The organism is Allobosea caraganae (assembly GCF_003351345.1).
Classification (GTDB): domain Bacteria; phylum Pseudomonadota; class Alphaproteobacteria; order Rhizobiales; family Beijerinckiaceae; genus Allobosea; species Allobosea caraganae.
The window spans coordinates 55,162-110,840 of sequence record NZ_QQTO01000020.1 but is presented as its reverse complement, the minus strand read 5'-3'; the positions used below and the strand labels follow the sequence as shown (position 1 = coordinate 110,840).

The following is a 55,679-nucleotide window of genomic DNA, read 5'->3' as shown; positions in this document are numbered from 1 at the left end:
CGCGGCTGACGCGCTTCAGCTCGATCACCAGTTCGCCGAAGCCGCCGCGCTGGCTGCGGACCTCGGCGCGCGAGACGATGGCCGGCTGCGACAGGTCGAGGATGATTCGCGACTTCTCGGCCGAGAACAGGCCGAAGCGGAAGGCGCTGACGAAGCCGGCGCTCTTCTTCGCAGCGTTCGGCTGCACCTGGAAATTGACCGAGGGGAGTTCGACGATGACGCGGTCGGGCCCGGCCATCACCGAGGCGTTGACCTCGACCGGGCGCGACAGCGCCATGGTCAGCCTGACGACCTCACCGGACTGCTCGATCTTCGCGTCGGTCGCGACCGGGAATTCGGTGCTCGGCCTGGCCGGATTGGCGAAGGCAGGCGCACCGGCCAGCAGCGCAAGCCCGCCCGCGAGCGCCAGGCGCATCATGCCTGAGGCCACGAGCCGGACCATGCCGGCGCTGCGAGAGCGGAAGCGGAGCGACAGGAGATTCGTCCCTGTTGGCGTCACCATGGCTTAACCATATTGGCGCGAGGGTTTAACGATTGGTTATCACGCCCCTCCCCGGGGGTGAACGCCGCAGGGGCGGGGCCGAAGCGATTGCCTCACGATGTTGCTTGCAAATCACTGTCACCTATCTGTAATGGGGATGGTTGCATTGCGAAGCTGCCCGTCGCGCATCCGGATCCGAGGATCCGTTGGCGCCTGGGCAGGCCGGGTGGCCGCCCCGTCCTGGGTGCGGTCGCGGCAAGGCAACCGCCAACGGATCGTCCGCGGACGGCCGGCGTCAGGCAACGAGTTCGGCGCATGGCCAAGTCCCGCGAGCGTGCAAACGCGGAGCGCTTCGGCGCGCCGCAGGTCAGGTCAGATGTCGGGGCATACGACGCCGCTTAGCTTACCGGTGCATCGTCCATACCTTCGGGGCTACGGCGGGCTTGTTGCCCGGCCGGGTTCCCCGATCCGCCATTGCGTCCTGATCGAACCCTCCCTCCTGCAACATGCCGCTCAAACCCGGCTTATGCGCGGCGCCCCTGCCCGCGGCAGCGGATTCTCATCCGCAGCCCGGCGGGTGAAGGCCGCTGCGCCAATGGAAACGTCTTATGGCCAACAAGATGCTCATCGACGCCACCCACCCGGAAGAGACCCGGGTCGTGGTGGTTCGCGGGTCCCGCGTCGAGGAATTTGATTTCGAGTCCGCCAGCCGCAAACCGCTGCGCGGCAATATCTATCTGGCGAAGGTCACGCGGGTCGAACCGTCGCTCCAGGCGGCTTTCGTCGAGTATGGCGGCAACCGCCACGGCTTCCTCGCCTTCTCGGAAATCCACCCGGACTACTATCAGATCCCCGTCGCCGACCGGCAGGCGCTGATCGCCGAAGAGGTGCGGGCCGAGCGCGAGGAAGAGCGCGACGAGGAGCGCCGCGAGAAGCGCGGCCGCCGCGACCGCCCCCGGCGTGGCGACCGGGACGGCCGCGCCAAGCGCGCCGCCAGTGACGAGACGGTCAGCGCCGAGGTCGAGACCGACGGCAAGGAAGCCGCCATGGTCAACGAGGGCGCACCCGCCTTCGGCGAGGAATTCGCGCCGGCCATCGCCGAATCGGAGCATGAGGACACGGTCGAGAACGCCGCGCCGCTGACTTTCGAGACTGAGACCTTCGAGACCGAGACCTTCGAGGCCGAGACCGTCGAAGCCGACGCTGCGGAAGCGACCGAGGATGGCGAGTCCCGCCGCCGCCAGTCCGACGAGGACGAGGACGGCGAGGAAGCCGGCGAGGAGGCCCAGGAAGAGCCGGAGCATCTCGGCGGCGGCGACGCCCTCGACGACATGCCCGAGCGCCCGCGCCATTCGCGCCGCCAGTACAAGATCCAGGAGGTGATCAAGCGCCGCCAGATCATCCTGGTCCAGGTCGTCAAGGAAGAGCGCGGCAACAAGGGTGCGGCGCTCACCACCTACCTCTCGCTCGCCGGCCGCTATTCCGTGCTGATGCCGAATACCGGCAAGGGTGGCGGCATCTCCCGCAAGATCACCAACGCAGAAGACCGCAAGCGCCTCAAGGAGATCGCCCAGGAGCTGGAAGTGCCGGAGGGGATGGGCATCATCCTGCGCACGGCCGGCGCCTCGCGCACCAAGGTCGAGATCAAGCGCGACTACGAGTACCTGATGCGGATGTGGGAGAGCGTGCGCGAGCTGACGCTCGCCTCCGTCGCCCCGGCGCTGGTCTATGAGGAGGGCAACCTCGTCAAGCGCTCGATCCGCGACCTCTACAACAAGGACATCGACGAGGTTCACGTCGCCGGCGACGAGGCCTATCGCGAGGCCAAGGACTTCATGCGCATGCTCATGCCGAGCCATGCCAAGAGCGTGAAGGGCTATCGCGAGCAGACGCCGCTCTTCGCCGCCTTCGGCGTCGAGAGCCAGCTCGACGCGATGTTCTCCAACACGGTCACGCTCAAGTCCGGCGGCTACATCGTCATCAACCAGACCGAGGCGCTGGTCGCGATCGACATCAACTCGGGCCGCTCGACCCGCGAGCACAATATCGAGGACACCGCCCTCAAGACCAATCTCGAAGCGGCGGAGGAGATCTCCCGCCAGTTGCGCCTGCGCGACCTTGCCGGCCTCATCGTGATCGACTTCATCGACATGGAGGAGAACCGCAACAACCGCGCCGTCGAGAAGAAGCTCAAGGACTGCCTCAAGAACGACCGCGCCCGCATCCAGGTCGGCCGCATCTCTGCTTTCGGCCTGCTCGAGATGTCGCGCCAGCGCATCCGCACCGGCGTGCTCGAGAGCTCCTCGATTCCCTGCCCGCATTGCGCCGGCGCCGGCATGATGCGCTCGACCCCGTCGGTCGCGCTGCAGATCCTGCGCGCGCTCGAAGAGGCGCTGATCAAGAGCGCCTCGCATAATCTCTCCGTCCGCACCCGGCCGGAAGTGGCGCTCTACGTGCTCAACCAGAAGCGCGCCCATCTGACCGATCTGGAAACCCGCTTCGCCATCGCAATCACGATCTCGGCCGATGCGACCCTGCTCGGCACCCGCTATTTCGAGGTCGAGCGCGGTGAGTTCGTCGGCAACGAGGGCCGCGTCGTCCCGAGCCCGTTCAAGGCCGAGGCGCTTGCCGACCCGATCGACGACGATGCGCTCGACGCCGCCGCCGAGGCTGAGGCCGAAGAGGCCGAGGTCGAGGTGGATGGCGAGATCGCCGAAGAGGCCGTCGCCTCGCCTGAGGGTCAGCGCAATCGGACTGAAGGTGAGCGCACCGAGGGCGAGCGTGGCGAAGGCGGCCGCAAGCGCCGCCGGCGTCGCCGGCGTCGGCGTGGCGGCGAGCGCGATGCCAATGGCCAGCGTCTCGACGGCGGCAGCGATGCCGATGGCGATGAGGACGGCGATGAGAACGAGGGCGAGGAGAGCAGCGACGAGGCCGCTGCGGCCGAGACGCAGCCGGTCGCTGCCGAGGCCGTGACGGAGGCTCCCGCCCCCGTCGCCGAGCCGGTCGCGGAAGCCCCGGCGGACGAGGACGGCGCCAAGCCGAAGCGCGCCCGCCGCAGCCGCAGCAAGAAGGCTGTGACTGAGGAGAGCGTCGAGGCCGCGCCTGTCGTCGAGGCCATTGCCGAGCCTGTGCCTGTCGCGGAACCGGCCGCCGAGGCCGAGAAGCCCAAGCGCAGCCGCTCGCGCAAGAAGGTCGTGCCGATCACCGAAGGCGGCGCGACCGCCGAGGCCCCGGTCCCCGAGGCCGCCCCTGCCCCGGTCGAGCCCGCCGCTGCGGTGCCGGAACCCGAGCCCGCCCCGGAACCGGCGCCCGAGCCCGTCAAGCCCGTCGTCGAGGAGCCCGTCGCGGTCGTGCTGACGCCGCCGGATCCGGATCGGCCCAAGCGCGGCGGCTGGTGGAACAAGCTCGCCGGCCGCAACTGATCCGACCTGGGAAACCAGGCAGACGTGACCGAAACCCCGCCACGCGCTATCGTGGCGGGGTTTTTCGTTCCGGGGGAGCGCAGATGGATCCGCAACCGCCGCCGTCACGCCCTGAGGGCCCGATTCTGGCGGCGATCTGCGGCGGGGTGCTGTTCGGCTTTGCCGCTCTGGCCTGGCAGGCGGCCGGCGGGATCGGCGTCGGCATCCTCGGGCTCCTGGTGCTGTTCATCGCCGTCCGCTTCGATCTGGAAGGCAATAGACCGATCGGGCCGGAGATGACGCCTGGCCTCTACGCCAGCCAGTTCCGTGGCGACGCCCGCGCAGACCACGCCGAGAAGGCGGCCAGCCGCTCGATCCTCAAGGCGCGGGCCGGCCCGACGCAGCTCGCGATGCTGCTGGGTGTCCTGCTGATCGTGATCGGGTTCGGGGCGCTCTTTCTGACCGAGACGAGCCGGTAGAAGCGACTGCCCTCAAGATCAGTATTGAATTTCGTATGAAATTCCGTACTTATCAACAGCGCGAACGAAACCTGGATCCCATCATGAAAGCCACCCTGCAGCGGGTCGAAGCCGAGTTCGCCGTTAGCGTCTCCGAGCTCAAGAAGAGTCCGACCGCCATCATCGGCGACGCCAACGGCATGCCGGTAGCGGTGCTGAACCACAACCGCATCATGGCCTACATGGTCCCGGCCGAGACCTACGAGGCGATGCTGGAACGTCTCGACGACCTCGACCTGGCCGAGATCGTCAAAGCCCGTGCCAACGAGACGGGCGTGCCGGTCGCGGTCGATGAGCTATAGGCTCGAATTCCTGCCATCCGCGCTGAAGGAATGGGAGAAGCTCGGGGCGACGCTCCGGCAGCAATTCGTCAAGAAGCTGAAGGAGCGGCTGAGCCATCCCCGCGTGCCGGGCGATGCGCTGCACGGCATGCCGGATCACTACAAGATCAAGTTGCGGCAGGCCGGCTATCGGCTGGTCTATCGCGTCGAGGACGAGATCGTGACCGTGATCGTCGTCGCGGTCGGCAAGCGCGAGCGCTCCGCAGTCTACAAATCTGCGAAGCGCCGCTAGAGCATTTTCGAGCGAAATGGGTACCAGCTCGGGTGAAGAAATTGCGTTGGTTCAACTCGCCGCCGGCGCCAGTGGGCTCGGCGGAGGCACAGCAGTGATAGCGGCGGCCGCATAGCGCTCCTCACCGCCGCGCACCGTCACGGCGTTGGAGGCGAAGGGCACGTGGGCATCGTTCAGTCCGCGATAGACACGCTTCAGCGCTTCGCGCTGGAGCGTCGAGGCATGGGCCGGCTTGGCCGTGAATTTCAGCCGGATCACGACGGCGCTGTCGGTAATGTCCGCGACGCCCTGCATCTTCAGCGGGGCAATGAAATGCGGCCCGTATTCCGGGTCTTCGAGCAAGGCAAGGCCGGTCTTCTTGATCGTCTTGCGCGCCTGCTCGATATCGGCCGAGTGGTCGAGCCGGATGTTGAACTTGAGCGTCGCCCAATCGCGGCTGGCATTGGTCAGCGCGCCGATCTGGCCGAAGGGCACGGTATGGATCTGCCCGCTCTGGTGGCGCAGCTGCATCGAGCGCAGCGAGATCTTCTCGACCGTGCCCTTGAGCTTGCCGTTATCGACATATTCACCGACCCGGAACGCATCCTCGATCATGAAGAAGAAGCCGGAGACGATGTCGCGCACCAGGGCCTGCGAGCCGAACGAGATCGCGAGGCCGAGAATGCCGAAGCCGGCCAGCAGCGGCCCGATATCGACGCCGAGCCTGGACAGCACGACCAGCCCGGTCAGACCGAACACCGCGCCCAGCACCACCCCGCGCATCACCGGCAGCACGGTCGCCAGCCGCGACGGCACCAGATCCTCATGGACCACGTCCTCGTCGCCCGGCAGCGATGGGGTCGGCTTCGGCGTATAGGCGTCGAAGAACGCCTTGAGGAAGACGAGCGCGACCCAGCCGCCGAAGGCGAGCAGCGCCACCGACGCCGCCTGCCGCGAGAAGGCGATGAACTCGGGCGAGCCCATATCGGCGAAGAACCCGCCCCAGAGCCGCGCGAACAGGTAGAAGGCCCCGGCCCAGATGATGCCGGTCGCGGCCGCCTGGACGGTGCGCGCGATCGCCTCCTGCTGCGGCGTCTGCGGGCTCAGCGCGGCGCGGTGCGCCTGCCGGCAGCGCAGCAAGGCGCCGATGCCGACGGCGAAGATGGGGGCGAGCACGATGATGATCTGCGTCAGCCCCGCCGCCTCGGCCCAGCGCCCGCCATCCGACATCATCATCGCCGCGCGCCCCATCATCCAGATCAGGATCGAGATGGCGATGTAGAGCCACGGCGTCAGCGCCGCGACGATGCGCAGCATGGTGCCGGGATTGTCCGAGTAGCGCAGCACCAGCGCCTTGAGGTCGTGGCGCGCGTCGAAGAACCACCAGACCTTGAAGATCGTGATCGCGATGCCCGTCGCGGCGAAGAATCCGGTCACCGCGGCGCGGTCGCGCGCGACCGTGTCGGCGATCATGGCGCTGGTGATCACGAACGGGCCGGCGAGCGCGTAGAGGACCAGCAGCTTGAAATGGCGCTCGGCCCGCGGCAGCGGCAGCAGCCGGCGCTGGGGTGCTCCCGGAGACAGCAGGAAGCGGCCGAGAACCATATAGGCCGCGCTGATCGCGGCACCGTTTCCGGCCGTCCGCAGCGTTCGCGCCGCAAGGTCGGGTTCCGGCAGGAGGAAGGAACTGCACAGCCGCAGCGTGCCGAGCGCGAGCGCGACCATGAGCGCGTCCTGAAGCAGGCCATAGAGCGAGGCGACCAGGCGCGGCGTGAAGGCCGGCCCTGCGGGTTCGAGGTGGCGCGCGAACCCGCCGGCGCTCAGCCGCCGGAACAGGAGCCCGACGCAGACCGCCGCCGCAAAGCACAGCAGCAGCCGCGACGTCGCCGACAACCCGGTCGCGCCGTTGCGGTTCTCGCCCCAGGCGCGGCGCCAATCCTCCGGCAGCGTCGTCGCGGCGGGAATGGCGTCGTTGCCGGAATCGAAGCCCGAGGTGAAATCATCCCAGAAGGTCTCGAGCCGCGAGCCGGCAGTGGGTTCGGCGGCCGCCGGCGCATGCGCGGCTTGGGCGGGCGCGGCTTGGACTGCGCCCGGTGTTGCAGGCGCGGCGACGCTGGGCGTCTCGCCCGGGCCTGCGATGCGCACGGTCACCGTTCGGCCGCTGGCCTGCAGCGCATCGAGCATGCGCTTGAGCGTCTCCGGCGTCTCGTCGCCGCGCAGGACCAGGGTGACCGGCGGCTCGACCTTCGCCTGCGCGAGCGCGCCGCTGGGAGCGCTGAGCGACAGGAAGGCCGCCAGCACGGCCAGGATCGGCAACAGGCATGACACCGCCGACCTGCCAAGCGTTTGGCTGCGAACCATCATGCTGCCGCCTCCTCCACCATTGCAGCGCGACCGATCGTCAGGTTTCGTCGGGACGGCGGCTTTTGGCAAGCGTCCGGGCGCCGTTGCGTTCACCGCCGCTTCAGCCACGCGCCCATCCGCTTCACCGCCTCCTCGCATTCGCCGAGCGAGCCGGCGAAGGAGAGCCGTACCGTCCGCGCCCCGCGCCCTTCGTCGAAATCGAGCCCGGGCGTGATCGCGACCCCGGCATTCTCGATCACATCGCGGCAGAAAGCCATGGAATCGTTCGAATAACGGCCGATGTCGAGATAGATGTAGAAGGCGCCGTCGACGGGCAGGAAATCGCCGAGCCCGATCTCCGGCAGCGCCTTGAGCAGGAAGGCGCGGTTCTGCGCATAGCCGGCCTTGATCGCCTCGCATTCCTCCGTGGCATCGAAAGCCGCCTCGCCCGCGACCTGGCTGAGATAAGGCACCGAGATCGAGAAATTCTGCTGCAGCCGCTCGATCGTGCGCACCATCCGCTCGGGCACGATGAGCCAGCCGACGCGCCAGCCGGTCATGCAGTAATATTTCGAAAAGGAATTGACGATGATCGTGTCGGGATCGGCGCTGAGCGCCGTCGTCGCCGGCGCCTCATAGGTCAGCCCATGATAGATCTCGTCCGAGATGTACCAGAGCCCGAGCCGGCGGCACTCGGCTGCCACGGCCGCGATCGCGTCGGGCGCCATCACCACGCCGGTCGGATTGGCCGGGCTCATGGTCAGCACGCCGGCGAGCGGGCGCTCGGCATGGGCCTTGGCGATCAGCTCCGGCGTCAGCGCGTAGCGCGTCTCGGGCCCGACCTCGATCGCGACCGGCTCGAGGCCGAGCGCGATCAGGATGTTGCGATAGGCCGGATAGCCCGGTGCCGTGATCGCGACGCGCGCGCCCGGCTGGAAACAGGCGATAAACGCCAGGATGAAGCCGCCGGAGGAGCCGGTCGTGACCACGACGCGCTCGGCCGGAACGGTGACGCCATAGGCGTCCTGGTAATGCCGGGCGATGCGCTCGCGCAGCGAATCCGTGCCGAGCGCCTGGGTGTAGCCGATGCGGCCATGCTCCAGAGCGCGGGAAGCAGCGGCGCGAATGCTCGCCGGCGTCGGCGCCGAGGGCTGGCCGACCTCCATATGCACGACGGAGCCGCCCCTGCGCTCGATCGCCGCGGCCTGGTTCATCACGTCCATGACGATGAAGGGCGCGACCCGCTCGGCGCGATCAGCCAATTCGGGTAGGGAGATCAAGGGCGTGGCCTGCTTCATGTCGCGATCCGTTTCGGCGGCCTGCACACCGGCCGCCGTGCCGGCTGGCCTAGCCGAGCGGCCCCTCGCCCGCAACCGCGCTGGCAAAGCTGTGAATTGACGCTTGCCATGCGAAAGTCGAGAAGATCAGGCAAACACCAATAGGCTCAACGCCCGCGGCGCTTCCTCGTGCGGGTCTGAAAGGATGACGACATGGTCCTGTTCACGCTGCTTCGCCTTGCGCAGACGGGCTTCCGGCGCGCCGGTCTCGGCCTGGCACTTGCCGGCCTCGCCGTCTCGCTGGCGGCGATCCCGGCCAGGGCGCAGGCGCCGGCGCTTTCGCCCGAGCAGCGCCAGGCGGTGGTCGACCTCATCCGTGAGACGCTGGTGAAGAACCCCGAGCTGGTCCAGGAGGCGATGATCGAGCTGGAGCGCCGCAACACGGTCGCTCAGGCCGAGGCGCAGCGCAACGCGGTCATCGGCGAGAAGGACAAGCTCGTCGATCCCGCGACCTCGATCATCGCGGCCAACCCGCAGGGCGACGTCACCCTGGTCGAGTTCATGGATTACAATTGCGGCTTCTGCAAACGGGCGCTGGACGATGTCCGCGCGCTCGCCAAGGACGACCCCAAGCTGCGCGTCGTGATCAAGGACTTCCCGATCCTGGGACCCGATTCGGTCGAGGCCAGCCGCGTCGCCATCGCCGTCAAGAACCAGCTCCAGGGCCAGAAGTACTGGGATTTCCACAACAAGCTGATGGCGACCAAGGGCCGGGTCAACGGCGCCAAGGCGCTTGAGATCGCCAAGGATTCCGGCGCCGATGTCGAGCGCGTCCGCAAGGAGATGGATGCCCCGGCGACCAAGGCGGTGATCGAGGACACGGTCGCGCTCGGCGACAGGCTCGGCCTCACCGGCACGCCGGCCTTCATCGTCGGAGACGAGGTCGTCTTCGGCGCCGTCGGCGCGCCCGCGCTCAAGGCCAAGATCGACGCCGTCCGCAAATGCGGCAAGGCGACCTGCAGCGGCTGAAGATCGGGCATCATCCGGAGAAGCGCGGACATCTCTTCGCGCACTTCCCCTGCCCTTTGGTTCCGTTTATGACGGCGGCGTCGCCGCGCATTTGCGGCCCCAGGGAATCAGCCTGCACCATGGTCGCCGTCCACGTCCTCAACGGTCCCAACCTCAACCTCCTCGGCACCCGCGAGCCCGGCACCTACGGCTCGGTGACGCTGGCCGATGTCGAGGAGCGCCTGAAGGCCAGGGCCGCGGCCGCGGGCGTGGATCTGACCTTCCGCCAGACCAATTTCGAGGGTGAGCTCGTCACCCATATCCAGCAGGCGGGCCTGGCCGGCGCGGGCATCGTCATCAATGCCGGCGCCTACACCCACACCTCGGTCGCGATCCGCGACGCGATCAAGGGCGTCGATGCGCTCGCCATCGAGCTCCACGTCTCGAATGTGCATGCCCGCGAGGAGTTCCGGCACCATTCCTATATGGCGCCGGTCTGCGTCGGCGTGATTTGCGGTTTCGGCGCCGCCGGCTATGACCTTGCTTTCGACGCGATCGTGCCGTTGCTGCAAAAGCGCGCGGCGGCGAAGTCCGCCGCCTGAGCGGCTTTTGAGAATTCCGGGACGCCCCTGCCGGCGCCCGCCCGTGACGATGCTGGAATGAGGACGGTGAAACCCGCCATGGCGACCAAGAGCCCGATCGACCCCGAACTGGTGCGCGAGTTGGCGCAGCTCCTGAACGAGACCGATCTGACCGAGATCGAGGTGGAGAAGGGCGACCTGCGCGTCCGCGTCGCCCGCACCATCTCCGCAACCGTACAGGTGCCGGTGGCGGCCCCGGTCGCTCCCGCCCTGGTCGCCGCCGCCTCCCCGCTCGACGCGACGAAGCCCGCCGCCGCCCATCCCGGCTCGGTGACCTCGCCGATGGTCGGCACCGCCTATCGCCGTCCCTCGCCCGAGGCCAAGCCCTTCGTCGAGATCGGCCAGGAGGTGAAGGTTGGCGAGCGCGTGCTGCTGGTCGAGGCGATGAAGACCTTCAACGACATCGTCGCGCCGCGCGCCGGCAAGATCACCGCGATCATGGTCGAGGACGGGCAGCCGGTCGAATACGGCGAACCGCTCCTGGTGATCGAGTGATCGCTGTCGCGGGCGCGGACGGGCCGAAGATGTTCGACAAGATCCTGATCGCCAATCGCGGAGAGATCGCGCTGCGCGTCCTGCGCGCCGCCAAGGAGCTCGGCATCGCCACCGTCGCGGTGCACTCCACCGCCGATGCCAACGCCATGCATGTGCGCCTCGCCGACGAGAGCGTCTGCATCGGCCCGCCGAGCGCGCGCGAGAGTTATCTCAACATCCCCGCCCTGATCGCCGCCTGCGAGATCACCGGCGCCGACGCGGTCCATCCCGGCTACGGCTTCCTCTCCGAGAACGCCCGCTTCGCCGAGATCCTGGAGCGCCACAACATCACCTTCATCGGCCCCAAGGCCGAGCATATCCGCAGCATGGGCGACAAGATCGAGGCCAAGCGCACCGCCAAGCGCCTCGGCATCCCCTGCGTGCCAGGCTCCGAGGGTGGCGTCACCGACGACGACGAGGCGCTGCGCATCGCCGGCGAGATCGGCTTTCCCGTCATCATCAAGGCGGCTTCCGGCGGCGGCGGCAAGGGCATGAAGGTCGTGCGGAACGCGGAGGACATGTCCGTCGCGCTCTCCACCGCACGCACCGAGGCCAAGGCCAATTTTGGCGACGATGCGGTCTACATCGAGAAGTACCTCGAGAAGCCGCGCCATATCGAGATCCAGGTGCTCGGCGACGGCCAGGGCCGCGCCGTCCATCTCGGCGAGCGCGACTGCTCGCTGCAGCGCCGCCACCAGAAGGTCTGGGAGGAAGGCCCCTCGCCCGCGCTCAACGCCGGCGAGCGTGACCGGATCGGCGCCGTCTGCGCCAATGCCATGGCCAAGCTCGGCTATCTCGGCGCCGGCACGATCGAGTTCCTCTACGAGGATGGCGAGTTCTACTTCATCGAGATGAACACGCGCATCCAGGTCGAGCACCCGGTCACCGAGATGATCACCGGCATCGACCTCGTCAACGAGCAGATTCGCATCGCGGCTGGCGCTGCGCTCTCGATCACGCAGGACGACATCGTCATCGAGGGCCACGCCATCGAGTGCCGGGTCAATGCCGAGCACCCGGCCAATTTCCGCCCCTCCCCCGGGCGCATCACCTCGTTCCACACGCCGGGCGGGCTCGGCGTGCGCGTCGATTCGGCGGCCTATCAGGGCTACACGATCCCGCCGCACTACGATTCTCTCGTCGGCAAGCTGATCGTCCATGGCCGCAACCGGGACGAATGCCTGATGCGCCTGCGCCGCTCGCTCGACGAGTTCGTCGTCGATGGCGTCGACACCACCCTGCCGCTGTTCCGCACCCTGGTGCGCAACCCCGACATCCTGAACGGCGACTACAACATCCACTGGCTGGAGAAGTTCCTCGCCGCCGGTGGGATGGGGCCGGAAGGGCAATAAGACCGGCTTCCGCCGTCATGCTCGCCCTTGTGGCGAGCACCCACGTCTTGCGGCCCGGACCGGGGGAAGACGTGGCTGGCCGGGACAAGCCCGAGCATGACGGAAGAGGGCGTCATTCCCGTTTGACACGGCGTCGCGCCCGCGCTCCCATCCCCGCATGAAGGCTCGTTCCGTGCCCATTCGCGCGCCGGTGATCACCCCCGAGATCATCCTGCGCGCCTATGCCGCCGGCATCTTTCCGATGGCGGAAAGTGCTGATGACCCCAGCCTGTTCTGGGTCGAGCCGGAGATTCGCGGCGTCATCCCGCTCGACCGCTTCCATTTGCCCGCGCGTCTGGCCCGCACGGTGCGCGCCGACCAGTTCGAGATCAGGATCGACAGCGCCTTCGACGCGGTCATCGCCGCCTGCGCCGAGGCCCGGCCCGACCGGCCGGAGACCTGGATCAACACCCGCATCCGCGAGCTCTTCAGCGCGCTCTTTCGCCGTGGCCATGTCCACAGCGTCGAATGCTGGCGCGACGGCCGGCTCGCCGGCGGGCTCTACGGGCTGTCGCTTGGCGGGGCCTTCTTCGGCGAGAGCATGTTCCACCGCGAGACCGATGCCTCGAAAGTGGCGCTGGTCCATCTCGTCGCCCGTCTCAGGCATGGCGGCTACCGCCTGCTCGACGCGCAGTTCCAGACCGCCCATCTCGCCCAGTTCGGCACGCAGGAGGTACCACGCGAGGCCTATCGCATGCTGCTGGAAGCGGCGATCGAGAGCGAGGGCGATTGGTGGGCCTGGCCGAAGGAGCGCACGATCAGCGGCCGCGAGGCGCTGGCTGAGATGCCTTCGCAGTCATTGCGAGCGTAGCGAAGCAATCCTGAGCGTTGCGCTCGACGGCCCCTGGATTGCTTCGCTACGCTCGCAATGACGAGAGAAGCGGACGCCTCTATCAGAAACTAGTTGCCGCCCGTCGGATCGCGGCCCTGCCCCGGATTGGTCGGGAAGAAGCGCTGGCTCGGGGATTGCCGCGGCTGTACCGGCACGCCGCGCGGCGGCTCGACGTCGATGCGCTGGCCAGGCGCCGGCTGGCCGGGCACAGGCTGCCCCGGCACGGGCGGCTGGTTGACGTCGCGCGGATTGGGCGTGCGCGGGCGGCGCGGCTCGTCGGGCAGAGGCGCTTCCGGCTCCTTCGGATCGACCACCAGTTCGGTGCCGCCTTTGCAGTCGGTCAGCCAGACGTCGTAGATCGCGTGCTCGACGCCGTGCAGGCCCGGGCTCGCCGCATACATCCAGCCGGTGAAGATGCGCCGGTATTCGTTGTTGAAGGTCACCTCGTCGACCTCGACGAAGGAATCCGTCTGCGGCGCCTCGGTCGGCGGCCTTGTCCAGCACACCCGCGGCGTCAACTGCAGCGCGCCGAACTGCACGGTCTCGTCGACAGCGACCTCGAAGGAGATGATCCGCCCGGTGATCTTGTCGAGTCCGGCGAAGACCGCCGTCGGATTGCGGATGCGGTCGGCCTGCGCCGGCGCTGCGGCCAGAAGCGCTATCAGGGCTGGCGCGGCAATGGCCGACACCTTCGACAATCTGCTGAGGGCCCGCATCGGCGCTACGAATCTCCTGCCCGCGCCCGCGCGGGAGGTGCCGCTTAACACGGCAATCGCAGCGGAAAAAGGGCGAAAGCCCACAGCCGCCATTGATGCTCCCCCTTGGCGGCCTGCCCCGTTCGGCATGACCACGCCGCTCCGGACGCATGCATCCGGGGCTAAACGCTCTTGCGAACGATTTGCAACTGTGTATCTTGCGAATGGATTGCAGTTGCAGGATCGGGGTTGCCATGGACGCGCGGGTCGAGAAATTGCCGGAGGGCTGGCGCACGGAGCGCGGCGAAGCCTCGCTCGCCGATGTGCACCGCTCGGTCGCGGTGCGCTCGACCGGCCCCGGCTGGCGCCGCGCCGCCGCCTTCGTCGGCCCCGGCTATCTCGTCGCCGTCGGCTACATGGACCCCGGCAACTGGGCGACCTCGCTCGCCGGTGGCTCGAAATTCGGCTACGCGCTGCTCACCGTCGCGCTCGTCTCGAACATCATGGCGATCGTGCTGCAATCGCTGTGCGCGCGGCTCGCCATCGCGTCCGGCCGCGACCTCGCCCAGGCCTGCCGCGACGCCTTCCCCCGGCCCGTCGCCTACATGCTCTGGTTCCTCGCCGAGATCGCGATCATCGCGACCGATATCGCCGAGGTCATAGGCACCGCGATCGGCCTCAACCTGATCTTCGGCATTCCGCTCGAGATCGGCGTCATCATCACCGCGCTCGACGTCTTCCTGATCCTCTATCTGCAGCGGCTCGGTTTCCGCTGGGTCGAGGCGCTGATCATCACCTTGCTCGGTGTCATCGCGGTCTGCTTCGCCATTCAGATCGCCCTGGCCGATCCGGACTGGGGCCAGGTCATCAAGGGCTTCGCACCGACGACCGAGATCGTCACCAATCCCGAGATGCTCTACCTCGCGCTCGGCATCCTCGGCGCCACCGTGATGCCGCATAACCTCTACCTGCACTCGGGCATCGTGCAGACCCGCGCCTATGGCGAGACCCTGCCCGAGAAGCGCCAGGCACTGACCTACGCCACGATCGATTCGACGGTGGCGCTGATGTTCGCGCTCCTGATCAACGCCTCGATCCTGATCCTGGCGGCGGCGACCTTCCACAAGACCGGCCAGACCGGCGTCGCCGAGCTAGGCGAGGCGCATCAGCTCCTTGGTCCGCTGCTTGGCCTCGCCATCGCGCCGACGCTGTTCGGCATCGCCCTGCTCTGCTGCGGCATCAACTCGACGGTGACGGCGACGCTCGCCGGCCAGATCGTCATGGAGGGCTTCCTCAAGATCAAGCTGCCGCCCTGGCTGCGCCGCCTAATCACGCGCGGCATCGCCATCGTCCCGGCCGCGGCGGTCACCATCTGGTACGGCGACAGCGGCACGGCGCGGCTCTTGATCCTGACCCAGGTCGTGCTCAGCCTGCAGCTCTCCTTCGCCGTCTTTCCGCTGGTGATGTTCACCGCCGACAAGACCAAGATGGGCGAGCTCGTCGCACCGCGCTGGCTCATCGCCTTCGCCATCCTGATCGCGGTCGTGATCGCGGCACTGAACGTCAAGCTGCTGTTCGACTTCGTCATCGGCTGACGTCGCGGGGCGGCGCTGGGCAAGCCTGCGCCCGCACACTATATTGCGCGCGGGCAACACGGAGCGGCGAGATGAAGTCTGGAGAGATGACCATCACCTTGCCTGCCGAACTGGCGACGCTGGTCCGCGCCGAGCTCGAACAAGGTGCCTACGCCTCCGGCACGGATATCGTGCATGAGGCACTGCGCCAACGCTACAAGGCGAAGAAGCTCCAGGAACTCAATGAAGCGCTCGACATCGGCATTGCCGATCTCGACGCTGGCCGCTCCTCGCCACTAGATCAGGCCTTCCAGGACATTCGCCGCGCCATCGCCGCTAAATGAGCCCGAAAGGCTCGTTGACCGTCATCATCTCGGACGCTGCCAAGGCCGATCTTATCGGCATCGGCCGCCATATCGCCAAGGACACCCCTGCCCGCGCCGATAGCTTCGTCGATGAGTTGGAGCGGAAATGCCTCGGTCTTGGCGAGCGGCCTCTCGCATGGCCGGTCATGCCTCAGAGCAAGGGGCGACAAATTCGCAGACGCGCTCACGGCGACTACCTGATCTTCTACCGGATCGGCGAAGATCATGTTGAAGTCGTCCGCGTGCTTCACAGCGCGCGCGACTATGCCGCCTGGCTCTTCAAGAAATAGACGCTGCGCTTAGCGCCCCGGCGTCCAGGCCTCGTAGTCGCCGGTCGCCGGCGGGCGCTCGCCCTCGGCCAGAGTCGAGCCTGCGGGGCGGTAGGCCATCGCAGTGCCGGTCCAGTTCTGCTGATGCGGCTGCTGCCACTCGCGCGGCTGGTAGCGCTCCTCGGAGGGGGCGACGTCGACAGTGTGGTGCAGCCAGCCATTCCAGCCCGGCGGGATCTTCGAGGCCTCGGCCTCGCCGTTATAGACGACCCAGCGGCGCTGGAAGCCGAGCGCCTTGTCCTTCACCCCACCCTTGGTGCGGTAGTAGACATTGCCGAACTCGTCCTCGCCGACCTTCTCGCCGAAGCGCCAGGTGTGGAAGCGGGTGCCCATGGTCTGGCCGTTCCACCAGGTGAAGATCTGCAGCAACGTCTGGTTCATGGCTCTCGTCCGCGTCGGTCGGGCTTGCCCGACTTATGGCGGCAGCGCCCGCCCCTGTCCAGCCCGCCGGGCGCATCGGCGACGTTCTGAAGCGGCCTGGCGCTGCCGCGAGCACGCAGTTTGCGTCGGCCCTGCAATCGGCCGAGCGATCGAGAGGATTCGTCGCCGCGCGCCGCCTGCGCGGACGCCCTCGCCCTGCAGCTGACGCCACCGTGCCATGATTCGACCACGATCAAACCTGCGCCGGCACACGGGCCGATCCAACGAAGAGCCTCTGTCTCCAGGGACTTGGCCCTGTTGGCGCAGATCGAGCTTGCATTCGCCGCTCCCGATCAGTCGGATTAACCACCGGCTAAGCATAGATGCCGCGAATTTTAGTCTTTTCCCATCGGCCAGGATCGCTCACTCTCCCGGAGCCGAGCCGATTCTTCCCGTGATTCCGAAGGCTTAGCTGGGGCCTTGAAACTTATCCCCGGAACTCACATCTCCCTACAAGATGTCGTGTCCACAGGGATTGCAGCACACTAATCCTTGACGCCGCTGCCCAATCGGGACTAGTTTTTGACGGTCGCGTGACGGCTGGCGGAGACGCCTTCGACACCCGCAAAAGAGTTCCCAGAGGGGTCGAGACGTTCACCGCGCGGCACGCCATCACGGCGGCAGCGAATGGCGACGTGCGGTCCTGCTGGCCGCATCAGGATAGCGACGGCGGGACTACACCGCCGCGGGATCCAGGGGCATCAAACCGAGTTGGGCTGACATTGGAGCCGGTGAGCAACCGGCCGCGCGGGGCATCAAAGCCCGCGGCATGCATTGGGGACGATCATTATGCGCATCGAGCGCCGCTATACCTCTGCCGGAGCCTCGCCCTATCAGGCGATCCCCTTCCGCTCGGCCGTCAGCGAGATCCGCAATCCCGACGGCTCGATCGTGTTCCGTCTCGAAGGCATCGAGGTTCCCGACGCCTGGTCGCAGGTCGCCAGCGACGTGCTGGCGCAGAAGTATTTCCGCAAGGCCGGCGTCCCGGCGGCGCTGAAGAAGGTCGAGGAGAACGACGTTCCCTCCTTCCTCTGGCGTTCGGCCCCCGACGAGGCGGCGCTGGCCAAGCTCCCCGAGGGTGAGCGCTACGGCTCCGAGATCTCCTCCAAGCAGGTCTTCGACCGGCTCGCCGGCTGCTGGACCTATTGGGGCTGGAAGGGCGGCTATTTCACCTCGGAAGAGGACGCCGCCGCCTTCCATGACGAGTTGCGCTTCATGCTCGCCAGCCAGATGGTCGCGCCGAATTCGCCGCAATGGTTCAACACCGGCCTGCACTGGGCCTATGGCATCGACGGCCCGAGCCAAGGCCATTTCTACGTCGACTTCAAGACCGGCAAGCTCACCAAGTCGAAGTCGAGTTACGAGCACCCGCAACCGCATGCCTGCTTCATCCAGGGCGTGCAGGACGACCTCGTCAACGAGGGCGGCATCATGGACCTCTGGGTCCGCGAAGCCCGCCTGTTCAAATACGGCTCCGGCACCGGCTCGAACTTCTCGATGCTGCGCGGCGAAGGCGAGAGGCTCGCCGGCGGCGGCCGCTCGTCCGGCCTGATGTCCTTCCTCAAGATCGGCGACCGCGCCGCGGGCGCGATCAAGTCGGGCGGCACCACGCGCCGCGCCGCCAAGATGGTCGTGGTCGATGCCGACCATCCCGATATCGAGACCTATATCGACTGGAAGGTGAAGGAGGAGCAGAAGGTCGCCGCCCTCGTCGCCGGCTCCAAGATCGTCCGCAAGCACATGACGGCCGTGATGAAGGCCTGCGTGAACTGCGAGGCCGATGGCGATGCCTGCTTCGATCCGGAGAAGAACCCGGCCCTGAAGCGCGAGATCAAGCTCGCCCGCAAGTCGGCGGTGCCGGACAACTACATCAAGCGCGTCATCCAGTTCGCCCGCCAGGGCTATACCGACATTTCCTTCGACACCTACGACACCGACTGGGATTCTGAGGCCTACCTCACCGTCTCCGGCCAGAACTCGAACAACTCGGTCTCGCTGACCGACGATTTCCTGCGTGCCGTCGAGACCGATAGCGACTGGAACCTCATCGCCCGCACCACCGGCAAGGTCACCAAGACGCTGAAGGCCCGCGACCTCTGGGAGAAGATCGGCTACGCCGCCTGGGCCTCGGCCGATCCCGGCCTGCACTTCAACTCGACGATGAACGACTGGCACACCTGCCCGGCCTCGGGCCGCATCCGGGCGTCCAATCCGTGCTCCGAGTACATGTTCCTCGACGACACCGCCTGCAACCTGGCCTCGGCCAACCTGCTGCAGTTCTACGACCGCGACACCAAGGCCTTCGATGTCGCGGCTTACGAACATCTGTGCCGGCTCTGGACCGTCGTGCTCGAGATCTCCGTGACGATGGCGCAGTTCCCGTCGAAGGAGATCGCCGAGCTCTCCTACGAGTTCCGCACGCTGGGCCTCGGCTACGCCAATATCGGCGGCCTGCTGATGACCATGGGCCTCGGCTACGATTCCGACGAGGGCCGGGCGCTAGCCGGCGCGCTGACCGCGATCATGACCGGCGTGTCCTACGCCACCTCGGCCGAGATGGCGGGCGAGCTCGGCCCCTTCCCGTCCTACAAGAAGAACGCCAGCCACATGCTGCGCGTCATCCGCAATCATCGCATCGCCGCCCATGGCAAGGCCGAGGGCTATGAGGGCCTCAAGGTCGCGCCGGTGCCGCTCGACCACGCCACGCTGGCCAAGCTCGGCGGCTCCAGCGCGCTCCTCTCCGAGCGTGCCAAGGCGGCCTGGGACAATGCGCTCGCGCTCGGCGAGAAGCATGGCTACCGCAACGCCCAGTCGACCGTGATCGCGCCGACCGGCACGATCGGCCTCGTCATGGATTGCGACACCACCGGCATCGAACCCGACTTCGCCTTGGTGAAGTTCAAGAAGCTCGCCGGCGGCGGCTACTTCAAGATCATCAACGGCGCCGTGCCGGATGCGCTCCGCGCGCTGGGTTACCGCGAGGCGGAGCTCGCCGAGATCGAGGCCTATGCCGTCGGCCATGGCACGCTGGCGCAGGCGCCGGGTGTCAACCACGGCTCGCTCCGGGCCAAGGGCTTCAGCCAGGCCAAGATCGACGCGGTCGAGAAGGACCTCAAGGCCGCCTTCGACATCAAGTTCGTCTTCAACAAGTGGACGCTGGGCGAGGACTTCCTCGTCAACGAGCTCAAGGTCCCGGCCGAGAAGCTCGCCGACATGTCGTTCGAGCTGCTGCCCTTCCTCGGCTTCTCGCGCGCCGAGATCGACGCGGCCAACGTCCATGTCTGCGGCGCGATGACGCTAGAGGGCGCCCCGCACCTCAAGCTCGAGCACTACAACGTCTTCGACTGCGCCAACCCTTGCGGCCGCATCGGCAAGCGCTACCTCTCGGTCGAGAGCCATATCCGCATGATGGCGGCGGCCCAGCCCTTCATCTCGGGCGCGATCTCCAAGACCATCAACATGCCCAACGACGCCACCGTCGAGGATTGCAAGAGCGCCTACCTGCTCTCCTGGAAGCTGGCGCTGAAGGCGAACGCCCTCTACCGCGACGGCTCGAAGCTGTCGCAGCCGCTGAACTCGGCCTTGATCGCCGACGAGGATGACGACGCCGACGACGTCATCGACACGCTCTACCAGCAGCCGCTGGCGGCGCGCGCCACCCAGGTCGCCGAGAAGATCGTCGAGCGCATCGTCGAGCGCGTCGAGCGCAACCGCGAGCAGGAGAAGCTGCCGACCCGCCGCAAGGGCTATACCCAGAAGGCCAAGATCGGCGGCCACACGCTCTTCCTGCGCACTGGCGAGTATGATGACGGCCGCCTCGGCGAGATCTTCCTCGACATGAACAAGGAAGGCTCGGCGCTGCGGGCGCTGATCAACAACTTCGCCATCTCGGTCTCGCTCGGCCTGCAATACGGCGTGCCGCTGGAGGAGTATGTCGACGCCTTCACCTTCACCCGCTTCGAGCCGGCGGGCTTCGTCCAGGGCAACGACTCGATCAAGAACGCGACCTCGATCCTCGATTACGTCTTCCGCGAGCTGGCGATTTCCTATCTCGGCCGCTACGAACTCGCCCATGTCGACCCGAGCGAGGTCGGCAATATCGGCCTCGGCGGCGGCGACGGCCAAGGCCAGGCGGCCACCGCGACACCGGCGCAGTCCTCGATCTCGAAGGGCCTGGTCCGCTCGCGTGCCGACAAGCTGATGCTGATCCCCGGCGGCGTGGCGCAGGACGCCCCGCGCCAGGCGACGCCCGCCCATGGCTACGCCACCGCCGGCGCCACCGCGCTGAAGCAGGAGCCGGAGCAGGCCTATGGCGAGGCCGACATGGCCAAGCTCGGCTTCGCGGCCCCGGCAGCCCAGCCGAGCGCATCGGAGCGCCGGGCCGAGGCGATCATGAAGGGCTATGTCGGGGACTCGTGCGGCGAGTGCGGGAACTTCACGCTGGTGCGGAATGGCACGTGCTTGAAGTGCAATACGTGTGGAAGCACGACGGGCTGTTCTTGAGGCCTTAGCGATTAGCTGACTTGAAATGGCCGGGCTCGTCCCGACCATTTTTGTCTTCCCCGAAGGCCATTCTGATCAATCCGATCAGCGGATGATCTGATTCATACCAATTGGCCGCGATATGCTTGACAAATTCGGCAGGGGTTCTTGGCCAGCCACATTGCTTAAGGTCATCTGACGCTACCCGGAGGAGATTCTCCAGGGCAACTGGATCATAGAAGTAGAGCGCGCCGCTCTTGATGCAGCACTCTTTCGAATTTAGCTTCAACGCAAGAATGCCCCGCGGCATCATCTGCTTTAGAAGAACGGCGACTGGTACACCCAGAACATCCTGAATGGTGCAAAGTGGAAGATAACCTATCGGCTTGGATGGGCCGACGCCCATGAGGCTTTCGAGAATAGAAGCCTTTCTCTCGTCGCTCAGCGCCTCGTACCGAGCCATCCAGCGTCACCAGCCCCTGAACTCGTCCGAAAACAGCCCGCGCTCCACTATCCAACCGTTTTGAACCGCGATCGCCTCGCGGTTCTCCTCAAGCCGGCGCTGCGCCTCTTCCTTGGCGATGCGCGCGCGTAGGGCCTCTTCGGTCAGCGCCGAAACATTCACGCCATTGGCACGCGCCTTCTCGACGAGTTCGGCGTCGAGCGAGAGGTCGATCGGCCGCTTGGCGGACACCCAGGTCATGCGGATGAAGAGCGCACATTCGGCAGCCGAAGTCATCGCCTCAGCGGCGGCCCGGCCACGGATTCGCGCACCAGCATCGTCGGCGGGAAGCGGAAGGTGGAGGGCGTGGTCTCGCCGCGCTTCAGGCGGAGCATGATGCGGTCGACCATCGCCTTCGCCATGTCGCGGGTCGCCAGCCGGACGCTCGTCAGCGGCGGGGCGACGAAGGTTCCAAGCGCGATGCCGTCCATCCCCACGACCGAGACGTCGGCCGGGATCGCCATGCCGCGCTTGCGCAACCCGGCGAGCAGGCCGACGGCCATGATGTCGTTGATGGCGACGATCCCGGTCGGGCGCTCCGGATGCTCCGCCACCGTTCCGGCCAGGCTCATGCCGAGCTCGGCCAGTTCCTCGTCGGCGTAGTTCGAGGAGAGCGCGCCTTCGATCACGACGCCGCGGATGCCTGCAGCCTCAACCGCCAGCATGAAGCCCTCGCGCTTCTGGGCCCGGCTGAAGGTCCAGCCGCGCGGCGTCAGGAACGCGATGCAGCGATGCCCGTTGGCGATCAGGTACTCGGCCGCCATGCGCCCGCCGGCGACGTTGTCCGACGAGACGTGGTCGATGACCGGCTGGATGGCGCGCTGGCTCTGGCTGTCATAGCTGATCGCGACGAGCCCCTTGCGGACGACCTCCTCGATATGGCTCTCGTCGGCGAGCGAGGAGATGATGATGACGCCGCGAATGCCATGTGTGAGCATGTCGTCGAGAAAGGCCCGCTCGTTGCGCGGGTCGCGATAGGTGTTGCTGACGACGACACGATAGCCGTAGCTCTCCCAGGCCTCCGCCTCGATCTCGCGCGCCAGCGCTCCGTAGCTGGGATTGGTCAGCGAGGGCACCAGCAGCCCGATCAGCGCGGCTTCCCCGGTCTTGAGCTGGCGCGCGGCCCGGTTGGGCTGATAGCCGAGTTCGGTGACCGCCTTCTCGACGCGGGCGAACGTGTCCTTGCTCATCCGGTCGGTTCGACCGTTGAGAACGTTGGACACCGTCGAGATCGAAACCCGCGCCAGCTTGGCGACGTCGTTGATCGTGGACACCGGGCTCCTTCATGCGGCCAAGGGCGACCGGATGAGGTTTTGCACGATCGATGCCCGAAATCCACATCGGGCTCGGCAAGCCCCTATCGCCCCAAGCCCCTATCGCCTGAGGATCCCGCGCGCGTAGAGCCTTGCCGCGCAGTCCGGATTGACGGCGCCCTCCGGCATCCGCCCCGCGACCAGGGCCGCGACCTGTCTGACCGTCTCGTGCGATTGATGCTGCACCGCCTGCGGCGTCAGCCCGCCGATATGCGGCGTCGCGACGACATCGGGGCGCGCGGCCAATGCCAGCGACGGCATTTCGTCCCGGGCCGGGCCGACATCGACGGCGGCCCCAGTGAGCGCTCCCGACGCGAGCGCCGCCGTCAGCGCCGCCTCGTCGACGATGCTGCTGCGCGCCAGGTTGAGGAAGAAGCTGCCCGGCCGCATCGCCGCGAAGGCCGCCGCATTGAACAGATGATGCGTCTCGGGCGTCGCCGGCGCGAGGCAGACCACGAAATCCGAGCGGCCGAGCAAGGCGCCGAACGCGACCTGCTCGATGCCGGGATCACCGATCGTCAGGAACGGATCATGAGCCAGCACGGCAAGGCCGAACCCCTGAGCCAACTTGGCCAGGCGGCGGCCGATCGCGCCGTAGCCGACGATGCCGAGCGTCGCGCCGCGCAATTGCGTGCCCATCCTGATCCGGGGCTGCGCGCCGGCCCGGTAGGCGCCGGTCGCGGCGCTGATGCCGCGGCCGAGGTCGATCATCATGCCGATGGCCAGCTCGGCCGCGGCATCGGCGAAGCCGGCCGAGGCGCGGGTGACGAGCACGCCGTGCCGGCTGGCCGCCGGTACGGCGATGGTCGAGATGTCCACGGCGCAGCGATGCACCGCCAGCAGGTCCGGAAGCTCGGCCAATGCAGCCTCCGATACCGGGGTGGCGCGGTCGGCGATGATGAGGTCGCAGCCTCGCGCCGCGTCGACCAGCGCGCGATCGTCCATGACCGCGTCGCTGAGATTGCGGTGCACCACGCCGAATTTCTCCAGCTCCGCCAGGGGGGCGGCGCCGTAGTAGCGCTCGAATGCGCCGTTGGCGTGGGTCAGCAGGATCTTCATGCCGCCGGCCTCAGCCGCCATGGCCATAGGCGGGCTGCGCCGCCGGTCCCGCTCGCCATGTCCCTCTGGAGTGTTCCCATCAGAATCGCCTTCATCGTCGCCGCGCTCAGTTGAGACCAAGCTGCGTCGGCAACCACAAGGACAAAATCGGGAACAGCGCGAGCACGACGATCCCGACGGCCAGAACGGCCAAATATTTCATCATCGGGCGCACCACGTCCTGGAAGCGCGTTTCGGTGATGGCGCAGGTCGCGAACAGGCCGAGGCCGACGGGGGGCGAGAACAGGCCGAAGCCCATCGCGATCACCATGATCGTGCCGAAATGCAGCGGGTTGATGCCGAGCTGGGCTGCGATCGGGGTCAGCAGCGGCCCGAAGATGATCAGCGCGGGCGCCCCTTCCAGCACCGCCCCGAAGACGATCATCAGCAGCGTCGCCACCGCAAGAAAGGCCAGGCTGCCATAGACCTGGCCGAAGCTCACCAGGCTATGCGACATCGCCGAGGGGATCTGCTCGAGGGTCAGCGCGTATGCGAAGCTCGAGGCGCTGGCGACGATGAAGAGGATGCCGCCGGCCATCGCGGCCGAGCCGACGAAGAGCTGCCGGATGGTGGCGAAGGAGAGCTCGCGGAAGGCGAGGCCGCCGACCAGCAGCGCATAGACCACCGCGAAGGCCGAGACCTCCGTCGAGGTCGCGACGCCGGCCGTGACGCCGCGCCCGATCATCGCGACCATGACCAGCGCGACCATGGCGCCCCCAATGAGCCGCAGCATCGAGCGGCTTTTGTCGAACGCGACGGAGGGGTCGACCTTGCGCCCGTACCAGATCGCGACGATCGCCAATGCGAGCGCCAGCACGATGGCCGGCACGATCCCGGCCATGAACAGCCCGGCGATCGAGATATTGGCGACGAAGGCGAAGATGATCATGTTGACGCAGGGCGGAATGGTCTCGGCCATGATCGCGGTGCAGGCGAGCAGGCCCGCCGCATCGTTGGGGTCCTGCTTGGTCTTGCGCACAGCGGGCATGATGATGCCGCCGACCGCGGCGATGTCGGCCAGCTTCGAGCCGGAGATTCCCGAGAAGAGCGCCGTCGCCAGGATGATGATCAGGTTCAGCCCGCCGCGCAGCCGCCCCATCAGGCGCAGCAGCAATTCGATCAGGCGCGAGGACATGCCGTTCTTTTCCATCGCGATGCCGGCGAGGACGAAGAACGGGATGGCCAGCAGCACGAAGTGGTCGGCGCCGACCGCGACTTGCTGGGCATAGATCACCATCGGCAGCGACGGGTCGGCCAGGAAATACAGCAGCGAGGCGAAGGCGAGCGCGAAGGCGATCGGCACGCCGATCACGACGCTGCCGAGGAAGCCGAGGATCAGCAGCCAGACGGGCCTGATGTCGAGGCCCGCCGTCTTGAGCCCCGCAACCGCCAGCACCACGAGCAGGCCGGCGGCAAGCGTGCCGAGCGCCAGCCGCCTCGGCCCTTCCAGCGCATTGGCCAGGCCGAAGATCGTCAACGCGAAGCTGCCGATGACGACCGGTACGGTATTCATGGCATGAGGCAGGCCGAGCGCCGTCGTGTCGTGCCAGGTCTCGCACATCAGGGCGAAGGAGGTGACGAGCAGGGCCGCGGAGACGGCGGCGACGATCCAGCAGCAGAGCTGGATCAGGGCGGGTTGCCAATGGGCCGGCATCATCCCGCGGATGACGTCGATGCCGGCATGGCGGCTGCGGCCGAGGACGGTGCCGGCCCCGAAGAAGACCAGCATGACCATCAGGGCCCGGGCGATTTCCTCGGCCCAGGTGATCGGGCTGTGCAGGAAGTAGCGGAAGATGACCGATGCGAAGACGATCGCGACGTCGACCGCCAGCGCCAGGCCCGCGACCGCCTCCATGACGTGCAGCAGGCCGCGCAGCCCCCTGCCCGCCTGCCCGAACCCATCATAGGCGAGATGCCGATCGTCGCCGCCATGCACTGCCATAGCCAATCCTGCCGTTCCATCGGGCCGCGATCGGGAAACGGGCGCCCGCCCCTTGTCCCGACGACGGCCTTGCGTCGAATGAAGAGCCGATCCCGGGCCGGCGTTGCGATCCGGCTCCGGTCCAGCGTGAGAACGAAGCGATGGGCGCTCAGGCCAGCGAGGCTTTGACCGCGTCGAAGAGCGGCTTGGTCGCCGGGTATTGAGCGGCAAAGGCGGCGTAGAGCTTCTCGCTCATCTCGCCTTGCAGCTGCTTGCGCTCGACTGCGGGGAACGGGGTGAAGGCGATGCCCATCTGCTTGAGCTGCTCGGTGGCGGCAGCGCCCTTGCTGGCCGCGTCCTTGCGCTCGCCTTCGGTGGCGACCTTCGCCGCCTCGAGGAAGCCCTTCTTCAGGTCGGCCGGCACCTTGGCCAGGCCGCGCCTGCCCATGACGGCCGTCATCGGGCTGTAGAGATGGTTGGTCTCCAGGCAGAACTTGGTCACTTCGTAGAGCCGGTTGGCCAGCACGCTGGCGGCATCGTGCTCGAACCCGTCGACGACGCCCGATTGCAGCGCGGTGTAGAGCTCGTTGAAGGGGATGGGCGTCGGCACCGCGCCCATGATGGTGAAGGTCTCAATGAAGGCGCGCGCCGGCAGCACGCGCAGCTTGACCGATTTGAGCTCGGCGAGGTTGACCGCCTTGGCCTTGGTGTAGACGCAGCGCGCGCCGAAATGGAAACCCCAGCCGAGGATGGTGACGCCGCTGCGCTCGAGCATGATCTTGTCGAAGGCCTGGCCGACCGCGCCGTCGAGCAGCTTGCCGGCCTGCTCGTAGCCGTCGAACAGGTAGCCGAGGTCGAGCATGCCGATCTCCGGAACCTGTGTCGCCCAGATCGACGAGCCCGAGATCATCATGTCGACCCCGCCGATCGTGACCTGCTGCACGATGTCGGCTTCCTTGCCGAGCTGGCTGTTCGGGAAGAAGTCCAGCTTCAGCTTGTCGCCGACGCGCTCGCGCAGCGCCGTCTGAAAGCGCTCGAACCAGATGAAATGGGCCGCGTTCTGGTCAGCCGGCATCGATGACGAGACGCGAAACGCGATCGGGGCCTGCGCTGCGACGATCGCCGGCATGGAAAGCGCGCCTCCCAGCGAGCCGAGCCCCAGTTTGGTAAACGTGCGACGTGACATGGGCATGGTCGATCCTCCCTTTTCATGTGTTCGGCGCTCACCGGCGCCGCTGTTGGACCTGCCGCTTCGTTCCGCGGGAGCTCCTCCGAGACGAGGGCTCGCACGGCGCAGCGCCGTCGGCAGGCTGAAGAAAAGCTCGCAGGACTTGCGCCGCCCGGCAGCGACGAGGCGTGCCGGGACAGTCGACGCCGCAGGTGCGGCCCAACGCAAAAACGGGCGAATTTCGCTTCAATTCCGCCTATATGCAGATACTAAAACGTTTTACCAACGTTCTTCCGGATGTCAATCTGACTTCAGGGCCGCCTCCAACCCATGGCCGAGGATGCCGAAGCCGATGACGTCCGTGATCGCATGGACGTCGTCGTCCTTTGCCAGTTCCGCGCCAACGGGAGCGCTTCGGGTCGGCATTGGGTCGTTGAGCGTCCCGAAACTCGGGAGCCATGACGGCAAGCACCCGCGATCATTTCCGGATGCGCCGATTGCGTTAATTCCAACTTTCGGCCCCGCCCGCAGGCTCACGATGATGTGCGGCCCGGAGTTGTGGCGGCGTCTTGATCGTCGCCGGTCTCGAAATCGCCCGGCTGTGGCGGTGCGATCGGTGTGAAGAGCGCTCGGTCGGGCTTAAGGTCGAGCAACGGCGTGTCGTCGAGGCAATCGAGGCCGCGCAAGAGCAAGGTCGCGCCCTCACGCCGGACGAATGTCGCGATCGAGGTGCCGATCGGATTCGGCCGGACGGGCGAGCGCAGCGAGAAGGTGCCGTGCGTCCGCCCGTCATTGGCCGAGCTTTGCCGCACGAGGTCGCGCCGCGACAGGTGCAGCCAGTACAGCACCTCGAGCCGCTCGAACGCCTCGACGCCGTCCAGCGCCGCGACCCAGGGCTCGAACAGCTCGATCCGGCAGATCGGCCCGTCCGCCCTGCCCTGCCTCGGGCAAGTCAGGCGCGAGGTCCAGGGCGTGCGGATGCGGCCGATGAAGACGAGCCCCGCATCGGTCGCGGCGGGCGGCTCGATCGCAATCTCCGCCTTGCGGATCTCATTCTCGCGGACCATGAACTCGACCGGAACGATGGCAATAGGCCGTTATATTCAAATGATCATAGCGCTGACAATCGGCGAACGGTTCGCGCAGCCGCGCGTTGATGCCAAGCAAAGCGCTTGGCTGGCGCCGATGATCGTTATACCTTTTTGGGAATAACGATAAATGCGAAGGTAGGCTGCATGCTCGTCCGCCAACTCTCCTATTTCGTCACGCTCGCCCGCGAGCGCCATTTCGCCCGGGCCGCAGAAGCCTGCAACATCGCGCAGCCGACGCTCTCTGCGGCAATCCGCCGGCTCGAGGAAGATCTAGGGGCAAGGCTGGTCGTCAGGAGCCATAAATTCGTCGGCCTGACGCCGGAGGGCGAGAAGCTGCTCTCCTGGGGCCGCCTGATCCTGGCCGACTATACCAGCCTGCGCGAGGACCTGACCGGGCTGCGGCGCGGCCTCACCGGCACGCTGCGGCTCGGTGTCATCCCCGCCGCGATGCCCTCCGTCGCCGTCCTGACCGCGCGCTTCAGCGCCGCCCATCCGGCCGCGAAGGTCGAGATCCTGTCGATGACGTCGCGCGCCATCGAGCGCGGGCTCGAGGCGTTCGAGATCGATGGCGGGATGACCTATCTCGACAACGAGCCGATCGAGCACGTGCGGCGGCTGCCGCTCTACCGCGAGCATTTCGTCTTCGTCGTCCACCGCACCCACCCTTACGCCGGGCGCGGGTCGATCACCTGGAAGGAGGCCGCGGCCGAGCGGCTCTGCCTGCTCAGCGAGGACATGCAGAACCGCCGGATCATCAATCAATTGGCCTCGTCGATCGGCATCGCGATCAAGCCGACCGTCGTCAGCAATTCCTTCCTGGCCGTGTGCTCGCATCTGCGCCAGGGCGGCTGGGCGAGCATCGTCCCGCACACTTTCCTCTACATCTTCGGCGGCAACGCCGATCTCGTCGCGCTCGAACTGGCCGAGCCGGCCCATAGCCAGACGATCGGCCTCGTGCTGTCGGATCGCGACCCCGCCTCGCCGATGGCCGAAGCGCTGATCCACAGCATCGCCGATACCGATTTCGATCGCGAGCTCAGCGCCGCGATCGACGCCTCGTCATCGACGGAAGCTATCAGGCCTTCCAAAACTTTCATTGGATTTGAGCCGGCAACGGCGCGAGTCTCGCAGCTGTTCGATGCGGGCCACAAATGAACAGAAGCCCGCGAATAGTCGAACAGGGAAACGCCGAGCAGCAATCTTTCGATCGGGGCCGCAGCTTAACTCAAGCCTGACCTCGATTCTCGTTCGACAGCAACGGCCATCACCTGGTGGCCGAGCGTTTTCCCTTGTCTCATGCTCAAGGGAGCCCGAAATGGCAAAGGTCGTCTGTGTTCTTTACGATGATCCGGTCGATGGTTATCCGAAATCCTATGCGCGCGACGACCTGCCGACGATTGCGGGCTATCCTGGCGGCCAGACGCTGCCCACGCCCAAGGCGGTCGACTTCCAGCCCGGCACCCTGCTCGGCAGCGTCTCGGGCGAGCTCGGCCTGCGCAAATATCTGGAATCGCTCGGCCACACGCTCGTCGTCACCTCCGACAAGGACGGGCCGGATTCGGTGCTGGAGCGCGAGCTGCACGATGCCGAAATCGTCATCTCGCAGCCGTTCTGGCCGGCCTACCTCACGGCCGAGCGCATCGCCAAGGCGCCGAAGCTGAAGCTGGCGCTCACCGCCGGCATCGGCTCCGACCATGTCGACCTGCAGGCGGCGATCGAGCGCGGCGTCACCGTCGCCGAAGTGACCTATTGCAACTCGATCAGCGTCTCCGAGCACGTGGTGATGATGATCCTCGGGCTCGTGCGCAACTACATCCCCTCCTATCAATGGGTGGTGAAGGGCGGCTGGAACATCGCCGATTGCGTGACGCGCTCCTACGACGTCGAGGGCATGCATGTCGGCACCGTCGCGGCCGGACGCATCGGCCTTGCCGTGCTGCGCCGCCTGAAGCCCTTCGACATGCACCTGCACTACACCGACCGCCACCGGCTGCCGGCCGAGGTCGAGCAGGAGCTCGGCCTGACCTGGCACGCGACGCGCGAGGAGATGTACAAGGTCTGCGACGTGGTCACGCTCAACTGCCCGCTCCATCCGGAGACCGAGCACATGATCAACGAGGACACGCTCAAGCTGTTCAAGCGCGGCGCCTATCTCGTCAACACCGCGCGCGGCAAGCTTTGCGATCGCGACGCCATCGCCCGCGCCCTGGAGAATGGCCAGCTCGCCGGCTATGCCGGCGACGTCTGGTTCCCGCAGCCGGCGCCGAAGGACCATCCCTGGCGGACCATGCCGCATCACGGCATGACCCCGCATATCTCCGGCACCTCGCTCTCGGCGCAGGCGCGCTATGCGGCCGGCACGCGCGAAATCCTCGAATGCTATTTCGAGGGGCGGCCGATCCGCGACGAGTACCTGATCGTCCAGGGCGGCGCGCTCGCCGGCACCGGCGCCCATTCCTACTCGAAGGGCAACGCCACCGGCGGCTCGGAGGAAGCGGCGAAGTTCAAGAAGGCAGGCTGACACGCCAACTCAAAGGCGGCGCCGTTCACACGGCGCCGCCCGATCTCCGAATCAATTGCCTCGTTTACCCAGAGGCTTGTTTGGATGCCTTCAAGCCGCGGCGTAGCCGACCGTGCCCTTGATCTCGAGGAACTCGTCGAGCCCGAAATCGGCGTATTCGCGGCCGTTGCCCGACTGCTTGTAGCCGCCGAAGGGCGCGCCCGCGTCCCAGGCCGGATAGTTGATGTAGACATTGCCGCTGCGCATCTTGGCCGCGACCTTGCGGGCGCGGTCGAGCGAGCCCGACTGGACATAAGAGGCGAGCCCGTAGGGCGTATCGTTCGCCCGCTCGATCACCTCCTCGTCGCTGCCATAGGGCAGGATCGAGAGCACCGGCCCGAAGATCTCCTCGCGCGCCACGCTCATCTCGTCGGTGACGTTGGCGAAGACGGTCGGGCGGACGTAGTAGCCGCGGTTGAGCCCTTCCGGCCGGCCCGGACCGCCGGTGACGAGGTCGGCGCCCTCGCTGATGCCGGCCTCGATCAGGCGCTGGATCTTGTTGTACTGTACCTCACTGACGACCGGGCCGAGCCAGGTCCCGTCCGCGGCGGGCGAGCCGACCTTGAGCGGCTCGGCCACGGCCTTGGCGATGGCGACCGCCTGGTCGTGCAGGTCGGCCGGTACGAACATCCGCGTCGGCGCATTGCAGGACTGTCCGGAATTGCGCATGCAGCTCTCGACGCCGAGCTTCACGGCGCGGTTCAGGTCGGCATCGTCGAGGATGATGTTGGCCGACTTGCCGCCAAGCTCCTGATGCACGCGCTTGACCGTGTCGGCCGCCGCCTTGGCGACGAGGATGCCGGCCCGCGTCGAGCCGGTGAAGGAGACCATGTCGACGCCCGGATGCCGCGCGAGCGCCTCGCCGACGGTCGGGCCGTCGCCGTTGATGAGGTTGAACACGCCCTTGGGCACGCCGGCCTCGTGCATGGCCTCAGCGAAGATGATGGCGTTGAGCGGGGCGATCTCGCTCGGCTTCAGAACCATGGTGCAGCCGGCAGCGAGCGCGGGCGCCACCTTGCACATGATCTGGTTGATCGGCCAGTTCCACGGCGTGATCATGCCGACGACGCCGATCGGCTCCTTGGCGATCAGCGTGGTGCCGCGCAGCTCCTCGAAGGCATAGTGCTCCAGCGTCTCGATCATCCTGCCGAGATGCGCGGTGCCCATGCCGGCCTGCTGGCGATGGGCCAGGTCCTTCGGCGCGCCCATCTCGCGTGACAGCGCCTTGGCGATGTCGTCATAGCGGGCCTTGTAGGCATCGAGCAGGCGGCGCATCAGCGCCAGGCGCTGTTCGCGCGAGGTTGCGGCGAAGGCGGGGAATGCGGCGCGGGCAGCGGCCACGGCCTTGTCGACATCGGCCTGCGCGCCGAGCGCGATCGTGGCGAAGGCCTCTTCCGTCGAAGGGTCGATCACCTCCAGCGTCGCGCTGCTGCTGGGCCGGACCCATTCGCCGTCGATGTAGAATTGCAGTTCATGCGCCATGGTCGTGTCTCCGAGAGCAGGAAAGGCGGATCGCCGCCGGATGCAGCGGCGATCGCAGGAGGATAGCGGACATTAGTTCACCCGGACGGGCTCGTCGCGCTGTCGAGGCTGCGTCGCGAGCGCCTCGCTCAAGGCCTCGCTCGCCGAGCGCGCCATCGGGCTCGATCTCGCACAGCGTCAGCGACTGGCCCTCGATATCCACGATTGACTCTCGCGCGCTGTTTCCGTTCGGATATAACGATAGGCGTGGCTTGCGCGATTGTCACGATCCACGCCATTGCGATTGCAACATGGGTGCGGCACGGCTGGCGATGGTGGTGGGATTGAAGACGAGACATGCCGACGGCAGCGCCGGCGACGCCAATTATGGCCTGATCGGAACGGGATATACGCGCTATCGCCAACCCGACCCGCACATCGCCTCCCTCATCGCGAAAGGCCTCGGCGATGCCCGCACCGTCCTCAACGTCGGCGCCGGGGCCGGCTCCTACGAACCGCTCGACCGGCAGGTGACCGCCGTCGAACCATCGGAATCGATGCGGGCGCAGCGGCCCGCCCATCTGCCGGTCGCACTCGACGCCGTCGCCGAGCGCCTGCCCTTCGCGGATGGCAGCTTCGATGCCAGCATGGCGACCTTCACGGTGCATCAATGGTCCGACCTCAACGTCGGCCTCGCCGAGATGCGCCGGGTCACGCGCGGCCCGGTCCTGATCCTGAGCTGCGACCCGCTCGCCCTCGATCGCTTCTGGCTGCATGCCTACGCTCCGGAGGCGATCGCGGTCGAGGCGGGGCGCTATCCGCCGATCGCGGCGATTGCGGCGGCTCTGGGCGGCAGGACGGAAACACTGCAGGTGCCGATCCCGCTCGATTGCACCGATGGCTTCGGAGAGGCCTATTACGGCCGGCCCGAACGCCTGCTCGACCCCGGCGCCCGGCAGGCGAACTCAGCCTGGAGCTTCGTCGATCCGGCAGTCGGCGAGCGCTTCGTTGCAGAGCTCACGCGTGATCTCGATTCGGGCATCTGCGCCAGCAGCCGTTCTTCGACGGCTCGTTGAGACTGATCGTCAGCCAGGCATGAGCCCTGTCGCATCATTGCCCAGCGAACCTGCGGAAGAACGAGGCGGCCACTCCACCGACGTCGCGATCATCGGCGGCGGGGCGAGCGGCGTGCTGCTCGCGCTCCAGCTCATGCATCAGGGCGATGCGCGGTTGCGCGTGACGCTGGTGGATCGGGGGCCGCATCCCGGCTACGGCATCGCCTATTCCACGACCTGCGCAAGCCATCTCCTCAATACGAGAGCGGGCGACATGAGCGCATGGCCGGCAGAGCCGGACCATTTCAGCCGCTGGCTGCAAGCCTTCGGCGCCGACGCGGGCCAGGATTTCGCTTGCCGGCAGACCTATGGCCGCTATCTCAACGCCATGCTGACGGGTGCCGTCGACAGAAGCGACGCGCGCTTGCGGGTGGTGATCGGCGACGTCGCGTCGGTTACGCCGCGCGAGGCTAAGGTGGTCGTCGAGATCGCGGGCCGCGATCCTGTCGTCGCTCACATGGCCGTGCTGGCCACGGGTCATTATGCACCGGCCGATGATGAGGGGGCCTATCGCGGCAATCCCTGGCGGGCGGACGTGCTCGACGGGCTTGCGCCAGAAGCGCCGGTCCTCCTCGTCGGCACCGGCCTGACGATGATCGATATCGTCTCGACCCTCCTCGAGCGTGATCATGCCGGGCCGATCACGGCCCTGTCCCGCCGTGGATTGCTGCCGCGAATGCATTCGGCAAAGCCGCATCCAATCCGGGGCGAGGCCCCCGATGAATTGTTCGCCGGCGCATTGTCCGCGCGGCTTGCCCTGTTCAGGGGGCTCGTGCGCGCTGGGCGGCCTTGGGCGGATCTCATGCAGGCGCTTCGGCCACGCAACGCCGCACTCTGGCAGAGCTTGAACGACGAGCAGCAGCGACGCTTCCTGCGCCATTTGCGGCCCTGGTGGGATGTGCATCGCCACCGCGTCGCACCGCAAATCGGGGCCGTCATCGACGATGCCATCGCCGGCGGTCAGTTGCGGATCATGGAGGGGCGCCTTGCTGCAATGGAGGTCGAAGCGACGCGCGTCACCGCCACGATCCGCCGCCGCGGTTCGGACGCCCCGGAGCACCACGATTTCGGCCGCGTCATCGATTGCCGCGGCTCTCGCACTGATATCAGCGCGGATTCGCCGCTTCTCGCGCAGTTGGAGCGTGGCGGGCACGTGCGTAGCGACGCCTTGCAGCTCGGCTTGGCCGTCGACGGAGATGACGCCGTCATCTCGGCGGGCGGCATTGCCTCGCCTCGCCTTTTCGCGCTCGGCCCGCCGACGCGCGGCCGGCATTGGGAAATCACGGCCATCCCCGACATTCGCAAACGCGCCGAACTGCTCGCCGCCCGGCTGCTCGCAGGGCTGCCGGCCTGAGCGCGCATCGGGTCGAGATCACATCGCCGTGAAACGCGCTATTCCCGTAACGAAATAGCGCTGTATCTCGAACTCCATGTTGCGACAGTATTCGCAATGGATCGGAGCGGGAGGGCGGCATCATGATGACGCGGCGTTTTCTACTGGCGGGTGCGGCGGTCGGCACAGCAACGGCCGGTCTCGGCTGGCGGATGTCCGACGCTCAGGCGGCCGATACGTTTCCGGTCACCCGCACCGATGCCGAATGGCGCAAGCTGCTGAACGCCGAGCAATATGCGGTGCTCCGCCAAAGCGCGACCGAGCACCCGTTCACCAGCCCGCTCGACAAGGAGAAGCGGCGCGGCACCTTCGCCTGCGCCGGCTGCGAGCTCGACCTGTTCTCCTCGACCGCGAAGTTCGACAGCGGCACCGGCTGGCCGAGCTTCTGGGCGCCGATCGACGACAAGGCTGTCGGCACCGAGCGCGACAGCACGTTCGGCATGGTGCGGGTCTCCGTGCATTGCAGCCGCTGCGGCGGCCATCTCGGCCATGTCTTCGACGACGGGCCGAAGCCGACCGGGCTGCGCTACTGCATGAACGGCGTCGCCATGGCCTTCAAGCCGACCACGGCCTGACGCCGAAGGGCCAAGCTCATGACCGTGCTCCTGCTCGCCTATCTCGGCGGCGTGCTGACGATCGTCAGCCCGTGCATCCTGCCCGTGCTGCCCTTCGTCTTCGCGCGGGCCGGCCAGCCCTTCCTGAGAAGCGGGCTGCCGATGCTCGGGGGCATGGCGCTCGCCTTCGCCGCCGTCGCGACGCTTGCCGCGGTCGGCGGCAGCTGGGCGGTCGAGGCCAATCAATATGGCCGCCTCGCCGCAATGGCGCTGCTGGCGCTGTTCGGCATCGCGCTGCTGTTCCCGTCGATCTCGGATCGGCTGACGCGCCCGCTCGTCGCGCTTGGCGGCAGGCTGTCGCAGGCGGCGGAGCAGGGCGCGGGCGGCTCGGCCTCGATCCTGCCCTCGCTGCTGCTCGGCGTCGCGACCGGCCTGCTCTGGGCGCCTTGCGCCGGCCCGATCCTCGGCCTGATCCTGACCGGCGCGGCGCTGCAAGGCGCCAATGCGCAGACCTCGCTGCTGCTGCTCGCCTATGCCGCCGGCGCCGCGACCTCGCTTGCGCTGGCTCTCCTTGCCGGCGGCAAGGTCTTTGCCGCGATGAAGCGCTCGCTCGGCACTGGGGAATGGCTGCGCCGGGGCGCGGGCGTTGCGGTCCTGGCCGCCGTGGTCGCCATCGCGCTCGGGCTCGACACCGGCGCGCTCGCGCGCCTGTCCACCGCCAGCACGACCGCGCTCGAACAGGGCCTGCTCGACCACTTCAACACCCTCGGCACTGCGCCGCAGCCTGCGCCCGCCATGACCGGCGGCGGCCCCGCCATGATGAGCGCCAATCCTGCGATGATGAGCGCGAACCCCGCCATGATGGCGGCCAAGCCCCCGGCCGGCGGCGCCGAGCTTCCCATCGAAGGCGCCCTGCCCTCGCTCGCCGGGGCGGTCGAATGGCTCAACTCGCCGCCGCTGACGACCGAGGGCCTGAAGGGCAAGGTCGTCCTGATCGATTTCTGGACCTATTCCTGCATCAACTGCCTGCGCGCCATCCCCTATGTCCGGGCCTGGGCCGAGAAGTACAAGGACCAGGGGCTGGTGGTGATCGGCGTGCATTCGCCGGAATTCGCCTTCGAGAAGACGATCGGCAATGTCAGGAAGGCAGTCGCCGACCTGAAGATCGGCTACCCCGTCGCGATCGACAATGACTACGCCATCTGGCGCGCCTTCAAGAACCAGTACTGGCCGGCGCATTACTTCATCGATGCCGAAGGCCGCATCCGCCACCACCATTTCGGCGAGGGTGGCTACGACAAGTCGGAAGAGGTCATCCAGCAGCTTCTCGCCGAAGCGGGCAAGAAAGCTGCCGGCGGCCTGGTCGCGGTGACCGCGTCCGGGGCCGAGATGGCCTCGAACGAAGCCGATGTGCGCTCGCCGGAGACCTATCTCGGCTATGAGCGGGCGGAGAATTTCGTCTCCCCCGGCGGTGCCGCCGAGGACGCGTCCAAGCGCTATGAGACCGGCATGCCACGCCTCAACGAATGGGGGCTGTCGGGCAACTGGACCATCGGCAAGGAGCACGCGAGCCTCGACGCCGCCGATGGCGGCATCACCTATCGCTTCCACGCGCGCGACCTGCATTTGGTGCTCGGCCCCGGTGCGGATGGCAAGCCGATCCGCTTCCGCGTGACCATCGACGGCGCCGCGCCCGGCGAGAGCCACGGCGTCGACGTCGATGCCAATGGCGAGGGCACAGTCACCGAACAGCGCCTCTACCAACTCGTTCGCCAGAGCGGCGCGATTGCCGACCGCAGCTTCGAGATTCGCTTTCTCGATCCTGGCGTCCAGGCCTATGCATTCACCTTCGGCTGAACGCGGAGATTAGCCATGTCCTCATTGACCACACGCCTTTCGCGGTTTGCCCGCCCCGCGCTCGTCGCCACGGCCTTGCTGGCCCTGGCCGGCATCGCGCTCAGGATCTCCCCCTCCGCGGCCGAGGAGGCCCGCGTCATTCCCGCGCCCGCGCTCGACCAGCCGGCCGCGCAAGGCGATGGCCCACAGGTCGCCGTCATCGCCGGCGGCTGCTTCTGGGGCGTCCAGGGTGTGTTCCAGCATGTCGAGGGCGTCAGCAACGCCGTCTCCGGCTATGCCGGCGGCGAGCGCGCCACCGCGGAATACGAGAAGGTCGGCAGCGGCCGCACCGGCCATGCCGAAGCGGTGCAGATCACCTACGACCCGCGCAAGATCAGCTATGCCAGGCTGCTGCAGATCTACTTCTCGGTCGCGCATGATCCGACCGAGCTCAACCGCCAGGGCCCGGATATCGGCCCGCAATACCGCTCGGCGATCTTCCCCGCCGACGCCGAGCAGGCCCGCATCGCCAAGGCCTATATCGCCCAGCTCAACCAGGCCCGCGCCTTCGAGGCGGCGATCGTCACCAAGATCGAGCCCGATCGCATCTTCTACCCGGCCGAGGCCTATCATCAGGACTTCCTGACCCAGAACCCGACGCATCCCTACATCGTCATCAACGACCTGCCCAAGGTCGAGAACCTGAAGCGCATCTTCCCCGAGGTCTACCGCGCCAAGCCGGCGCTGGTGTCGAGGGCCTCGTCGAACTGAGCGGGATCGGGAGCGGCCTCGTCGATGGGGCGGTCGACTTCGACCTGGAGCGCGGCGAGATGCGCCTTCGCGACCTCCGCGGCGGCCGTCTCGACCGCGCGGTAGCGCGAGATCAGGGCGAGCCCGAGCGTGGTCAGCTTCGCGCCGCCGCCCTGCTTGCCGCCGACCTGCCGTTCGACCACCGGCTTGCCGAAGATCGCGTTGAGCTCCTCGACCAGCTCCCAGGCCCGGCGATAGGACATGCCCATCGCGCGGCCCGCCGCCGCGATCGAGCCGAAGGCGGCGATCCTCTCCAGCAGCTCGACCTTGCCGGGGCCGATGCGGCCTTCCGGGTCGAGGTGGATGCGCAAGCTCAGTGAGGGCATGGCCTGATCCGTGACGGCTGCGCTGGCTCTTTGATTCAGCATCGGCTTTTTCCAAAAAACCGCACGCCGCTTTTCGGGCCGATGCTTTAGGCGAGCGTCGGGCTCGCCCTGAGGACAATCTCGGCAATCGCCTCGATCCCGGCCTGATCCTCGGCATCGAAGCGCGAGGTCATCGGGCTGTCGAGATCAATCACGCCGAGCGCCCTGCCCGCGCGGATCAGCGGCACGACGAGTTCCGAGCGGGAATCGGCATCGCAGGCGATATGGCCCGGAAAGGCGTGAACGTCCTCGACCAGCACCGATTGCCCGCGCGCGACCGCCGTTCCGCAGACGCCGCGCCCGACCGGAATGCGCACGCAGGCCGGCTTGCCCTGGAACGGCCCGAGCACGAGCTCCTCGCCGCGCAGCAGGTAGAACCCGGCCCAGTTGAGCCCCGGCAGCATCTGGAAGAGCAGCGCCGAGGTGTTGGCGGCGTTGGCGATCGGATCGCTCTCGCCATCGAGCAAGGCGACCAGCTGCGCCGACAAATCACGATAGAACTCGGCCTTGCCGACACCCTCGACCACACGCGCCTGAAACATTGCCGCTCCCTTGCTGAAACCGCCGGCGAACCTTGGTTCCGTTCTAACATCAACATAGCGGGGCGGCCATCCGGGCCATGGTCTCAGGTGGTGCCGCACGTCAAAACATCCCGGCGCGCGCGGACCCAGGGGATGCCCCCACTCCGGCGAACCGCCTTGGCGGAAGGCCGGGTATCCCAGCTAGAACAAGCCGCCGAGCTCCCGCGACAGAGCGGTCGCGTGGATCATCGCGACATCGCGCAGCGCTTCCAGCTTCGCGAGGTCGAAGCGGCTGGCGGGGCCCGAAATGGCGATGCCACCCGGCACTTCCCCGCCGCTCTCGAACACGGGCAGCGCGATGCAGCGCATGTCCGGCGCGAATTCGAGATCGTCGAAGGCATAGCCCTCGGCGCGGATGCGCACCAGCGAACGGCGCAACTCGTCGGGATCGGTGACGGTGTTCGGCGCGACCTTGGCCAGGCCGCTCGCGATCACGGCCTCGGTCAGGCGCTTGTCATGATAGGCGAGCAGCACCTTGCCGATCGAGGTGCAATGCAGCGGCGAGCGGTCGCCGATCTGGAAATCGACCGCGACGCGCTGGCTACCCTTGGCGCGGAAGACCAGCACCGCGGCGTCGCGCTCCAGCATCGAATAATGCACCGTCTCGCCAGTCTCGTCCGAGATGCGGCGCAGGCAGGCGAGGATATGGCGCGCGCGCTCGTCCTCGCCGACGAGCTGGCGCGCCAGCGACAGCACCTTGAAGGTCAGCCGGTAGTGCTTTGCATCGGCCTCCTTCTGCACGTAGCCCGACTGAACCAGCGTCATCAGCATGCGGTAGGCGGTGGCGCGGTCGGCGCCGATCGCGCTGGCGACCTCCGCGACGGTCACCGGCCGGCGCTGTTCCCCGACGAAGTCGAGCACGCCGAGCGCCTTCAGCGCCGTGGCGCTGACATTCGTATCGAGGCTGACGCCAAAATCCGTATCGGCCATTCGCCGGCTCACTCCTGTTCAATATTTGAATAGCGCGATACATATCGACCAGCAAGATCAATATTCGTTGACGCTGTCCGATTCTTGAACTACCCCTTTCGGCAACGAGGCGCGAAGCGCTCCTGCCGGGAGGATTGCTGATCATGGACATGCTGATCGACGGCGATTGGACCGGCGCGTCCGATGGCGGCGAGGATGCCATCCTCAACCCGGCCAATGACGACCGCATCGCCTCCGTGCCGCGGGCAACGGAAGCGGATGTCGCTCGCGCCGTCGCCGCCGCCCAGCGCGGCAAGCGGGCGATGGCCACCCTCCCCGCCTGGCGCCGCTACGAGATATTGGAGGCGGTGGCCCGGCGCATCGAGGCCAATCAGCAGGAGTTGGGCCGGCTGCTCTGCCGCGAGAACGGCAAGCGCATCGGCGAGACGACGAGCGAGGTCGGCGTCGCTGCCCGCATCTTCCGCGGCTATGCCGAAGAGGCGAAACGGGTGTTCGGGCGCTCGCTGCCGCTGGATTCGATACCGGGCCGGGAGCGCTCGCTCGCGGTCACGATGCGCCAGCCGCTCGGCGTCGTCGCCGCCATCGTGCCGTTCAACTATCCGGTCGAGCTCTGGAGTCACAAGGTCGCGGGCGGCGTGGCCGCCGGCAACGCCGTGATCACCAAGACGCCGGAGGATTGCCCGCTCGCCGTCATCGCGATCAGCCGATACCTTGAGGAGGCCGGTCTGCCGCGCGGCGCTCATCAGGTCTTGACCGGCGGACGCGATGTCGGCGAGGCACTGGTGCGCGCCGAGGGCGTCGACATGATCGCCATGACCGGCTCGACCGCGGCCGGCAAGCGCATCCTCGAAGTCGCCGCGCAGACGCTGAAGAAGGTGCACCTCGAACTGGGCGGCAACGACGCGACCATCGTCTGCGGCGATGCCGATATCGAGGAAACGGCGGCGGCGCTGGTCGCCGGCCGCTTCACCTCCGGCAACGGCCAGATCTGCTGCGCGGTCAAGCGCGTGCTGGTCGAGCGCCCGCTCTATGCGCCGCTGCTAGAGGCCGTCGCCGCGCTGACGGCGCAGCTCAAGCTCGGCGACCCGATGGACCCTGCGACCGATGTCGGCCCGCTGATCAACCGGCGTGGCGCCGAGCGGGTCGAGGCGCAGGTCCGGCAGGCCGTCACTGATGGCGCCATTATCGTCTCCGGCGGCAAGCGCCACGACAATTTCTTCGAGCCGACGATCCTCACCGGAGTCGTGCCCGGCACGCCCGCGTTTGCCGACGAGACCTTCGGCCCGGTGCTGCCGCTCATCCCCTATGATGATTTCGAGCAGGCGCTGGCGCTCGCCAATGACAGCCCGTTCGGCTTGCAGGCCGCGATCTTCACCCGCGACCTGTCGCGGGTGATGCGGGCCTACCAGGCGCTCGACGTCGGCACGGTCGTGGTCAACCACACCACGGCGATACGCGTCGAGACCTTGCCCTTCGGCGGCAACAAGGCGAGCGGCAATGGCCGCGAGGGCATCCACGACACGCTGCACGAGATGAGCAAGGAGAAGACGCTCCTCCTGCATGAAGTCTTCGGAGCTGCGTGATGCCGCATCTCGCAATCTCCCGCATCGCCAAGAGCTATGACGGCAACCCCGCCATCCGCGACATCTCCTTCGCGGTCGAGCCGGGCCGCGTGCTGGCCCTGTGCGGGGAGAACGGCGCGGGCAAGTCGACGCTGATGAAGATGCTCGCGGGCGCGACGCTGCCCGACAGCGGCGACATCCTGCTCGACGGCCGGCCGGCCCGGATCTCCAGCCCGGCCGACGCGATGGCGCACGGCATCTGCACGGTCTACCAGGAGCTCAGCCTGCTGCCGCATCTCTCGGTGGCCGAGAACATCCTGCTCGGCCGCCTGCCGACGCGCTGGGCGTCCTTCATCGTCGATTGGCGCAAGGCGGAGCGGATCGCCGGCCAGGTGCTCGCCGGTTTCGGCTTTCCCGACATCGACCCCACCGCGCTCGTCTCCTCGCTGAGCGTCGCGCAGCAACAGATCGTCGAGATCGGCAAGGCTCTGGTTACCGAGCCGAGGATCCTTATCCTCGACGAGCCGACGGCCGTGCTCTCCGGGGCTGAGACCGAAAAACTGTTCGCCAAGGTCCGCGCGCTGGCGGCCGGCGGCACGACGATCCTCTACATCTCGCACCGGCTGGAGGAGATCTACGCGATCACCGACGAGATCGTGGTGCTCAAGGATGGCCAGAGCGTGCTCGCCGGCAGCATCGCCGAGCTCGACCAGGACAGGTTGATCCACGCCATGGTCGGCCGGCCGCTCGCCGCCATCTTCCCGGAAAAGACCCGGCAGACCGGGGAGATCGTGCTTGAGGTCGAGAAGCTGAGTCAGGCCGGGGCGTTTGCGGACGTCTCCTTCGCCGTCCGGGCCGGCGAGATCCTCGGCATGTTCGGGCTGGTCGGCTCCGGCCGCACCGAGATCGCCAAGGTCGTCTTCGGAGCGGGCCTCGCTGATGCGGGTGAGGTTCGGCTGAACGGAGCCGCGGCGAACTTCGCCGATCCGCTCCGCGCCGTCCGCGGCGGCGTCGCCATGCTGACCGAGGACCGCAAAGGCGACGGCCTGGCGCTCGATTGCAGCGTCATCGACAATGCCGGCCTCGCCAGCTTTTCGCGCTTCTCGCGCTACGGAATCATTGACGGGGCGGAGCGCCGCCGGCTTGTCGACGACAAGATCCGCGACCTCACTGTGCGTCCGCGCGACCCTGCCCGCGCCGTGCGCCAGCTCTCCGGCGGCAACCAGCAGAAGGTGGTGATCGCCAAATGGCTGCTGGTCGAGGGCATCAAGCTCTTCATCTTCGACGAGCCGACCCGCGGCGTCGACATCGCGACCAAGGTGCAGATCTACCGGATGATCCGGGACCTCGCCGATAGCGGCATGGCGGTGCTGCTGATCTCGTCCGAGATGCCGGAGGTGCTGGGCCTCTCCGACCGCCTGCTGATCGTGCGCAACGGCCGCATCGCGGCCGAGTTGCCGCCGGACGCCTATCGCCCGGAAGACGTCTTCGCGCATGCCGCCGGCCTCCCGGTCGGCCAAGCCTCTGGGGAGCGCCTGCATTGACCGAAGCCGTCTCGACATCGCGGTCCAGGCCCACCTTCGCCTCGCGCTTCAGCCGCGCCGACATCCTGTTCGGGCTGGCCGTCCTGATCCTGGTGGCCTTCGCAGCCTCCGCCTCGGATGCCTTCCTCACCGAGCGCAACTTCGTCAACGTCTCCCGCCAGATCGTCACGAACGGCTTGCTCAGCCTCGGCATGCTGATCGTCATCCGCACGGGCGGCATCGACCTCTCGGTCGGGTCGGTGCTGGCGCTGGCAGGCCTGCTCGCGACCGGCCTGCAAACGAACATGCATTTCTCGCTGGCGATCCCCGTCGCGCTCGCGATGGGACTTTGCCTGGGCGTCGTCAACGGCTGGCTGATCGCCCGCTTCGACCTCCAGCCCTTCATCGTCACGCTCGCGACGATGGGGAGCCTGCGCGGGCTGACCTATGTCTACTCGGATACGCCGCTCTATCCGAAGGACGAGCTCTTCCGCGGGCTGATCGGCGGCGCCTTCATCGGCCCGGTGCCGGTCACCTTCATCGTCTTCGCGCTCGTGGTGCCCATCGTCTGGTTCTACCTGAACCATACGGTCTCCGGCCGCGCCGCCTTCGCGCTCGGGGTCAACAAGGAGGCCGTCCGGCTGGCGGGCGTCGACGTGCGCCGGCACCTCATCCTGGCCTATGGCGCCTGCGGCCTGCTGGCGGCCCTGGCCGGGGTGCTGCTCAGCTCACGGGTCGGCATCGCCCAGCCGAGCGTCGGCGCCGGCTACGAGCTCGACGCGATCGCGGCGGTGGTGATCGGCGGCGGCCTTCTGGGCGGCGGCGGCGGCACGGCCATCGGCGTTCTCGGCGGGGTGCTGGCCCTCGCCGTAGTCGACAACGTGCTCAACCTCTTCAACGTCGATTCCTATTACCAGCAGCTACTCAAGGGGCTGATCATCCTGGCGGCGGTGCTCGCCAGGCGCAAAAGAGCGTGAAAGCAACCGGCAAAAGCCGGGTCATCCAGAGGGAGGAAACCATGAACCTGACGAAACTACTCGCGACCACCGCCATTGCCGGACTGGCGCTGGCGGCCCAGCCCGCAGCCGCCCAGCCCGCAGCCACCAAGAACATCAAGATCGGCATGGTCAACCTGTCGCTCTGCTGCGCCTATTTCGTCGGCATGGACGCCGCCGTGAAGGACGAGGCCTCGCATTTCCCCAACGTGAAGATCCTCTCCACCGACGCCAAGGGCGACGTCGCCAAGCTGACCGCCGATGTCGACGACCTGCTCAACCAGAAGGTCGATGCCCTGATCATCTCCGGCGCCTGGATCGAGGCCGCGCCGGCCGCGCTCGAGGCGATCAACCGGGCGAAGGTGCCGGTGGTGATGGTCGACCGGCAGCTCAAGGGCGGCGAGCGGACGGCCTGGGTCGGGCCCGACAACCGCGCCATCGGCGAGGGCGTCGGCGACTACATCAACAAGCGGCTCAACGGCCAGGGCAAGGTGGCGATCATCCGCGGCGGGCCGGCCGACAACACGATCGGCTCGAACCGCAGCGACGGCGTCAAGGCCAAGCTCGAAGGCACGAAGATCCAGACGGTGGTCGCGCCCGGCTGGGGCAAATGGAGCGCCGATGGCGGCTTCACCCAGATGGAGGACCTGCTCTCCAAGAACGCCGACCTCAACGCCGTGTTCTGCGAGAACGACTCGATGTGCCTGGGCGCGCAGAAGGCGATCGCCGATGCCGGCAAGAGCAAGCAGATCTTCATCGCCTCGGTCGACGGCGAGATGGGCACGCTCAAGGAGATCATGCGCGAGGACAGCAATTACGGCGTGACCGGGCGCAACTCCTCCGACCAGATCGGCCGCGCCGGCTTCAACCGCGCCATGGCGATCATCGCCGGCGGCGTGCCGAAGAAGGACACCGCCCTGCCCTCGCCGATCATCACCAAGGACAATGCCGTCAAGTATTACGACGCGAATAGCAGGTTCTGAGCCGGCTCCGCCGGAGCCGGGACAAGGCCTGCAGACTCAACCGGATCGCGCCACGCGGGCAACCAAAGCTCGTCCTGCGTGGCGCTTCAGCTCAACGTCCGCGCGGCAGCACGATCTCTTCGATCGCCTTGGCCCAGCCATCGTCGTCATTCGTCGCCGTCACCACGTCGGCCTCGGCCTGCACCTCGGGCGTGGCGTTGCCCATGGCGATGGCGAGGCCTGCGACGGCGAACATCGGCAGGTCGTTGGCCATGTCGCCGAGCACTGCGACCTCCTCCATCGGCACGCCCCAATGCCGGGCGAAGCTGCGCGCCGCGTGGCCCTTGTCGGCGGTCGGATGGGTCACGTCGAGATAGTAGCGCTGCGAGCGCCGCGCCGAGGCGAGCGCGCCTAGCGTCTCCGACAGGTCCTGCTCGGCGCGGGCCAGCATGTCGAAATCATTGGACGAGGCCACGATCTTGCCGACGCGCGCGAGATAGGGCTCGAAGCTCGCGACCACGGTCGGCTCGAACTGCACGGTGCGGAACTCGCGCGGCACGTAGGCGCCATCGGGATTGGTCAGCAGCCATTGGTTGTCGGCGAAGACCCAGATGTCGGCGCCGACCTTCTCGAACTCGGCAACCGCGATGCGCGCCGCCGCTTCCGGCACGAGGTTCTGCTCGACCACGTTCATGGCGCGGTCGACGATCAGCCCGCCGTTGAAGCCGCCGAACAGCTCGAGATCGAGCGCCTCGGCGATCATCACCATACCGCGTGGCGGCCGGCTCGACACCACCGCGAGCCCGATCCCGGCCTCGCGCAGCTTATGCGCCGCGGCGAGTGTCGCCGGAGACAGGCCCTTGTCGTGGTTGACCAGCGTGCCGTCTGCATCGGAGACGACGAGCGATATCGGCTTCATGGATTGGCTGCCCCCAGGCCGCAGCCGCCATTGGGACGCAGCGGCAGCATCCGCAATACCATCCGCCGCCGCTTTCGCCAGCCCCTGGCTGTGCCCAGAAGCATTTTCGAGCGAAGTGGATACCGGTTCGCGTGAAGAAAATGCGAAGGATCAGGAAGCTAAAGCGATTGAACGATCCAAGGGGATCGGAAATCGCTTTAGCCGGTCACCCGCATCGACATGCCGCCATCGACCGTCAGGTACTCGCCGGTGATGAACTCGTTCTGGATCATTTGCAGCGCGGCGGAGGCGACGTCCTCGACCGAGCCCTCGCGCCGCAGCGGGATCCGCTTGTCGAGGTTATGCGCCTTGGCCTGTTCGCTCATCGCCGCATGGAAGCGGGTGCGAATGATGCCGGGCGTCAATAGGTTGACGCGGATGTTCTCGTGGCCGTGGTCGAAGGCGAGTGCCTTGGCGAGCGGAATCAGCGCGCCCTTGACGGTCTGGTAGGCGACGGTGCCCGGGCAGCCACGCAGGCCGGCGACGGAGGAGATCAGCAGCACCGCCCCGCCCTCCTTCGCCAGATGAGGATGCGCCGCCCGGAACAGGTGGAAGACCGGGTGGACATGCAGGGCGAAGGCGTCCATCCAGATTTCGGATGTCAGGTCGGCGATCTTGCCCGGCACCGGCCCGCCGGCCGAGTGCACGAGGATGTCGAGCCGGCCGAAGCGCTTCGCCGCTGCCGCGACCAGCGCCGTCGCCGCCGCGGGCTGCGAGATGTCGCTGAGTTCGACCGCGACCCGCTCCGGCCCGAAGCGCGCCGTCAGCGCTTCCGCCTCCGGCGTCGCGTTGCGGCCGTTGAGCACCACGATGCCGCCGGCGGCGAGAAGCTGCTCGGCGATGGCGAGGCCGATCCCGCGCGTGCCGCCGGTGATCACCGCGACTTTTCCTGCCACGTCGTACATGCCGTCTTCCTCGCCTTCGGGGTTCGTTTATGGGATCGCCCAAGCCGGGGCTCGCGAGGAGCAGGCTTCAGAGAGCGGCCGCAAGCATCGCGATCACCGGGGCGCGGGGCGCACTCGATCATTATCGCTATTTGTCATACAATATGTTTCACATTGTCAAGCCGAGGCGTCGCGTGCGACACCCTTCGCAGGGCTATCCCGCCTGGCCGTTTCCAAGACTGAGAACGAGGATTCCAGCCCGCAATGGATGCCACACCCCGCCCGCTCGCCCCCGCCAGCCTCAAGCTTCACATCCGCGTCGCGGACCAGCTCGGCGTGGCGATCGTGAGGGGCGACTACAAGGCCGGCGAAACCCTGCCGCCCGAGTCGCAGCTCTGCGAGATGCTCGGCATCAGCCGCACCGCGATGCGCGAGGCCTTGCGCTCGCTCATCGCCAAGGGCCTGCTGGTCTCGAGCCCCAAGCGCGGCACGCGGGTGCGCGATCCCCGGCACTGGAGCCATCTCGACCCCGACATCCTGCGCTGGCGCGTCGAGGTCACCGACACCGACACCTATCTCAAGAAGATGTTCGAGCTGCGCCGGGCAACGGAGCCGGCTGCTGCGGCGCTGGCGGCGGTCGCGGCCACGGATGAGGACCGCCTTCAGCTCCAGTCCGACTTCCAGGCGATGGTCGATGCCGGCGCCGACAATGCCCGCTGGGTCGAGGCCGATCTCGCCTTCCACCGCTCGATCTATTTCGCCACCCATAACGAGTTCTTCTGGCCGATCGGCCAGCTCTTCAGCTTCGGCCTGCGGCAGATGTTCGAGATCGCGGCGCGGGGCGACCACCGGCCGCGCGCCATCATCGAGCATGGCGACGTGCTGCGCGCGATCATCGAGCGCAAGCCGAGCATGGCCCATGCGGCGGCCGTCACCCTGATCGGCAACGCGACCTCGGACGTCGTGCTGATCCGGGGCCACGACCTGGAGCCGTGACTAGGTCACTCCTGCGATTCCACCCCGGCAGTGGACGCACGAGGCGTTGACAATCTGAAATTCCCAAATCAGTAATATCGTATGAGAAATAGGGCCATCACCGCCCGCGCCGCTCTCCTCTGGAGATGAGAGCGGCGCACCCGCGGCGTACGGCCACGCTATCGACGGACGGCAAACGTCCGCGCAATCCAAGGAGGAAACCATGTCCGAGACCACGGAAATCACGTCGCGCGGCCTGACGCGCCGCCACCTGCTCGCAACCACCGGCGCAGCGTTTGGCGCCGCCTCGCTCAGCCTGCCCAAGGCGGCGATGGCGCAAGCGGCTGGCACGATCGAATATGGCGAGGCCGGCGCCTTCTCGACCTTCAATCCCTGGGCGCAGGTCTTCACCCAGTTCTCGACCGCCAACCAGATGTTCTCGCGCCTGGTCTACAAGGACGCGAAGGGCGAGCTCGTCGCCGACCTCGCCGAATCCTGGACGATCGCGCCGGACAGCACCTCGATCACGTTCAAGCTCCGCCCGAACGTCACCTGGCATGACGGCAAGCCGCTGACCGCGCAGCATTTCGCGGATATGTTCGGCTATCTCTCGAACCCCGCGCTCGCCGGCGACCAGGGCGTGCAGAAGATCAAGGCGGTCTTCGCCCCGGTCAAGTCGATCACCGCGCCGGACGCCGCGACCGTGCTCGTCACCTTCTCGAACCCGGTGCCCTACGGCATCGACCTGCTGAACTACTTCTACGCCGTCCGCCTGGAGAACCCGGACGACACGATCTTCATGCGCAGCCTGCCGATCGGCACCGGCCCGTTCCGGATGACCGAGCACGTGCAGGGCCGCTACGCCACCTTCGTCGCCAACCCGAAATACCATCTGCCTGCTACGCCGAAGGTCGGCACCTTCCGCTTCAACCTCTATGCGCAAGGCTCCAGCGTCCTCAACAACGTCATCTCCGGCCAGGTCAACGGCGTGCTCAGCAGCAACGACGCCGACCTCGAATCCCTGCGCTCGGACAAGAACCTCCGCATCGACCAGGTGCCGAACAGCATTTGGCTGCTGATGGTCAACGTCTCGAAGCCGCCGTTCGACAAGCTCGCCGTGCGGCAGGCGCTGTCCTATTCGATGAACCGCAAGGCTTTCGCCGAGGCCGCGCATTTCGGCTTCGAGAAGCCGGTCGCGAGCCCGTTCTACGATCCGGTCGCCACCGGCTATGTCGCCGAGCTGGTCGACGCTCAGGCCTTCGACCTCGCCAAGGCCAAGAAGCTGCTGGAGGAGGCCGGCGTCGACAAGCTGTCGATCACCTACCCCACCCCGGCGGCCAACCCGAACCTCGCGACCTATGCCGAGATCTGGCAGGCCGACCTCGCCAAGATCGGCGTCACCTTGCGCATCCAGCGCGTCGATGACGGCCGCTGGCGCGACCTCGGCGCCGGCAAGGACAAGACCTGCGACGTCGTTCCCTGGGTCGTCGGCCGCTGCCTGATGGACAGCGCCATCTTCTTCGGCGCCAACAGCCTCTATCGCGGCGCCAACCAGCGCTTCGGCTACGTCAACCCGACCATCGAGACGCTGCTGAAGGAAGGCGCGGTCGAGATCGACCCGGCCAAGCGCAGGAAGATCTACCAAGAGCTCAACCGCATCACGGTCGAGGACTGCGCCAACATCTCGATCATGACCTCCTCGCACAAATTCGTCTGGTCGCAGAAGGTCACCGGTCCCGCGACCGACCTCGTCGCCAACCTCGCCATGGGCAACGCGGCGATAAAAGCCTAGCCGGCTCGCTATCTCATGCTGAACTATTGCCTCTCGCGGCTCGGCCAGTTGATCCTGATGCTCTTCCTGGCATCCTTGGTCATCTTCGCCGTGATCCAGAACGCGCCCGGCGACCCGGCCCTGATCAGGCTGGGCACCGAGGCGACGCCCGAGCAGATCGAGATCGAGCGCGTCCGGCTGGGCCTCAACCGGACCCTGCCGGAGCGCTATGCGATCTGGCTGGGCGACGCCGTGCGCTTCGATTTCGGCAAGTCGTTCTCGACCGGCCAGCCCGTCTCGGAGACGATCGCCGACGCCTTCGCGCAGACGCTCAAGCTCGCGAGCCTGGCGGCGCTGATCGGCCTCGTCTTCGGGACGGCGCTGGGCATCACCGCCGCGCTCAACCGCGGCAACCTCGTCGACAATGCGATCTCCGCCCTGACGGCGCTGGCCTTCTCGCTGCCGAGCTTCGCGCTCGGCACGCTTCTGGTCGTCGTCTTCGCGGTGACGCTGCGCTGGCTGCCGCCCTCGGGCCTCGGCAATTCCAGCAACACCGCGCTGGACACGCTGCGCTTCCTGATCATGCCGGCGGTGACGCTGGCGACGCCCTTCGTCGTCGTGCTGGCGCGCTATGTCCGGACCTCGCTGATCGAGGCGATGCAGCAGGACTATGTCGTAACCGCCAAGGCCAAGGGCCTGTCCAAGGCGACGATCGTGATCACCCACGCCTTGCGCAACGCGCTGATCCCGACCGTGACCATTGCCGGGCTGCAGATCGGCAACCTGCTGGCGGGCGCGACCGTGACCGAGACGGTGTTCTCCTATCCCGGACTCGGCCGGCTGATCATCGAGGCGGTGACCAGCCTGGACTATCCGCTGGTGCAGGGCGCCCTGCTCTTCACCGCGACGGTCTTCCTGCTCTGCACCTTCCTGGTCGACCTCGCCTACGGCCTGATCGACCCGCGCATCCGCACGGCAGGTGGCTGATGACGCAAGCCGAGCTTCAGGATCAGGCCGCGTCAAAGCAGCAGCGCCGCAGCCGGGCCAAGCTGCCCGACCTGCGCCTGCTCATCGGCGCCATCGGTGTCGGTATCATCGTCCTGCTCGCGCTCGTTGCGCCGTGGATCGCGCCCTACGATCCCAACGCCCAGCACCTCGCGGCGCGGCTGCGGCCGCCGTCGGCGCAATATCTCCTCGGCACCGACCATCTCGGCCGCGACCTGCTGAGCCGCCTGCTGCACGGGTTGCGGCCATCGCTCGTCTCCGGCCTTGCCGCGGTGATGTTCGCCGGGGTGCTCGGCACGGCCATCGGCGTCGTCGCCGGCTATTTCCGCGGCGTTCCAGACGCCATCATCGGCCGCGTGCTCGATCTCCTGATCGCCTGGCCGGCGATCTTCATCGCGCTGGCGCTGGTGCTGCTGCTCGGCCCGGGCCCGACCGGAATCGTCATCGCCATCGGGCTCAGCGAATTGCCGGTCTTCGCGCGGGTGGCGCGGGCGATCACGCTCGCCAATACCAGCCTGCTCCATGTCGAGGCTGCGATCTCGATCGGCGCCTCGACGCCGCGGATCATGATCCGCCACATCCTGCCCTTCGCCATCCCGCCGCTGATCGTGCAATTCGCCATCGCCGCGCCGCAGGCCGTCGTCGCCGAGGCCTCTCTGAGCTTCCTCGGCCTGGGCACGCAGCCGCCCGACCCGTCGCTCGGCGCCATGGTCAGCAACGCGTTGCTCTACCTCTCGCGCTCGCTCTACGGCGCGCTCTTCCCCATCGCCGCGATCGCGCTGCTGATCCTGTGCCTGACGCTGTTCGCCGACGGGCTGCAGGAGACGCTCGATCCGAAGCGGCGGATGCGCCGCGCGTGACCGGCAGCACCGAATTCCCAGATCTCCCCGTGAAAGGCTGAAGACAGATGTCGCACTACCCGTTCAAGGCGCTGGCCGCCGGCAAGCCGCCGCTGATCCCGGTCATCCATGTCGAGAATGCCGACCATGCCGAACCGGTGCTGGAAGCGCTGGTCGCTGCCGGCATCGGCCTGGTCGAGGTCACCTTGCGCACCACTGCGGCCATCGAGGTCATCCGCCGGATGGTCAAGCTCGGCAGCCCGGCGATCATCGGCGCCGGCACCATCACCCGGCCCGAGCAGTTCGACGCTGCCGTCGATGCGGGCGCAAAATTCGGCGTCGGCCCGGCCTTCAGCCCGTCCCTGTTCGAGGCGTCGCGCAAGACCGGCCTGCCCTTCATCCCCGGCATCGGCACCGCCAGCGAGGCGCTCTGGGCCCGCGAAGCCGGCTTCTACGAGCTGAAACTGTTCCCGGCCGAGTTCGTCGGCGGCATCGGCTGGTTCAAGCATATCGAGCCGATCTATCCCGACCTGATCTTCTGCCCGACGGCCGGCATCAACGCCGCCAACGCCAAGGACTTCCTCGGCTGCCCGAACGTCTTCGCCGTCGGCGGCGGCTTCCTGGCGCCGCGAGACCGGATCGAGGCGGAGGACTGGGCGGCGGTCGAGAGCCTGTCACGGCAAGCGCTCGCCGCGATCAAGGACTGACGCGACGCTCGCGAGCGGAAGCCCGGCACGCGGGTTTCCGGCTGCGACGTCAGGCCTTGATGTCGGTGATCATTCCCGGACGCTTGTCGCCGTTTGCCTCGAGCGTCTTCTTGATCTCGTTCAGGATCTTGTCGGCGACCTCGGCCCGGGCCTTGGGATCCATCTTCTCGAACTCCTCCTCGGTCAGCCCGAGCTTGGCGAGCATCTGCGCATGCAGGCGCTCGGCCGGAGTCATCTTGGCGAACTTGAGGAAATCGGTCTCGGCAGACGAGGCCTCGGGAGATTTGGCCGTGACGGCCGCGCCGCGCGTCATCGCATCGGCATAGGACATCGGCGCGGCGGGCTTGGGCGCGGAGCCCTGGATCGACATCGACATGGTTCTCTCCGGCTGGCTGCGCGGACCACGCAAGCGCCGGGCCATGGCCAGAGAAACTAATATATAGCAATTTCAATGGCTTGTTTTAGGCAACACTGAATCGGAGCGCCGTCCCGATCTGCACCCGGAAGAAACTACCGGGCAAAATAGTCCTCCCGGTCCCGCGCATTCCTCCTGATTGCGCAAGGCTTTCGAAACCCTCGCGGTGGAAACCGGCGAGGCTTCCGCGGCAAACCATGTCCTAACGTCACATCTCAAGCCACTGTTAGGGTCTCGCGAGCATGGTCATCCCGTGCACGCTCCGCAGTACAACATGTTCGCGGCCGAGACGGCTGTTCAGGCGCATCACGATCCTTACGCCGAGCAGCGGGCGCGCGATTTCCGGCGGCTCCGCTTCGCACCGAAGCTGGAGCGCGAGTTCCTGCTGCACATGCGCGCCGACCAGCGCACCAGCACCATGGTCTGCATCGTCACGGCGCTCGGCATCTGGCTCGCCTTCATCGCGCTCGACCTGACGCGGCTGAACACGCTGCGCGAGCTCTCGGCCGGGCATCGCGATGTCGAGTTCGCCATGGCGCTGCGGGTCTCGACTTTCGCCGCCATCGTCGCGCTGCTTTACGCGCTGCTGGCGCACCGCCTGCCGCGCGCCTATCACCGGCTCTCGATGCTGGTGCTGACGCTGATCGGCATGACCAGCGCCTTCATCGCCAACATGTACAAGCTGCGCGACCTGCCGCAGGCCGATCTGGCGCAGCTCGTCATCATCGCGGCGGTCTTCCTGCCGGTCGGGCTGACCTTCTACCAGAGCCTGGGCATCGCGCTCTTCATCGCGGTGCTCACCACCGTGCTCGGCCTGGTCATGCTCGACGAGATCCACATGCTCGAGCATTTCAGGCTCTCGGTGCTGCTGTTCTTTGCCGTGTTCGTCAGCGCGGTCGGTGCCTACCTGCGCGAATACGCCCAGCGCGACCAGTTCCTGCTCCGGCGCATCCTGCACAACCACGCCATGTCGGACGCGCTGACCGGCATCGACAACCGCCGCAGCTTCGAGCAGCACGCCGCCATCGCCCTGCTCCAGGGCCGGCGCGACCGGGTCGGCGTCGTCTTCGCCGTGCTCGATATCGACCATTTCAAGAAGTACAACGACCGTTACGGCCACCAGGCCGGCGACCAGGCGCTCGGCCGGGTCGCCGCCGCCATCGCCTCCTGCCTGCGCCGGCCGATGGACATGGTCGGGCGCATCGGCGGCGAGGAGTTCGCCATCGTGCTCTACGGCGCCGATACCGAGCAGGCGCGGCGCATGCTCGACTCCGTCGCCCGCGCCGTCGCCGACCTCGCCATTCCGCACGAGGCCTCAGACACCGCAGACTGCGTCAGCGTCAGCATCGGCGCCGCCAGTTTCGACGGCTCCGAGACCCTTGAGCAGCTATACAGGCGGGCCGACCTCATGCTCTATGAGAGCAAGAGAACTGGGCGCAATCGTCTGACCTTGTGCTGAGCATTCACGGAACAAGGCGCCTGCTCATGCGTTACGCCCCCGAGGGCGATAGCTGGAGGCTCGTGTTATGGTTACCGCAGCACTTCTCTCGCTCTCCTTGTCGACCGGCCTTGTCATCCCCGTCGCCGAGACGGTGCCGCGCTTCGACATCGAGGCCACGTGCAAGACGGCGGAGGCAGCCGGCGGCGGCAGCCGCACCGTCAGTGCCTGCCGCGACGACGAGCGCAAGGCGCAGCTCTCGCTCGAAGCGAAATGGGCGAGCTACCGCCCAGGTACCCGAAATGAATGTGTCGAGGCGACGCAGGTCGGCGGCATACCGAGCTATGTCCAGGTCCTGACCTGCCTGGAGCTCGCCGCCACCACGACCAAATGAGCAATCGCATCCGCGATTGAGCGCCGTTTGACTTCGGGTTAGGGTGCCAGCGCTCCGTCACGGGAGGCTGCGATGGCGCCTGCATTCCTGACCGATGCCCAGATCGATGCCCGCGCCCTGGCGCATCGTCGCGAACTCGGCTTTCGCGATGAGAGAGGCGTCGACTTCATGACGCTGATGACCAAGCTCAAGGCGCGCTATCCGAGCTTCGCATATGAGCGCGTGCCCGATGGCCAGCTCGGCGAGGCCGAGGCGCAATGGGATTCCAGGGCCAAGCGCCTGCTGATCCCGGAAGGCGTCTTCGCCGCCGCCAATCGCGGCGAGGGCCGCGCGCTGATGACCGTGGCGCACGAGGTCGGCCATGCCCTGCTCGGCCATGACGGCACGCTCCAGCGCGCCCCGGCCGGCAACCGGGCCGAGCGGCTCTCGCCCCGCATCCGCGCGATGGAGTACCAGGCCAGGCGCTATGCCGCCGCCTTCCTCATCCCCGACGTCGAGGCTGTCAGGCACATGAGCGCCGGCGAGATGAGCGAGCACTACGGCGTCAGCATGAGCGCCGCCATGGTGCGCAAGAGCGAGCTGAAATAGCCTTGCGGCAAGCTGCCCCATCGCCCATTCTGTCGCCCTTCGAGGCTGCCGATGAGGCGAGGAATGCTGCGCAAGAGCTTGATCATCATGGCGTTTCTGACGCTGGCAGGCGCCGGCGCATCAGCCCAGAGCCGCGCCGCCACCTGCGATGGGCTATGGGCCGCCCGCAACGAGATCTACAAGGCGCAGGGCTATTGCTTCCGCACCCAGCGCGCCATCGCCGCCTTCGGCAATGCCGGCTGCCAGTACGACGCGATCGAGGACGTGCCGCTCTCGGCCAATGACCGGCGCACGATCAACGACATCGTCCGTCAGGAGCGCGACCTGCGCTGCCCGCGCTGAATTGCCGTAGCCCCGATAGCTGTGGAAGGCTGTCCATACGGGACCGGCCGCGCGATTCGCCGTGCTAGAAGCGCCGGTCCAGATCACGACAGCGGAGCGGCAGGACCAGGGATGACGACGGGCATCGACATGGGCTCAGGGCGAGATGGTGCGCCCGCACTGCTCGATCTCGCCGAGCTGCTGGCGACGCGCCTCCTCGTCCAGGGCAATTCCGGTTCGGGCAAGTCGCATTTGCTGCGCCGCCTGCTGGAGCAGAGCGCGCCCCTGGTGCAGCAGGCCGTGATCGATCCGGAAGGCGACTTCGTCTCGCTCGCCGAGCAATTCGGCCATGTCGTGGTCGATGCTGCCTGCGGCGATGCCGAGTTGCAGCGCATCGCGCTCCGGGTCCGCCAGCACCGCGTCTCGGTGGTGCTGAACCTCGAGAGCCTCGATGCCGACGAGCAACTCCGCGCCACCGCCGCCTTCCTCGGTGGCTTGTTCGACGTCGACCGCAGCATGTGGTTCCCGATGCTGGTCGTGGTCGATGAAGCCCAGCTCTTCGCGCCGGTGATGGCGGGCGAGGCCTCCGACGAGGCGCGCCGGCTCTCGCTCGGCGCCATGACCAACCTGATGTGCCGCGGCCGCAAGCGCGGCCTTGCTGGCGTCATCGCGACCCAGCGCCTCGCCAAGCTCGCCAAGAACGTCGCGGCCGAGGCCTCGAACTTCCTGATGGGCCGCACCTTCCTTGATATCGACATGGCCCGCGCCGCCGACCTGCTCGGCATGGACCGGCGCCAGGCC

Annotated in this window: 54 protein-coding genes (2 of these 54 only partly in view); 34 read left to right on the top strand and 20 right to left on the bottom strand. The window is 67.2% G+C overall.

Going from position 1 to position 55,679, the window contains the following annotated elements:
- Positions 1-442: the 5' portion of an N-acetylmuramoyl-L-alanine amidase gene (locus DWF00_RS13525; RefSeq protein ID WP_181832805.1), read on the bottom strand. It extends 791 nt beyond the left edge of the window; only the first 442 of its 1,233 coding nucleotides appear in the window; it begins with the start codon at positions 440-442; its stop codon lies beyond the left edge, outside the window.
- A 647-nt stretch (positions 443-1,089) separates the two neighbouring features.
- Between DWF00_RS13525 and DWF00_RS13520 the strand changes: the two genes are divergently transcribed.
- From DWF00_RS13520 to DWF00_RS13505, 4 genes are all read left to right on the top strand, one after another.
- Positions 1,090-3,903 (top strand): Rne/Rng family ribonuclease, encoded by a 2,814-nt coding sequence (locus tag DWF00_RS13520; RefSeq protein ID WP_114831394.1) that lies wholly within the window; start codon positions 1,090-1,092, stop codon positions 3,901-3,903.
- 83 nt (positions 3,904-3,986) lie between these two features.
- Positions 3,987-4,361: a hypothetical protein gene (locus tag DWF00_RS13515; protein WP_114831393.1), complete on the top strand. Its 375-nt coding sequence runs from the start codon at positions 3,987-3,989 to the stop codon at positions 4,359-4,361.
- Positions 4,362-4,444: 83 nt separating this feature from the next.
- Positions 4,445-4,702: a type II toxin-antitoxin system Phd/YefM family antitoxin gene (locus DWF00_RS13510; RefSeq protein ID WP_210207924.1), complete on the top strand. Its 258-nt coding sequence runs from the start codon at positions 4,445-4,447 to the stop codon at positions 4,700-4,702.
- Positions 4,692-4,973, top strand: a complete 282-nt coding sequence (locus DWF00_RS13505; protein ID WP_114831392.1) for a type II toxin-antitoxin system RelE family toxin — start codon at positions 4,692-4,694, stop codon at positions 4,971-4,973. The genes DWF00_RS13510 and DWF00_RS13505 overlap by 11 nt, the downstream gene beginning before the upstream one ends.
- Before the next feature lie 51 nt (positions 4,974-5,024).
- On the opposite strand, the gene DWF00_RS13500 is transcribed toward DWF00_RS13505, so the two are convergent.
- Together DWF00_RS13500 and DWF00_RS13495 are read right to left on the bottom strand one after the other, a co-directional pair.
- Positions 5,025-7,316 carry a mechanosensitive ion channel family protein gene (locus DWF00_RS13500; protein WP_147283773.1) on the bottom strand — a complete coding sequence of 764 codons (2,292 nt, stop codon included), beginning with the start codon at positions 7,314-7,316 and terminating at the stop codon, positions 5,025-5,027.
- 89 nt (positions 7,317-7,405) lie between these two features.
- Entirely contained in the window at positions 7,406-8,593 is a 1,188-nt protein-coding gene (locus DWF00_RS13495) for a pyridoxal phosphate-dependent aminotransferase (RefSeq protein WP_114831390.1), read from the bottom strand.
- A 192-nt stretch (positions 8,594-8,785) separates the two neighbouring features.
- Between DWF00_RS13495 and DWF00_RS13490 the strand changes: the two genes are divergently transcribed.
- The 5 genes from DWF00_RS13490 (at position 8,786) to aat (ending at position 12,957) form a co-directional block, all read left to right on the top strand.
- A complete protein-coding gene (locus tag DWF00_RS13490) occupies positions 8,786-9,601 on the top strand; it encodes a DsbA family protein (RefSeq protein ID WP_114831389.1) in 816 nt (271 codons plus the stop codon).
- A gap of 119 nt (positions 9,602-9,720) precedes the next feature.
- Positions 9,721-10,182 carry a type II 3-dehydroquinate dehydratase gene (gene aroQ, locus DWF00_RS13485; RefSeq protein ID WP_114831388.1) on the top strand — a complete coding sequence of 154 codons (462 nt, stop codon included), beginning with the start codon at positions 9,721-9,723 and terminating at the stop codon, positions 10,180-10,182.
- Positions 10,183-10,260: 78 nt separating this feature from the next.
- Entirely contained in the window at positions 10,261-10,716 is a 456-nt protein-coding gene (gene accB / locus DWF00_RS13480; protein WP_114831387.1) for an acetyl-CoA carboxylase biotin carboxyl carrier protein, read from the top strand.
- Between the two features lie 29 nt (positions 10,717-10,745).
- Complete coding sequence (accC, locus tag DWF00_RS13475; RefSeq protein WP_114831424.1) at positions 10,746-12,107, top strand: acetyl-CoA carboxylase biotin carboxylase subunit; 1,362 nt, start codon at positions 10,746-10,748, stop codon at positions 12,105-12,107.
- A 157-nt stretch (positions 12,108-12,264) separates the two neighbouring features.
- Positions 12,265-12,957 (top strand): leucyl/phenylalanyl-tRNA--protein transferase, encoded by a 693-nt coding sequence (aat, locus tag DWF00_RS13470; RefSeq protein ID WP_114831386.1) that lies wholly within the window; start codon positions 12,265-12,267, stop codon positions 12,955-12,957.
- Between the two features lie 89 nt (positions 12,958-13,046).
- Here the strand turns inward: aat and DWF00_RS13465 are convergent, their stop codons facing one another.
- Positions 13,047-13,694: a DUF2155 domain-containing protein gene (locus DWF00_RS13465; protein WP_114831385.1), complete on the bottom strand. Its 648-nt coding sequence runs from the start codon at positions 13,692-13,694 to the stop codon at positions 13,047-13,049.
- A 233-nt stretch (positions 13,695-13,927) separates the two neighbouring features.
- Here DWF00_RS13465 and DWF00_RS13460 point away from each other — a divergent pair, with 233 nt between their 5' ends.
- From DWF00_RS13460 to DWF00_RS13450, 3 genes are all read left to right on the top strand, one after another.
- A complete protein-coding gene (locus DWF00_RS13460) occupies positions 13,928-15,268 on the top strand; it encodes an Nramp family divalent metal transporter (RefSeq protein ID WP_181832804.1) in 1,341 nt (446 codons plus the stop codon).
- Positions 15,269-15,354: 86 nt separating this feature from the next.
- Positions 15,355-15,591 carry a ribbon-helix-helix domain-containing protein gene (locus DWF00_RS13455; protein ID WP_114831383.1) on the top strand — a complete coding sequence of 79 codons (237 nt, stop codon included), beginning with the start codon at positions 15,355-15,357 and terminating at the stop codon, positions 15,589-15,591.
- A gap of 14 nt (positions 15,592-15,605) precedes the next feature.
- The gene (locus DWF00_RS13450) at positions 15,606-15,902 is read left to right on the top strand and encodes a type II toxin-antitoxin system RelE/ParE family toxin (RefSeq protein WP_210207923.1); all 297 of its coding nucleotides are present in this window, start codon (positions 15,606-15,608) and stop codon (positions 15,900-15,902) included.
- Between the two features lie 9 nt (positions 15,903-15,911).
- Here the strand turns inward: DWF00_RS13450 and DWF00_RS13445 are convergent, their stop codons facing one another.
- Positions 15,912-16,322, bottom strand: a complete 411-nt coding sequence (locus tag DWF00_RS13445; protein ID WP_114831381.1) for an NADH:ubiquinone oxidoreductase subunit NDUFA12 — start codon at positions 16,320-16,322, stop codon at positions 15,912-15,914.
- 828 nt (positions 16,323-17,150) lie between these two features.
- Here DWF00_RS13445 and DWF00_RS13440 point away from each other — a divergent pair.
- Positions 17,151-20,864: a vitamin B12-dependent ribonucleotide reductase gene (locus tag DWF00_RS13440; RefSeq protein ID WP_114831380.1), complete on the top strand. Its 3,714-nt coding sequence runs from the start codon at positions 17,151-17,153 to the stop codon at positions 20,862-20,864.
- Between the two features lie 4 nt (positions 20,865-20,868).
- Here the strand turns inward: DWF00_RS13440 and DWF00_RS29080 are convergent, their stop codons facing one another.
- The 8 genes from DWF00_RS29080 to DWF00_RS13410 form a co-directional block, all read right to left on the bottom strand.
- Positions 20,869-21,306 carry a hypothetical protein gene (locus DWF00_RS29080; RefSeq protein WP_147283772.1) on the bottom strand — a complete coding sequence of 146 codons (438 nt, stop codon included), beginning with the start codon at positions 21,304-21,306 and terminating at the stop codon, positions 20,869-20,871.
- 6 nt (positions 21,307-21,312) lie between these two features.
- Positions 21,313-21,582 (bottom strand): type II toxin-antitoxin system CcdA family antitoxin, encoded by a 270-nt coding sequence (locus tag DWF00_RS13435; RefSeq protein WP_114831379.1) that lies wholly within the window; start codon positions 21,580-21,582, stop codon positions 21,313-21,315.
- Positions 21,579-22,619, bottom strand: a complete 1,041-nt coding sequence (locus DWF00_RS13430; RefSeq protein ID WP_114831378.1) for a LacI family DNA-binding transcriptional regulator — start codon at positions 22,617-22,619, stop codon at positions 21,579-21,581. The genes DWF00_RS13435 and DWF00_RS13430 overlap by 4 nt, the downstream gene beginning before the upstream one ends.
- Positions 22,620-22,718: 99 nt before the next feature.
- The gene (locus DWF00_RS13425; protein WP_245973881.1) at positions 22,719-23,744 is read right to left on the bottom strand and encodes an NAD(P)-dependent oxidoreductase; all 1,026 of its coding nucleotides are present in this window, start codon (positions 23,742-23,744) and stop codon (positions 22,719-22,721) included.
- A gap of 79 nt (positions 23,745-23,823) precedes the next feature.
- Entirely contained in the window at positions 23,824-25,698 is a 1,875-nt protein-coding gene (locus DWF00_RS13420; RefSeq protein WP_114831377.1) for a TRAP transporter large permease, read from the bottom strand.
- A 148-nt stretch (positions 25,699-25,846) separates the two neighbouring features.
- Positions 25,847-26,869: a TRAP transporter substrate-binding protein gene (locus tag DWF00_RS13415; RefSeq protein WP_114831376.1), complete on the bottom strand. Its 1,023-nt coding sequence runs from the start codon at positions 26,867-26,869 to the stop codon at positions 25,847-25,849.
- A 276-nt stretch (positions 26,870-27,145) separates the two neighbouring features.
- Positions 27,146-27,271, bottom strand: coding sequence for a hypothetical protein (locus DWF00_RS29990; protein ID WP_281270149.1), 126 nt, complete (start codon positions 27,269-27,271; stop codon positions 27,146-27,148).
- Between the two features lie 107 nt (positions 27,272-27,378).
- Positions 27,379-27,912, bottom strand: a complete 534-nt coding sequence (locus DWF00_RS13410) for an SAM-dependent methyltransferase (RefSeq protein WP_114831375.1) — start codon at positions 27,910-27,912, stop codon at positions 27,379-27,381.
- Between the two features lie 168 nt (positions 27,913-28,080).
- On the opposite strand from DWF00_RS13410, the gene DWF00_RS13405 reads away from it, so the two are divergent.
- Together DWF00_RS13405 and DWF00_RS13400 are read left to right on the top strand one after the other, a co-directional pair.
- Positions 28,081-29,091 (top strand): LysR family transcriptional regulator, encoded by a 1,011-nt coding sequence (locus DWF00_RS13405; protein WP_114831374.1) that lies wholly within the window; start codon positions 28,081-28,083, stop codon positions 29,089-29,091.
- 160 nt (positions 29,092-29,251) lie between these two features.
- Positions 29,252-30,457 carry an NAD-dependent formate dehydrogenase gene (locus DWF00_RS13400; RefSeq protein WP_114831373.1) on the top strand — a complete coding sequence of 402 codons (1,206 nt, stop codon included), beginning with the start codon at positions 29,252-29,254 and terminating at the stop codon, positions 30,455-30,457.
- Between the two features lie 90 nt (positions 30,458-30,547).
- Here DWF00_RS13400 and DWF00_RS13395 read toward each other — a convergent pair whose 3' ends face one another.
- Positions 30,548-31,978: an aldehyde dehydrogenase family protein gene (locus DWF00_RS13395; protein ID WP_114831372.1), complete on the bottom strand. Its 1,431-nt coding sequence runs from the start codon at positions 31,976-31,978 to the stop codon at positions 30,548-30,550.
- A gap of 290 nt (positions 31,979-32,268) precedes the next feature.
- On the opposite strand from DWF00_RS13395, the gene DWF00_RS13390 reads away from it, so the two are divergent.
- The 5 genes from DWF00_RS13390 to msrA all read left to right on the top strand — a co-directional run bounded on the left by DWF00_RS13390 (position 32,269) and on the right by msrA (position 37,626).
- On the top strand, positions 32,269-33,033 hold the full coding sequence (locus tag DWF00_RS13390; RefSeq protein ID WP_245973879.1) for a class I SAM-dependent methyltransferase: 765 nt from the start codon (positions 32,269-32,271) through the stop codon (positions 33,031-33,033).
- 19 nt (positions 33,034-33,052) lie between these two features.
- Positions 33,053-34,426, top strand: a complete 1,374-nt coding sequence (locus tag DWF00_RS13385; RefSeq protein ID WP_114831371.1) for an FAD/NAD(P)-binding protein — start codon at positions 33,053-33,055, stop codon at positions 34,424-34,426.
- A 122-nt stretch (positions 34,427-34,548) separates the two neighbouring features.
- The gene (msrB, locus tag DWF00_RS13380; protein WP_114831370.1) at positions 34,549-35,040 is read left to right on the top strand and encodes a peptide-methionine (R)-S-oxide reductase MsrB; all 492 of its coding nucleotides are present in this window, start codon (positions 34,549-34,551) and stop codon (positions 35,038-35,040) included.
- A gap of 18 nt (positions 35,041-35,058) precedes the next feature.
- Positions 35,059-36,876, top strand: a complete 1,818-nt coding sequence (locus DWF00_RS13375) for a cytochrome c biogenesis protein DipZ (RefSeq protein ID WP_114831369.1) — start codon at positions 35,059-35,061, stop codon at positions 36,874-36,876.
- Positions 36,877-36,891: 15 nt separating this feature from the next.
- A complete protein-coding gene (msrA, locus tag DWF00_RS13370; RefSeq protein WP_114831368.1) occupies positions 36,892-37,626 on the top strand; it encodes a peptide-methionine (S)-S-oxide reductase MsrA in 735 nt (244 codons plus the stop codon).
- Here msrA and DWF00_RS13365 read toward each other — a convergent pair.
- The 3 genes from DWF00_RS13365 to DWF00_RS13355 all read right to left on the bottom strand — a co-directional run bounded on the left by DWF00_RS13365 (position 37,581) and on the right by DWF00_RS13355 (position 39,541).
- Entirely contained in the window at positions 37,581-37,991 is a 411-nt protein-coding gene (locus DWF00_RS13365; RefSeq protein WP_114831422.1) for a winged helix-turn-helix domain-containing protein, read from the bottom strand. The two genes, msrA and DWF00_RS13365, sit on opposite strands and share 46 nt — an antisense overlap.
- 86 nt (positions 37,992-38,077) lie before the next feature.
- Positions 38,078-38,572 carry a GAF domain-containing protein gene (locus DWF00_RS13360; protein WP_114831367.1) on the bottom strand — a complete coding sequence of 165 codons (495 nt, stop codon included), beginning with the start codon at positions 38,570-38,572 and terminating at the stop codon, positions 38,078-38,080.
- A gap of 180 nt (positions 38,573-38,752) precedes the next feature.
- Complete coding sequence (locus DWF00_RS13355) at positions 38,753-39,541, bottom strand: IclR family transcriptional regulator (RefSeq protein WP_114831366.1); 789 nt, start codon at positions 39,539-39,541, stop codon at positions 38,753-38,755.
- Between the two features lie 143 nt (positions 39,542-39,684).
- On the opposite strand from DWF00_RS13355, the gene DWF00_RS13350 reads away from it, so the two are divergent.
- The 4 genes from DWF00_RS13350 to DWF00_RS13335 are packed head-to-tail and all read left to right on the top strand — an operon-like array spanning position 39,685 to position 44,604.
- Positions 39,685-41,124, top strand: a complete 1,440-nt coding sequence (locus DWF00_RS13350) for an aldehyde dehydrogenase family protein (RefSeq protein WP_114831365.1) — start codon at positions 39,685-39,687, stop codon at positions 41,122-41,124.
- Entirely contained in the window at positions 41,124-42,647 is a 1,524-nt protein-coding gene (locus DWF00_RS13345) for a sugar ABC transporter ATP-binding protein (protein ID WP_114831364.1), read from the top strand. Before DWF00_RS13350 ends, DWF00_RS13345 begins: the two co-directional genes overlap by 1 nt.
- Positions 42,644-43,603: an ABC transporter permease gene (locus tag DWF00_RS13340; protein WP_210207921.1), complete on the top strand. Its 960-nt coding sequence runs from the start codon at positions 42,644-42,646 to the stop codon at positions 43,601-43,603. Before DWF00_RS13345 ends, DWF00_RS13340 begins: the two co-directional genes overlap by 4 nt.
- A gap of 41 nt (positions 43,604-43,644) precedes the next feature.
- A complete protein-coding gene (locus DWF00_RS13335; RefSeq protein WP_114831363.1) occupies positions 43,645-44,604 on the top strand; it encodes a substrate-binding domain-containing protein in 960 nt (319 codons plus the stop codon).
- A 91-nt stretch (positions 44,605-44,695) separates the two neighbouring features.
- On the opposite strand, the gene DWF00_RS13330 is transcribed toward DWF00_RS13335, so the two are convergent.
- On the bottom strand, positions 44,696-45,502 hold the full coding sequence (locus tag DWF00_RS13330) for a Cof-type HAD-IIB family hydrolase (protein ID WP_114831362.1): 807 nt from the start codon (positions 45,500-45,502) through the stop codon (positions 44,696-44,698).
- Between the two features lie 197 nt (positions 45,503-45,699).
- Entirely contained in the window at positions 45,700-46,446 is a 747-nt protein-coding gene (locus DWF00_RS13325; RefSeq protein WP_114831361.1) for an SDR family NAD(P)-dependent oxidoreductase, read from the bottom strand.
- 243 nt (positions 46,447-46,689) lie between these two features.
- Here DWF00_RS13325 and DWF00_RS13320 point away from each other — a divergent pair, with 243 nt between their 5' ends.
- From DWF00_RS13320 to DWF00_RS13300, 5 genes are all read left to right on the top strand, one after another.
- Positions 46,690-47,421 (top strand): FadR/GntR family transcriptional regulator, encoded by a 732-nt coding sequence (locus DWF00_RS13320; RefSeq protein ID WP_114831360.1) that lies wholly within the window; start codon positions 46,690-46,692, stop codon positions 47,419-47,421.
- 202 nt (positions 47,422-47,623) lie between these two features.
- Entirely contained in the window at positions 47,624-49,192 is a 1,569-nt protein-coding gene (locus tag DWF00_RS13315; protein WP_114831359.1) for an ABC transporter substrate-binding protein, read from the top strand.
- Between the two features lie 15 nt (positions 49,193-49,207).
- Complete coding sequence (locus DWF00_RS13310) at positions 49,208-50,158, top strand: ABC transporter permease (protein WP_114831358.1); 951 nt, start codon at positions 49,208-49,210, stop codon at positions 50,156-50,158.
- Positions 50,158-51,036 (top strand): ABC transporter permease, encoded by an 879-nt coding sequence (locus DWF00_RS13305; protein ID WP_114831357.1) that lies wholly within the window; start codon positions 50,158-50,160, stop codon positions 51,034-51,036. The genes DWF00_RS13310 and DWF00_RS13305 overlap by 1 nt, the downstream gene beginning before the upstream one ends.
- Positions 51,037-51,083: 47 nt before the next feature.
- Positions 51,084-51,722 (top strand): bifunctional 4-hydroxy-2-oxoglutarate aldolase/2-dehydro-3-deoxy-phosphogluconate aldolase, encoded by a 639-nt coding sequence (locus DWF00_RS13300; RefSeq protein WP_114831356.1) that lies wholly within the window; start codon positions 51,084-51,086, stop codon positions 51,720-51,722.
- Positions 51,723-51,771: 49 nt separating this feature from the next.
- Here the strand turns inward: DWF00_RS13300 and DWF00_RS13295 are convergent, their stop codons facing one another.
- A complete protein-coding gene (locus DWF00_RS13295; protein ID WP_114831355.1) occupies positions 51,772-52,098 on the bottom strand; it encodes a hypothetical protein in 327 nt (108 codons plus the stop codon).
- A 292-nt stretch (positions 52,099-52,390) separates the two neighbouring features.
- Here DWF00_RS13295 and DWF00_RS13290 point away from each other — a divergent pair, with 292 nt between their 5' ends.
- The 5 genes from DWF00_RS13290 to DWF00_RS13270 all read left to right on the top strand — a co-directional run.
- Positions 52,391-53,596, top strand: coding sequence for a GGDEF domain-containing protein (locus DWF00_RS13290; RefSeq protein ID WP_147283771.1), 1,206 nt, complete (start codon positions 52,391-52,393; stop codon positions 53,594-53,596).
- 67 nt (positions 53,597-53,663) lie between these two features.
- A complete protein-coding gene (locus DWF00_RS13285; protein ID WP_114831353.1) occupies positions 53,664-53,969 on the top strand; it encodes a hypothetical protein in 306 nt (101 codons plus the stop codon).
- A 72-nt stretch (positions 53,970-54,041) separates the two neighbouring features.
- Positions 54,042-54,557: an ImmA/IrrE family metallo-endopeptidase gene (locus DWF00_RS13280; protein ID WP_114831352.1), complete on the top strand. Its 516-nt coding sequence runs from the start codon at positions 54,042-54,044 to the stop codon at positions 54,555-54,557.
- Between the two features lie 63 nt (positions 54,558-54,620).
- Positions 54,621-54,899 (top strand): YARHG domain-containing protein, encoded by a 279-nt coding sequence (locus DWF00_RS13275; protein ID WP_114831351.1) that lies wholly within the window; start codon positions 54,621-54,623, stop codon positions 54,897-54,899.
- Positions 54,900-55,010: 111 nt separating this feature from the next.
- Positions 55,011-55,679 carry the start of a helicase HerA domain-containing protein gene (locus DWF00_RS13270; protein ID WP_114831350.1) on the top strand. 849 nt of this gene lie beyond the right edge of the window, so the window shows 669 of its 1,518 coding nt (coding positions 1-669); it begins with the start codon at positions 55,011-55,013; its stop codon lies off the right edge, out of view.

Coding starts and splice junctions, on each gene's coding strand:
- msrB (WP_114831370.1), top strand. CDS start 34,549: ATGATGACGCGGCGTTTTCTACTGGCGGGTGCGGCGGTCGGCACAGCA.
- DWF00_RS13275 (WP_114831351.1), top strand. CDS start 54,621: ATGCTGCGCAAGAGCTTGATCATCATGGCGTTTCTGACGCTGGCAGGC.
- accB (WP_114831387.1), top strand. CDS start 10,261: ATGGCGACCAAGAGCCCGATCGACCCCGAACTGGTGCGCGAGTTGGCG.
- DWF00_RS13285 (WP_114831353.1), top strand. CDS start 53,664: ATGGTTACCGCAGCACTTCTCTCGCTCTCCTTGTCGACCGGCCTTGTC.
- DWF00_RS13435 (WP_114831379.1), bottom strand. CDS start 21,582: ATGACTTCGGCTGCCGAATGTGCGCTCTTCATCCGCATGACCTGGGTG.
- DWF00_RS13300 (WP_114831356.1), top strand. CDS start 51,084: ATGTCGCACTACCCGTTCAAGGCGCTGGCCGCCGGCAAGCCGCCGCTG.
- accC (WP_114831424.1), top strand. CDS start 10,746: ATGTTCGACAAGATCCTGATCGCCAATCGCGGAGAGATCGCGCTGCGC.
- DWF00_RS13495 (WP_114831390.1), bottom strand. CDS start 8,593: ATGAAGCAGGCCACGCCCTTGATCTCCCTACCCGAATTGGCTGATCGC.
- DWF00_RS13425 (WP_245973881.1), bottom strand. CDS start 23,744: ATGGCCATGGCGGCTGAGGCCGGCGGCATGAAGATCCTGCTGACCCAC.
- DWF00_RS13320 (WP_114831360.1), top strand. CDS start 46,690: ATGGATGCCACACCCCGCCCGCTCGCCCCCGCCAGCCTCAAGCTTCAC.
- DWF00_RS13365 (WP_114831422.1), bottom strand. CDS start 37,991: ATGCCCTCACTGAGCTTGCGCATCCACCTCGACCCGGAAGGCCGCATC.
- DWF00_RS13420 (WP_114831377.1), bottom strand. CDS start 25,698: ATGGCAGTGCATGGCGGCGACGATCGGCATCTCGCCTATGATGGGTTC.
- aat (WP_114831386.1), top strand. CDS start 12,265: ATGAAGGCTCGTTCCGTGCCCATTCGCGCGCCGGTGATCACCCCCGAG.
- DWF00_RS13510 (WP_210207924.1), top strand. CDS start 4,445: ATGAAAGCCACCCTGCAGCGGGTCGAAGCCGAGTTCGCCGTTAGCGTC.
- DWF00_RS13405 (WP_114831374.1), top strand. CDS start 28,081: ATGCTCGTCCGCCAACTCTCCTATTTCGTCACGCTCGCCCGCGAGCGC.
- DWF00_RS13460 (WP_181832804.1), top strand. CDS start 13,928: ATGGACGCGCGGGTCGAGAAATTGCCGGAGGGCTGGCGCACGGAGCGC.
- DWF00_RS13375 (WP_114831369.1), top strand. CDS start 35,059: ATGACCGTGCTCCTGCTCGCCTATCTCGGCGGCGTGCTGACGATCGTC.
- DWF00_RS13345 (WP_114831364.1), top strand. CDS start 41,124: ATGCCGCATCTCGCAATCTCCCGCATCGCCAAGAGCTATGACGGCAAC.
- DWF00_RS13500 (WP_147283773.1), bottom strand. CDS start 7,316: ATGATGGTTCGCAGCCAAACGCTTGGCAGGTCGGCGGTGTCATGCCTG.
- DWF00_RS13515 (WP_114831393.1), top strand. CDS start 3,987: ATGGATCCGCAACCGCCGCCGTCACGCCCTGAGGGCCCGATTCTGGCG.
- DWF00_RS13465 (WP_114831385.1), bottom strand. CDS start 13,694: ATGCGGGCCCTCAGCAGATTGTCGAAGGTGTCGGCCATTGCCGCGCCA.
- DWF00_RS13445 (WP_114831381.1), bottom strand. CDS start 16,322: ATGAACCAGACGTTGCTGCAGATCTTCACCTGGTGGAACGGCCAGACC.
- DWF00_RS13310 (WP_114831358.1), top strand. CDS start 49,208: ATGCTGAACTATTGCCTCTCGCGGCTCGGCCAGTTGATCCTGATGCTC.
- DWF00_RS13505 (WP_114831392.1), top strand. CDS start 4,692: ATGAGCTATAGGCTCGAATTCCTGCCATCCGCGCTGAAGGAATGGGAG.
- DWF00_RS13385 (WP_114831371.1), top strand. CDS start 33,053: ATGAGCCCTGTCGCATCATTGCCCAGCGAACCTGCGGAAGAACGAGGC.
- aroQ (WP_114831388.1), top strand. CDS start 9,721: ATGGTCGCCGTCCACGTCCTCAACGGTCCCAACCTCAACCTCCTCGGC.
- DWF00_RS13400 (WP_114831373.1), top strand. CDS start 29,252: ATGGCAAAGGTCGTCTGTGTTCTTTACGATGATCCGGTCGATGGTTAT.
- DWF00_RS13350 (WP_114831365.1), top strand. CDS start 39,685: ATGGACATGCTGATCGACGGCGATTGGACCGGCGCGTCCGATGGCGGC.
- DWF00_RS13280 (WP_114831352.1), top strand. CDS start 54,042: ATGGCGCCTGCATTCCTGACCGATGCCCAGATCGATGCCCGCGCCCTG.
- DWF00_RS13315 (WP_114831359.1), top strand. CDS start 47,624: ATGTCCGAGACCACGGAAATCACGTCGCGCGGCCTGACGCGCCGCCAC.
- DWF00_RS13520 (WP_114831394.1), top strand. CDS start 1,090: ATGGCCAACAAGATGCTCATCGACGCCACCCACCCGGAAGAGACCCGG.
- DWF00_RS13355 (WP_114831366.1), bottom strand. CDS start 39,541: ATGGCCGATACGGATTTTGGCGTCAGCCTCGATACGAATGTCAGCGCC.
- DWF00_RS13360 (WP_114831367.1), bottom strand. CDS start 38,572: ATGTTTCAGGCGCGTGTGGTCGAGGGTGTCGGCAAGGCCGAGTTCTAT.
- DWF00_RS13410 (WP_114831375.1), bottom strand. CDS start 27,912: ATGGTCCGCGAGAATGAGATCCGCAAGGCGGAGATTGCGATCGAGCCG.
- DWF00_RS13330 (WP_114831362.1), bottom strand. CDS start 45,502: ATGAAGCCGATATCGCTCGTCGTCTCCGATGCAGACGGCACGCTGGTC.
- DWF00_RS13415 (WP_114831376.1), bottom strand. CDS start 26,869: ATGCCCATGTCACGTCGCACGTTTACCAAACTGGGGCTCGGCTCGCTG.
- DWF00_RS13390 (WP_245973879.1), top strand. CDS start 32,269: ATGGGTGCGGCACGGCTGGCGATGGTGGTGGGATTGAAGACGAGACAT.
- DWF00_RS29080 (WP_147283772.1), bottom strand. CDS start 21,306: ATGGCTCGGTACGAGGCGCTGAGCGACGAGAGAAAGGCTTCTATTCTC.
- DWF00_RS29990 (WP_281270149.1), bottom strand. CDS start 27,271: ATGCCGACCCGAAGCGCTCCCGTTGGCGCGGAACTGGCAAAGGACGAC.
- DWF00_RS13295 (WP_114831355.1), bottom strand. CDS start 52,098: ATGTCGATGTCGATCCAGGGCTCCGCGCCCAAGCCCGCCGCGCCGATG.
- DWF00_RS13440 (WP_114831380.1), top strand. CDS start 17,151: ATGCGCATCGAGCGCCGCTATACCTCTGCCGGAGCCTCGCCCTATCAG.
- DWF00_RS13325 (WP_114831361.1), bottom strand. CDS start 46,446: ATGTACGACGTGGCAGGAAAAGTCGCGGTGATCACCGGCGGCACGCGC.
- DWF00_RS13395 (WP_114831372.1), bottom strand. CDS start 31,978: ATGGCGCATGAACTGCAATTCTACATCGACGGCGAATGGGTCCGGCCC.
- DWF00_RS13305 (WP_114831357.1), top strand. CDS start 50,158: ATGACGCAAGCCGAGCTTCAGGATCAGGCCGCGTCAAAGCAGCAGCGC.
- DWF00_RS13335 (WP_114831363.1), top strand. CDS start 43,645: ATGAACCTGACGAAACTACTCGCGACCACCGCCATTGCCGGACTGGCG.
- DWF00_RS13455 (WP_114831383.1), top strand. CDS start 15,355: ATGACCATCACCTTGCCTGCCGAACTGGCGACGCTGGTCCGCGCCGAG.
- msrA (WP_114831368.1), top strand. CDS start 36,892: ATGTCCTCATTGACCACACGCCTTTCGCGGTTTGCCCGCCCCGCGCTC.
- DWF00_RS13490 (WP_114831389.1), top strand. CDS start 8,786: ATGGTCCTGTTCACGCTGCTTCGCCTTGCGCAGACGGGCTTCCGGCGC.